Source organism: Macrococcus sp. CoH-51_TC_04, assembly GCF_058188655.1.
Genome location: NZ_JBVGOY010000007.1, coordinates 57,672 through 114,507, shown reverse-complemented (window position 1 = coordinate 114,507; position 56,836 = coordinate 57,672). Strand labels below are relative to the sequence as shown.

The 56,836-nt window shown below is 34.0% G+C and carries 69 protein-coding genes (2 of these 69 only partly in view); 59 read left to right on the top strand and 10 right to left on the bottom strand.

The genetic code is table 11. The features are described from left to right. Positions 1-965, bottom strand: partial view of an MFS transporter gene (locus ACZ2V4_RS08185; protein WP_490514721.1) — the 5' portion only. The gene continues 181 nt to the left of window position 1, outside the view; 965 of the gene's 1,146 nt are visible here — the first part of the coding sequence; its start codon is at positions 963-965; its stop codon lies beyond the left edge, outside the window. An 81-nt stretch (positions 966-1,046) separates the two neighbouring features. After that, positions 1,047-1,205, bottom strand: a complete 159-nt coding sequence (locus tag ACZ2V4_RS08180) for an SE1832 family protein (protein ID WP_490514720.1) — start codon at positions 1,203-1,205, stop codon at positions 1,047-1,049. A gap of 87 nt (positions 1,206-1,292) precedes the next feature. Here ACZ2V4_RS08180 and ybaK point away from each other — a divergent pair, with 87 nt between their 5' ends. Genes ybaK through ACZ2V4_RS08165 form a run of 3 tightly spaced genes read left to right on the top strand, consistent with a single transcriptional unit; the run spans position 1,293 to position 3,762 of the window. Further along, entirely contained in the window at positions 1,293-1,772 is a 480-nt protein-coding gene (gene ybaK, locus ACZ2V4_RS08175) for a Cys-tRNA(Pro) deacylase (RefSeq protein WP_283722245.1), read from the top strand. Continuing rightward, on the top strand, positions 1,762-2,823 hold the full coding sequence (locus tag ACZ2V4_RS08170) for a metallophosphoesterase (protein WP_490514719.1): 1,062 nt from the start codon (positions 1,762-1,764) through the stop codon (positions 2,821-2,823). Before ybaK ends, ACZ2V4_RS08170 begins: the two co-directional genes overlap by 11 nt. A 33-nt stretch (positions 2,824-2,856) precedes the next feature. Next, a complete protein-coding gene (locus tag ACZ2V4_RS08165; RefSeq protein ID WP_490514718.1) occupies positions 2,857-3,762 on the top strand; it encodes an AEC family transporter in 906 nt (301 codons plus the stop codon). 38 nt (positions 3,763-3,800) lie between these two features. Here ACZ2V4_RS08165 and ACZ2V4_RS08160 read toward each other — a convergent pair whose 3' ends face one another. The 3 genes from ACZ2V4_RS08160 to ACZ2V4_RS08150 form a co-directional block, all read right to left on the bottom strand. Continuing rightward, positions 3,801-4,586 (bottom strand): glucose 1-dehydrogenase, encoded by a 786-nt coding sequence (locus tag ACZ2V4_RS08160; protein WP_283722247.1) that lies wholly within the window; start codon positions 4,584-4,586, stop codon positions 3,801-3,803. Between the two features lie 13 nt (positions 4,587-4,599). Next, positions 4,600-5,451 (bottom strand): GRP family sugar transporter, encoded by an 852-nt coding sequence (locus ACZ2V4_RS08155; RefSeq protein ID WP_219493647.1) that lies wholly within the window; start codon positions 5,449-5,451, stop codon positions 4,600-4,602. Positions 5,452-5,584: 133 nt separating this feature from the next. Continuing rightward, positions 5,585-6,436: a GNAT family N-acetyltransferase gene (locus ACZ2V4_RS08150; protein WP_458620234.1), complete on the bottom strand. Its 852-nt coding sequence runs from the start codon at positions 6,434-6,436 to the stop codon at positions 5,585-5,587. 236 nt (positions 6,437-6,672) lie between these two features. Between ACZ2V4_RS08150 and ACZ2V4_RS08145 the strand changes: the two genes are divergently transcribed. Both ACZ2V4_RS08145 and ACZ2V4_RS08140 read left to right on the top strand, forming a co-directional pair. Beyond that, positions 6,673-8,799: a DNA topoisomerase III gene (locus ACZ2V4_RS08145; protein WP_490514717.1), complete on the top strand. Its 2,127-nt coding sequence runs from the start codon at positions 6,673-6,675 to the stop codon at positions 8,797-8,799. A gap of 73 nt (positions 8,800-8,872) precedes the next feature. Beyond that, positions 8,873-10,390 carry an SLC13 family permease gene (locus ACZ2V4_RS08140; RefSeq protein WP_283722251.1) on the top strand — a complete coding sequence of 506 codons (1,518 nt, stop codon included), beginning with the start codon at positions 8,873-8,875 and terminating at the stop codon, positions 10,388-10,390. 44 nt (positions 10,391-10,434) lie between these two features. On the opposite strand, the gene ACZ2V4_RS08135 is transcribed toward ACZ2V4_RS08140, so the two are convergent. After that, on the bottom strand, positions 10,435-11,151 hold the full coding sequence (locus ACZ2V4_RS08135; protein ID WP_219493650.1) for a PepSY domain-containing protein: 717 nt from the start codon (positions 11,149-11,151) through the stop codon (positions 10,435-10,437). A 255-nt stretch (positions 11,152-11,406) separates the two neighbouring features. Here ACZ2V4_RS08135 and ACZ2V4_RS08130 point away from each other — a divergent pair, with 255 nt between their 5' ends. Continuing rightward, positions 11,407-12,741, top strand: a complete 1,335-nt coding sequence (locus tag ACZ2V4_RS08130; RefSeq protein ID WP_420494093.1) for an NCS2 family permease — start codon at positions 11,407-11,409, stop codon at positions 12,739-12,741. A gap of 38 nt (positions 12,742-12,779) precedes the next feature. Here ACZ2V4_RS08130 and ACZ2V4_RS08125 read toward each other — a convergent pair whose 3' ends face one another. Beyond that, complete coding sequence (locus ACZ2V4_RS08125; protein ID WP_219493652.1) at positions 12,780-13,184, bottom strand: hypothetical protein; 405 nt, start codon at positions 13,182-13,184, stop codon at positions 12,780-12,782. Between the two features lie 399 nt (positions 13,185-13,583). Between ACZ2V4_RS08125 and rpsJ the strand changes: the two genes are divergently transcribed. The 36 genes from rpsJ to rpsI (ACZ2V4_RS07945) all read left to right on the top strand — a co-directional run bounded on the left by rpsJ (position 13,584) and on the right by rpsI (ACZ2V4_RS07945) (position 32,274). Further along, complete coding sequence (gene rpsJ / locus ACZ2V4_RS08120; protein WP_012656105.1) at positions 13,584-13,892, top strand: 30S ribosomal protein S10; 309 nt, start codon at positions 13,584-13,586, stop codon at positions 13,890-13,892. A gap of 25 nt (positions 13,893-13,917) precedes the next feature. Continuing rightward, on the top strand, positions 13,918-14,580 hold the full coding sequence (rplC, locus tag ACZ2V4_RS08115; RefSeq protein WP_219493653.1) for a 50S ribosomal protein L3: 663 nt from the start codon (positions 13,918-13,920) through the stop codon (positions 14,578-14,580). A gap of 26 nt (positions 14,581-14,606) precedes the next feature. Continuing rightward, positions 14,607-15,230, top strand: coding sequence for a 50S ribosomal protein L4 (gene rplD, locus ACZ2V4_RS08110; RefSeq protein WP_012656107.1), 624 nt, complete (start codon positions 14,607-14,609; stop codon positions 15,228-15,230). Next, positions 15,230-15,505 carry a 50S ribosomal protein L23 gene (gene rplW, locus ACZ2V4_RS08105; protein ID WP_012656108.1) on the top strand — a complete coding sequence of 92 codons (276 nt, stop codon included), beginning with the start codon at positions 15,230-15,232 and terminating at the stop codon, positions 15,503-15,505. The genes rplD and rplW overlap by 1 nt, the downstream gene beginning before the upstream one ends. A gap of 34 nt (positions 15,506-15,539) precedes the next feature. Further along, on the top strand, positions 15,540-16,370 hold the full coding sequence (rplB, locus tag ACZ2V4_RS08100; RefSeq protein ID WP_219493655.1) for a 50S ribosomal protein L2: 831 nt from the start codon (positions 15,540-15,542) through the stop codon (positions 16,368-16,370). Between the two features lie 65 nt (positions 16,371-16,435). Next, positions 16,436-16,714 (top strand): 30S ribosomal protein S19, encoded by a 279-nt coding sequence (rpsS, locus tag ACZ2V4_RS08095; protein ID WP_012656110.1) that lies wholly within the window; start codon positions 16,436-16,438, stop codon positions 16,712-16,714. A gap of 22 nt (positions 16,715-16,736) precedes the next feature. Beyond that, entirely contained in the window at positions 16,737-17,111 is a 375-nt protein-coding gene (gene rplV / locus ACZ2V4_RS08090) for a 50S ribosomal protein L22 (protein WP_133419693.1), read from the top strand. A 25-nt stretch (positions 17,112-17,136) separates the two neighbouring features. Beyond that, the gene (rpsC, locus tag ACZ2V4_RS08085; RefSeq protein ID WP_012656112.1) at positions 17,137-17,790 is read left to right on the top strand and encodes a 30S ribosomal protein S3; all 654 of its coding nucleotides are present in this window, start codon (positions 17,137-17,139) and stop codon (positions 17,788-17,790) included. 2 nt (positions 17,791-17,792) lie between these two features. Next, the gene (gene rplP, locus ACZ2V4_RS08080) at positions 17,793-18,227 is read left to right on the top strand and encodes a 50S ribosomal protein L16 (protein ID WP_012656113.1); all 435 of its coding nucleotides are present in this window, start codon (positions 17,793-17,795) and stop codon (positions 18,225-18,227) included. Further along, positions 18,217-18,429: a 50S ribosomal protein L29 gene (gene rpmC / locus ACZ2V4_RS08075; protein ID WP_041635771.1), complete on the top strand. Its 213-nt coding sequence runs from the start codon at positions 18,217-18,219 to the stop codon at positions 18,427-18,429. The genes rplP and rpmC overlap by 11 nt, the downstream gene beginning before the upstream one ends. 22 nt (positions 18,430-18,451) lie before the next feature. After that, positions 18,452-18,715 carry a 30S ribosomal protein S17 gene (gene rpsQ / locus ACZ2V4_RS08070; RefSeq protein ID WP_012656115.1) on the top strand — a complete coding sequence of 88 codons (264 nt, stop codon included), beginning with the start codon at positions 18,452-18,454 and terminating at the stop codon, positions 18,713-18,715. 29 nt (positions 18,716-18,744) lie between these two features. Beyond that, positions 18,745-19,113, top strand: a complete 369-nt coding sequence (gene rplN, locus ACZ2V4_RS08065; RefSeq protein ID WP_086041702.1) for a 50S ribosomal protein L14 — start codon at positions 18,745-18,747, stop codon at positions 19,111-19,113. 31 nt (positions 19,114-19,144) lie between these two features. Further along, the gene (gene rplX, locus ACZ2V4_RS08060; protein ID WP_012656117.1) at positions 19,145-19,453 is read left to right on the top strand and encodes a 50S ribosomal protein L24; all 309 of its coding nucleotides are present in this window, start codon (positions 19,145-19,147) and stop codon (positions 19,451-19,453) included. Between the two features lie 23 nt (positions 19,454-19,476). Then, positions 19,477-20,016: a 50S ribosomal protein L5 gene (gene rplE / locus ACZ2V4_RS08055; protein WP_012656118.1), complete on the top strand. Its 540-nt coding sequence runs from the start codon at positions 19,477-19,479 to the stop codon at positions 20,014-20,016. Between the two features lie 28 nt (positions 20,017-20,044). After that, a complete protein-coding gene (gene rpsN / locus ACZ2V4_RS08050) occupies positions 20,045-20,230 on the top strand; it encodes a 30S ribosomal protein S14 (RefSeq protein WP_008356542.1) in 186 nt (61 codons plus the stop codon). A 29-nt stretch (positions 20,231-20,259) separates the two neighbouring features. After that, entirely contained in the window at positions 20,260-20,658 is a 399-nt protein-coding gene (gene rpsH / locus ACZ2V4_RS08045) for a 30S ribosomal protein S8 (RefSeq protein WP_012656119.1), read from the top strand. A 29-nt stretch (positions 20,659-20,687) separates the two neighbouring features. Then, positions 20,688-21,224 carry a 50S ribosomal protein L6 gene (rplF, locus tag ACZ2V4_RS08040; protein WP_219493657.1) on the top strand — a complete coding sequence of 179 codons (537 nt, stop codon included), beginning with the start codon at positions 20,688-20,690 and terminating at the stop codon, positions 21,222-21,224. A gap of 27 nt (positions 21,225-21,251) precedes the next feature. Next, entirely contained in the window at positions 21,252-21,614 is a 363-nt protein-coding gene (gene rplR / locus ACZ2V4_RS08035) for a 50S ribosomal protein L18 (RefSeq protein ID WP_086041704.1), read from the top strand. A gap of 18 nt (positions 21,615-21,632) precedes the next feature. After that, positions 21,633-22,130 carry a 30S ribosomal protein S5 gene (gene rpsE, locus ACZ2V4_RS08030; protein ID WP_012656122.1) on the top strand — a complete coding sequence of 166 codons (498 nt, stop codon included), beginning with the start codon at positions 21,633-21,635 and terminating at the stop codon, positions 22,128-22,130. A 14-nt stretch (positions 22,131-22,144) separates the two neighbouring features. Beyond that, entirely contained in the window at positions 22,145-22,324 is a 180-nt protein-coding gene (rpmD, locus tag ACZ2V4_RS08025) for a 50S ribosomal protein L30 (protein ID WP_012656123.1), read from the top strand. A 29-nt stretch (positions 22,325-22,353) separates the two neighbouring features. Then, on the top strand, positions 22,354-22,794 hold the full coding sequence (rplO, locus tag ACZ2V4_RS08020; RefSeq protein ID WP_086037937.1) for a 50S ribosomal protein L15: 441 nt from the start codon (positions 22,354-22,356) through the stop codon (positions 22,792-22,794). Next, the gene (gene secY / locus ACZ2V4_RS08015; RefSeq protein ID WP_219493660.1) at positions 22,794-24,083 is read left to right on the top strand and encodes a preprotein translocase subunit SecY; all 1,290 of its coding nucleotides are present in this window, start codon (positions 22,794-22,796) and stop codon (positions 24,081-24,083) included. The genes rplO and secY overlap by 1 nt, the downstream gene beginning before the upstream one ends. A gap of 17 nt (positions 24,084-24,100) precedes the next feature. Continuing rightward, the gene (locus tag ACZ2V4_RS08010) at positions 24,101-24,748 is read left to right on the top strand and encodes an adenylate kinase (RefSeq protein WP_219493662.1); all 648 of its coding nucleotides are present in this window, start codon (positions 24,101-24,103) and stop codon (positions 24,746-24,748) included. 54 nt (positions 24,749-24,802) lie between these two features. Continuing rightward, on the top strand, positions 24,803-25,084 hold the full coding sequence (locus tag ACZ2V4_RS08005; RefSeq protein WP_241427469.1) for a KOW domain-containing RNA-binding protein: 282 nt from the start codon (positions 24,803-24,805) through the stop codon (positions 25,082-25,084). 20 nt (positions 25,085-25,104) lie between these two features. After that, positions 25,105-25,323: a translation initiation factor IF-1 gene (gene infA, locus ACZ2V4_RS08000; protein WP_001118443.1), complete on the top strand. Its 219-nt coding sequence runs from the start codon at positions 25,105-25,107 to the stop codon at positions 25,321-25,323. 35 nt (positions 25,324-25,358) lie between these two features. Then, positions 25,359-25,472 carry a 50S ribosomal protein L36 gene (gene rpmJ / locus ACZ2V4_RS07995; RefSeq protein WP_003156543.1) on the top strand — a complete coding sequence of 38 codons (114 nt, stop codon included), beginning with the start codon at positions 25,359-25,361 and terminating at the stop codon, positions 25,470-25,472. A gap of 19 nt (positions 25,473-25,491) precedes the next feature. After that, positions 25,492-25,857 carry a 30S ribosomal protein S13 gene (gene rpsM, locus ACZ2V4_RS07990; protein WP_219493663.1) on the top strand — a complete coding sequence of 122 codons (366 nt, stop codon included), beginning with the start codon at positions 25,492-25,494 and terminating at the stop codon, positions 25,855-25,857. Positions 25,858-25,877: 20 nt separating this feature from the next. Beyond that, entirely contained in the window at positions 25,878-26,267 is a 390-nt protein-coding gene (gene rpsK / locus ACZ2V4_RS07985; protein WP_012656128.1) for a 30S ribosomal protein S11, read from the top strand. Between the two features lie 80 nt (positions 26,268-26,347). Beyond that, positions 26,348-27,292, top strand: a complete 945-nt coding sequence (locus tag ACZ2V4_RS07980; protein ID WP_219493664.1) for a DNA-directed RNA polymerase subunit alpha — start codon at positions 26,348-26,350, stop codon at positions 27,290-27,292. Between the two features lie 18 nt (positions 27,293-27,310). Beyond that, positions 27,311-27,679, top strand: coding sequence for a 50S ribosomal protein L17 (gene rplQ, locus ACZ2V4_RS07975; RefSeq protein WP_012656130.1), 369 nt, complete (start codon positions 27,311-27,313; stop codon positions 27,677-27,679). A 267-nt stretch (positions 27,680-27,946) separates the two neighbouring features. Next, complete coding sequence (locus ACZ2V4_RS07970) at positions 27,947-28,768, top strand: energy-coupling factor transporter ATPase (protein ID WP_283722253.1); 822 nt, start codon at positions 27,947-27,949, stop codon at positions 28,766-28,768. Continuing rightward, on the top strand, positions 28,765-29,619 hold the full coding sequence (locus ACZ2V4_RS07965) for an energy-coupling factor transporter ATPase (RefSeq protein WP_420496313.1): 855 nt from the start codon (positions 28,765-28,767) through the stop codon (positions 29,617-29,619). The genes ACZ2V4_RS07970 and ACZ2V4_RS07965 overlap by 4 nt, the downstream gene beginning before the upstream one ends. After that, positions 29,612-30,409 carry an energy-coupling factor transporter transmembrane component T family protein gene (locus ACZ2V4_RS07960; protein WP_490514716.1) on the top strand — a complete coding sequence of 266 codons (798 nt, stop codon included), beginning with the start codon at positions 29,612-29,614 and terminating at the stop codon, positions 30,407-30,409. The genes ACZ2V4_RS07965 and ACZ2V4_RS07960 overlap by 8 nt, the downstream gene beginning before the upstream one ends. Positions 30,410-30,418: 9 nt before the next feature. Beyond that, the gene (gene truA, locus ACZ2V4_RS07955; protein ID WP_490514715.1) at positions 30,419-31,240 is read left to right on the top strand and encodes a tRNA pseudouridine(38-40) synthase TruA; all 822 of its coding nucleotides are present in this window, start codon (positions 30,419-30,421) and stop codon (positions 31,238-31,240) included. A 184-nt stretch (positions 31,241-31,424) separates the two neighbouring features. After that, complete coding sequence (gene rplM / locus ACZ2V4_RS07950; protein ID WP_219493668.1) at positions 31,425-31,862, top strand: 50S ribosomal protein L13; 438 nt, start codon at positions 31,425-31,427, stop codon at positions 31,860-31,862. Between the two features lie 19 nt (positions 31,863-31,881). After that, complete coding sequence (gene rpsI, locus ACZ2V4_RS07945) at positions 31,882-32,274, top strand: 30S ribosomal protein S9 (RefSeq protein ID WP_012656136.1); 393 nt, start codon at positions 31,882-31,884, stop codon at positions 32,272-32,274. A gap of 123 nt (positions 32,275-32,397) precedes the next feature. On the opposite strand, the gene ACZ2V4_RS07940 is transcribed toward rpsI (ACZ2V4_RS07945), so the two are convergent. Both ACZ2V4_RS07940 and ACZ2V4_RS07935 read right to left on the bottom strand, forming a co-directional pair. Beyond that, positions 32,398-33,564 carry a tyrosine-type recombinase/integrase gene (locus ACZ2V4_RS07940; RefSeq protein WP_490513153.1) on the bottom strand — a complete coding sequence of 389 codons (1,167 nt, stop codon included), beginning with the start codon at positions 33,562-33,564 and terminating at the stop codon, positions 32,398-32,400. A gap of 38 nt (positions 33,565-33,602) precedes the next feature. Beyond that, positions 33,603-34,451: a helix-turn-helix domain-containing protein gene (locus ACZ2V4_RS07935; protein ID WP_076687793.1), complete on the bottom strand. Its 849-nt coding sequence runs from the start codon at positions 34,449-34,451 to the stop codon at positions 33,603-33,605. A gap of 161 nt (positions 34,452-34,612) precedes the next feature. Between ACZ2V4_RS07935 and ACZ2V4_RS07930 the strand changes: the two genes are divergently transcribed. From ACZ2V4_RS07930 to ACZ2V4_RS07880, 11 genes are all read left to right on the top strand, one after another. After that, on the top strand, positions 34,613-34,894 hold the full coding sequence (locus tag ACZ2V4_RS07930; RefSeq protein WP_101143848.1) for a helix-turn-helix domain-containing protein: 282 nt from the start codon (positions 34,613-34,615) through the stop codon (positions 34,892-34,894). An 85-nt stretch (positions 34,895-34,979) separates the two neighbouring features. Continuing rightward, on the top strand, positions 34,980-36,353 hold the full coding sequence (locus ACZ2V4_RS07925; protein ID WP_101143849.1) for a VapE domain-containing protein: 1,374 nt from the start codon (positions 34,980-34,982) through the stop codon (positions 36,351-36,353). Positions 36,354-36,657: 304 nt separating this feature from the next. Then, entirely contained in the window at positions 36,658-36,930 is a 273-nt protein-coding gene (locus ACZ2V4_RS07920; RefSeq protein ID WP_076687961.1) for a hypothetical protein, read from the top strand. Between the two features lie 2 nt (positions 36,931-36,932). After that, positions 36,933-37,283, top strand: a complete 351-nt coding sequence (locus tag ACZ2V4_RS07915) for a hypothetical protein (RefSeq protein WP_490513151.1) — start codon at positions 36,933-36,935, stop codon at positions 37,281-37,283. A 59-nt stretch (positions 37,284-37,342) separates the two neighbouring features. Beyond that, positions 37,343-37,558, top strand: a complete 216-nt coding sequence (locus ACZ2V4_RS07910; RefSeq protein WP_490513150.1) for a DUF7695 domain-containing protein — start codon at positions 37,343-37,345, stop codon at positions 37,556-37,558. Positions 37,559-37,727: 169 nt separating this feature from the next. Further along, the gene (locus ACZ2V4_RS07905) at positions 37,728-42,449 is read left to right on the top strand and encodes a DEAD/DEAH box helicase (protein ID WP_490514714.1); all 4,722 of its coding nucleotides are present in this window, start codon (positions 37,728-37,730) and stop codon (positions 42,447-42,449) included. Between the two features lie 246 nt (positions 42,450-42,695). After that, positions 42,696-44,393 carry an AAA family ATPase gene (locus ACZ2V4_RS07900; RefSeq protein WP_490513148.1) on the top strand — a complete coding sequence of 566 codons (1,698 nt, stop codon included), beginning with the start codon at positions 42,696-42,698 and terminating at the stop codon, positions 44,391-44,393. A gap of 18 nt (positions 44,394-44,411) precedes the next feature. After that, complete coding sequence (locus ACZ2V4_RS07895; protein ID WP_490513147.1) at positions 44,412-45,281, top strand: DNA adenine methylase; 870 nt, start codon at positions 44,412-44,414, stop codon at positions 45,279-45,281. Between the two features lie 118 nt (positions 45,282-45,399). Next, the gene (rpsI, locus tag ACZ2V4_RS07890; RefSeq protein WP_111626125.1) at positions 45,400-45,489 is read left to right on the top strand and encodes a 30S ribosomal protein S9; all 90 of its coding nucleotides are present in this window, start codon (positions 45,400-45,402) and stop codon (positions 45,487-45,489) included. A gap of 394 nt (positions 45,490-45,883) precedes the next feature. Beyond that, entirely contained in the window at positions 45,884-46,105 is a 222-nt protein-coding gene (locus tag ACZ2V4_RS07885; RefSeq protein WP_490514724.1) for a restriction endonuclease, read from the top strand. A 453-nt stretch (positions 46,106-46,558) separates the two neighbouring features. Beyond that, complete coding sequence (locus ACZ2V4_RS07880; protein ID WP_490514713.1) at positions 46,559-47,029, top strand: GIY-YIG nuclease family protein; 471 nt, start codon at positions 46,559-46,561, stop codon at positions 47,027-47,029. A gap of 1,245 nt (positions 47,030-48,274) precedes the next feature. Here the strand turns inward: ACZ2V4_RS07880 and ACZ2V4_RS07875 are convergent. Then, complete coding sequence (locus ACZ2V4_RS07875) at positions 48,275-50,212, bottom strand: RNA-directed DNA polymerase (protein ID WP_490514712.1); 1,938 nt, start codon at positions 50,210-50,212, stop codon at positions 48,275-48,277. Positions 50,213-50,513: 301 nt separating this feature from the next. Here ACZ2V4_RS07875 and ACZ2V4_RS07870 point away from each other — a divergent pair, with 301 nt between their 5' ends. The 6 genes from ACZ2V4_RS07870 to ACZ2V4_RS07845 form a co-directional block, all read left to right on the top strand. After that, entirely contained in the window at positions 50,514-51,695 is a 1,182-nt protein-coding gene (locus ACZ2V4_RS07870; RefSeq protein WP_490514711.1) for an RNA-directed DNA polymerase, read from the top strand. 169 nt (positions 51,696-51,864) lie between these two features. Then, entirely contained in the window at positions 51,865-52,872 is a 1,008-nt protein-coding gene (locus ACZ2V4_RS07865) for a S66 family peptidase (protein ID WP_419895290.1), read from the top strand. A gap of 264 nt (positions 52,873-53,136) precedes the next feature. Continuing rightward, positions 53,137-53,622 (top strand): GNAT family N-acetyltransferase, encoded by a 486-nt coding sequence (locus ACZ2V4_RS07860; protein ID WP_419895291.1) that lies wholly within the window; start codon positions 53,137-53,139, stop codon positions 53,620-53,622. A 230-nt stretch (positions 53,623-53,852) separates the two neighbouring features. Next, positions 53,853-54,203 (top strand): DoxX family protein, encoded by a 351-nt coding sequence (locus ACZ2V4_RS07855; protein ID WP_219521811.1) that lies wholly within the window; start codon positions 53,853-53,855, stop codon positions 54,201-54,203. 117 nt (positions 54,204-54,320) lie between these two features. Beyond that, complete coding sequence (locus ACZ2V4_RS07850; protein ID WP_490514710.1) at positions 54,321-55,532, top strand: NADH:flavin oxidoreductase/NADH oxidase family protein; 1,212 nt, start codon at positions 54,321-54,323, stop codon at positions 55,530-55,532. Between the two features lie 83 nt (positions 55,533-55,615). Continuing rightward, positions 55,616-56,836 carry the 5' portion of an NAD(P)H-binding protein gene (locus ACZ2V4_RS07845; protein ID WP_219493690.1) on the top strand. Its footprint extends 213 nt past the window's final position, so 1,221 of the gene's 1,434 nt are visible here — the first part of the coding sequence; its start codon is at positions 55,616-55,618; its stop codon lies beyond the right edge, outside the window.

The following is a 56,836-nucleotide window of genomic DNA, read 5'->3' as shown; positions in this document are numbered from 1 at the left end:
TTATTATTCGAAGTTTCTTTCGTCAATTGACTCGTCAGTAATGTTCTTACAAGGGCATTCCCAGACATAAGGAGCACAAGACAGAGTCCGGCATAAAATAAATTCATGGAAAAAGGCAGCATAATAAATGCAACAATTGTAATCAATTGTCCTGTTATGATCACTGGTTTTTCTTGACCGTGCTTCACTTTACGTAAGTACCCACCTTGTAATCCAGCATTAACAAGCCCGCCAATCATAAAGAGCATTCCCATTTGTGTTGCAGTAATATTAATCTTCTCTATTTCAAAGAGCTGAAATGAGCTCTCCATCCCACTCATCGTAAACGTCACAATAAATGTTGATAATAAGAGCATATAGATTGCCGGAGTTAACAGTTTAGTGTTCACAGTAGTCTGTTCTGTATCACTAGAACGCTGTAATGTTTCCTTAATAGTGAATAGACAGAACAAAGCAATAACGGTTAATATTGCAGCAGTTGCGAAATACGGAATCTGATAGCTGATTCCAGATAGTAGTCCTCCAACTGCTGGACCGAATATAAATCCAAGTCCAATCATCATCCCCATGAGTCCCATATATTTGTTGCGCTTTTCATGTGTGGTCATATCACTGACCATGCTCGTCGTAGTAGAGAAGCATGCCCCTGAGAATAGCCCTCCAAGAATTCGAGAGGTATAAAGCATAGGTAAGTTATCGATAAATAATCCGAATAATACGAAGCTTAAAGTAAAACCGATAAGTCCGATGATCAATATTTTCTTACGACCATATTTATCGGATAGATACCCCCAGACTGGTGCTACAATAAATGAAACGATGGAATAAGAGGCAAGCAGTAACCCCATATGAAATGCATTTAAATTTAAACTATGTACTAGAGCAGGTATTACAGGTATTACAATACTGAATCCAAAGTATATAAAGAACTGAATCATCATCAGCAGTTTAAATTGTTGTTTCATTGAATGCCCTCCTTAAAGCTATAGTACTATTGTAGCGAAAGTTAAGCTTAAATCCTATATTTTTATAATAAAAAAGAGCACTTACAGTTGTGCCCTTAATTGTGCAATCTGATTTTCGATTTCAACAAGTTTCTCTTCCAGTCGTGGAGAAGCCTGACCAGTAGACTCTACTTTTTCTAAATCGTTTTGAATACGCATATATTCTTCTTTTAGCTCTAAAAGTTGCTGGTTAAGATCCATAATATCCTTCCTTTCGCTCACTTTATATATGAAATATACCTTAAAATGATAATATAATAAAGAAACAAAGATTTGGAGGTATACATCATGACAAAGAAAATTAAGACAAATGCGTTGAGAAAGCTTGACCAAAAGAAGATAACATATGAAACATATACATATGAAGTGACGGATGAGTTAGACGGTGTTACAGTCGCAAATAAAATTGGAAAACCTTATGCTCAAGTATTTAAAACATTAGTATTGCACGGGAAATTAAATTATTATGTTGCAGTTATTCCTGTTGCAGCAACGTTAGACCTTAAATCAATGAGTAAAGTTGTCGGGGAGAAGAAACTTGAGCTCTTGCCTGTGAATAATCTTGAGAAATTAACGGGTTACATTCGTGGGGGGTGTTCACCTGTGGGGATGAAGAAGCTGTTTCCGACAGTTATCGATAGTAGTGCAGAGCAGTTTGAAGAGATTATTGTGAGTGCAGGACAACGAGGAATACAGATGCAAGTACCGCTTCAATCATTAGTCAATCTTATTCATGCGAAAGTGAGCCCGATTACACATGAGGATTAAAGACAATTATCTAAAATTAAATATAAGAAATAAACGTACGATTGTCACGAGTGATGTACATGGAAGGCCAGATTTATTAGAACAATTATTGAAGAAGGTGGATTTTTCACACGAAGATATTCTTATAATTAATGGTGATATTATAGATAAGGGACCCGACAGTATACAAATGATTACATATGTAGAACGTCTAATGGCGCAGGGCAATGTATATATGACATTAGGTAATTGCGATAAAATATTCGATGAACTGGAAGAAGCATTTCTATATGACTATATGGAGTATCGCTATACGATTGTTCATGAGATGCTGAAGCAGTTAGGAAAGACACGAGACGACTATTCATCACAAGGTGAACTGGCGAAAGAGCTTAGAACGAAATTTGAGCATCTTCATAATGTAGTGAAAGATTTGCCGTTGATGATAGAAACTGAAGATTATATATTTGTGCACGCAGGAGTCGATGAAGATTATATGGAGACGACAGAGCGCGATGCGCTGAATATGCCATTTTTCTATAACCAACCACATCAACTTGAGAAGACAGTAGTAGTGGGTCATTTCCCTGCTTGTAACTTTGTCGAACAAGGGGTATACCACCATAATATTAAAATCCATCCGAATCACAATACAATTGCCATTGATGGGGGTAATCAGGTCAAGACAAGTGGTCAGCTGAATGGACTCATCATCGAATCAGATGGGACATTGCACACAACGTTTGTTGATGATTATGAACAATGTATGGTTATCCAGTCATTTGATCCAGGACTTCAAATGCCGCATAGCTTTACCTATCCTGATTACAATATTACAGCTTTTGAAGGGGATGAATATTTTACTTATTGTGAGTGTGGTGAACACGATGGTTGTATGGTGAAAACCGAATTCATCGATTTCGAAGCACAACGATTAAAAGATGATTATACAGATTATTTCCACACGGTAGAAGCTGGAGCGTTCGTCAGCGTGATTCAGCGTTATACAGGTTATGTTCAGATTAAGAAAAATGGTATTGTTGGGTTTGTTCCGGAAGAAGTACTGGAATAGATACGTACATCAATACAGAAAGAAGGCTGATTTGTGACACAGACATTTATAATGATTATCGCTTTAATATTAACAGGATATTTAATGAAGCGCCTAAACTATATAAAAGAAGAAGAAGGCGGTGTTATTGCTAAACTTATCTTCAATTTAACATTGCCCTCATTGGTCATCGTAACATTAAGCAGCGTTAAGATTGAACCTTCTTTAATGCTCTTGCCTGTAATTATGGTAATCTATGTTGTTATCGCTAAACTGATTGTTATCATTCTATTTCTCAAGTACAATAATCAGATTAGAGGTTCTGTAGGAATGATGGCTGCGGCATTTAATATCGGCTTGTTCGCCTATCCTCTAGTTGGTGAGATGTTCGGTGCAGAGGGATTATTATATTTTGGGATGTTTGATATCGGTGGTTCCATCGGTATGTTTGGTATTACGTATTTTGTAGGAAATTATTTCAGTGAAGGTGGAGACACGTTTGACATCCGATATTTACTTATGAGCTTAATGAAGACAGTACCACTTATGACATATATCATCATGCTCACGATAAACTTACTAGATATACATATACCAGATGAAATCATTGAATTCTTTAAAATAATTTCACAGGCGAACATGCCTTTATCCATGATATTGCTCGGCGTATATTTAAACTTTAAGGTGGATACATATTATTTACCATTAGCAATTAAATATTTATGTTTCCATTATGGATTTGGACTTATTGCGGGGTTGATATGTTATTATACGTTACCATTTAATGAAATGTTCAGAACAACATTGCTTATTGGATGGCTACTTCCTATAGGAGTGGCAATCATTCCTTATGCAATACAATTTAAGTATAAAACATTACCGCTCATAGCGATGATCTCTAATATTACAATCGTTATTTCTATTATTATTTTATATATCTTTCAAAAGGTAATCTTATAAAAAAATATATAAAAGGATAAAGTGGCATTTGCGCCGCTTTATCCTTTTCCTCCCATAAACGAAGGATATTTTGTCATTCCGCCGTCGACATAGAGCGTTGTACCCGTAATATAGGCTGCCTGTGCGCTTGCTAAAAAGAGTGCCGCGTTGGCAACGTGTTCAGGTTCCCCAATAAAGCTCATAGGTATCATTCTTTCGGTTTCTTCACGTGTAGCAGGATCTGCAAATTTTTCTTTCGTATGTTCTGTAACGATAGCGCCTGGTGAGATATTATTTACTCTTATCCCTTGCGGGGCAAATTCCATGCTTAACGTTTCCATCATTAGCTTTAATCCGCCTTTACTTGCAGCATAGTTAACATAATTTGGCCATGGGATAACATCGTGCACACTTGACATATTAATGATGACACCTTTTTTATTTGATTCAGTGAAATGTTTAGCAGCTTCTCGGCTGCCGATAAACGCACCGGTTAAGTTAATATTCATGACATGATTAAAATCTTCTGCTGACATTTCAAGAGAAGGTGTTGCCTTTTCAAATCCAGCATTATTAATCATAATATCTATCGTACCAAAGTGTTTTACTGCTTCTGATACCAGTGCAGTGACTTCGTCTTCTTTAGAAACATCGGCTTGAATTGTAATCGCATCACCACCAGACTTTTTAATCGTTTTAGCAATTTCTAATGCTTCACTTTCACTTGAATTATAATTCACCACAACTTTACAGCCTTCCGTGCCGAACTTTTCTGCCATTGCTTTACCAATACCGCTTGAAGCGCCAGTAATAACGACAACTTTATCTTTTAAATCTTTATACATAAATCTCACTCCTTTATTGTTTTGCATATCCTAGTAGGAATGCTGCGATGATAATTAACATAATTCCTGCGGCAATACCGATATATTGTTTCTTTGTTTTCTTTTCTCTTAACAGGAAGATCCCGCCGAGTGTCGAAACTACGACAAGCATCTGTGAGAATGAAAAGCTTGTTGCTACACCCACTTTAGGCTGAGAATAAAACATTGCCATATTACCTAAAGCCCATAACACACCAGGGAACATGTTTTTTGCAATTGCTTTTTTCTTCGGATGATGCTTTAAAGTAAGCAGTAATCCACCGAGAACCATACCGATTGACTGAGGGAATAGTGCGCTCCAGCCTTCGACGCCAAAGAACTGACCGATAACGACATAAGTTACATACCCTAAAGTAGAGATTAACAATATGGGGAGGGCTTTTTTAAGATTTCCTTTCGTCTGGTCATCTTCTTTACCTTTTAGTGAGGTTAACATGACCCCGATAATTAAAAGTGTTAATGCTATAACTCCGAGAATAATTGAAGTCATGGTCTTCCATTCGTTGAAGAATATGACTGAAATCAACGTTGTACCTACGAGTTGTAAGCCTGTTGAAATTGGCATTGTCTTAGAAACACCGATAAGCTCAACACTTTTAAGTTGATTTCCTTGACCAAACGCCCAGAATGCACCGGAAACCATACCGACTAATAGAATTTTTGTATTCAATTCTGGCTGAACCATGATATAAGTAATCGAGCCGATGATAAAGGCACCGATGACAGTCCCCATAATTTGTTCATAAGGGGTTCCGCCTACTTTAACATTAATTAAGACGACACTTCCCCATAGTAATGCTGGTAACAAAGCAATTAATATATCCATAAATTCTCCTTTATCCTTTTATTATTAATTACCCTGTTGATGTTTCAGAAAACGTATGCTTTTGAAACTTGATTTGTAGATATACACAAAGAGACCCTTAAATAATGGCTGAACATTATTTAAGGGTCTTTAATTATTCTATAGTATATTTAAAATGATTCATTTCATTTATTTTTTTGAATCCAAGTTTCTCGTAGAATGCTATATCTTTTTCCCGCTTACTTTTCACGGAAAGCTGTACACTCGTCGCGTGATGTTTTTTAAATGCATGGTCTACAGCGAAAGATACAAGGTCGTGGCCAATGCCTTTATGACGGTATTGTAAATGCGTATAGACGAATCGAATGTCGCAGCTATCGTCATCATTGATCTGCATCCAGATGAAGCCTTTAGCAATACCTTCATTCAAATAGAGGTACAGTTCATGACTATTCCCGATAGAATTCAATATTTTATCACGCATTGGTTTATAGTCTATATACATATCTTTCATAATTTCTGTAAAGCTCTTTTTGTATACAGGTTTATATTTAATAACTTGAGGTACGAGAGATGTCGTTTTATTTTGATGGGTTGTCATGGTATATGTCGTTCCAAGATATTGCGTTCGTAAATTTTTCATAACAGACTGGCCAAAACGATGATCTTCATGCAGGCTGAAGTAATAGGTCTTCAAGCTAGGGTGTGTTATAAGGAAATCTTGCCACATCACTTTGATCATATTCAATGTTATTTTGTCTGTATGTTTCGTAATTGGACCAAGAATGTGCGCCTCTTTATCGTTAATAGGCTCTATACCAAATGCAGCGATGATTTCCTCTTCATCTTTAATGAGCAGCATATCTTCTTTTTTGATGTGATGAAGTTGTTCTTCTATACCTTGTAATGTAATACGTATATATCCGACGTGATGTTCGTTATGCTGATTGAGGTCATATAAGAACTTTGCTGTCTTGTGTATATCTTCCATTTGTGTGATTTTCAAGTGATCACTCCTTAAAGTGTGCTGACAATACTTCATGTGTTATATTGATTTGATGTTACATGTGGATGTAAACTTTTTGCGTCTTCAAGTGCATGAATATTATCTGGGAAATGTAACGATTTAATACGCCATCCTCCTTAAGTAAAGCATACAAGATAGTACCTAAAATCTCAATTTAATCATATGAAATATATTCTGTTATAATAAAGATTATTAAAGAATAGAGGACGGATATTATGAAATCAGTAGTGTTAGCAGAGAAACCTTCAGTCGCACGTGATATTGCACGTGTACTTAAATGTAATCAAAAGAAAAATGGATATATGGAAAATGACAAATATATCGTCACTTGGGCATTAGGACATTTAGTTACAAATGCTGATCCCGAGCAGTATGATGCAAAGTTTAAACAGTGGGATTTAAATATGCTGCCCATTATACCAGAGCGTATGAAGACGGTTGTTATTGGTAAGACCCGTAAACAATTTAATACAGTGAAAGCACAGATTGAACGTCAAGATGTGAATGAGATTATTATTGCGACTGACGCAGGACGTGAAGGAGAACTTGTTGCGCGCCTTATTATCGAGAAATGTAAAGGAAACAAACCGATGAAACGTCTCTGGATATCCTCAGTTACAGACAAAGCAATACTGGACGGCTTTAAACATTTGAAACCAGCGCAGGCGTATCAAGGATTATATGAAGCAGCTATGGCACGAAGCGAGGCGGATTGGATTGTTGGGATTAATGCAACAAGAGCACTAACAACGAAATATGATGCACAACTTTCTACAGGTCGTGTACAGACGCCGACGCTTCAGATGGTCAAAATACGCCAAGATGCAGTGCAGAAATTTCAGCCGAAAACATATTATAGTATTGAGCTTATAAGTAGAAGTGATAAGTTCAAGTGGCAAAGCGGGAATCAAATCTTTGATGAATCAAAAGTAGATGGACTATTGAAAGACATACAAGGAAAGCAAGCCATTGTTCAAGATGTAGTCTCTAAAGAAAAGAAACGCTATCCTGGAAAACTCTATGATTTAACGAGTTTGCAGCAGGACGCTTATAAGCATTTCAAATATTCAGCGAAAGAAACATTGAACGCGATGCAAAGTCTATACGAGACCCATAAATATGTAACATATCCAAGAACAGATTCAAATTACTTAACGTCAGATATGGAAAGCTCACTTAAAGAACGTGTCGCATCCCTTGGTGCTACGCCGTATAAAGATCAAGTCGTGAAATTACTAAAGACACAAATTAAAGGTGCCAGTCACTTTATTAATAATGCGAAAGTATCAGATCACCATGCCATTGTTCCGACTGAGATTAGAGCGAACTTAGAGACGCTTGGAGCAAGAGAAAAGAATATATATTTACTTATTGCGGAACGTTTCTTAAGCAATTTAATGGAACCCCATATATATAAAGAAGAAACCATTACTGTACAGGTTGGAAAAGAAATATTTACGCTTAAGACCGAGACGACTGTGAAAGCAGGGTTTAAAGCATTGTATGAACAGTCATCCCTTGAGCGTCATAACGCGTACCGTAAAGGAGAAACATTAAGTTCTGTCAGCCTGAAGAAGACGACCGGTGAAACGCAGCCTCTAGCTTATTTAAATGAGGGGACATTACTTAAAGCGATGGAGAACCCGGCATCTATCTTTAATATCGATAAGGAGAGTACGTCGACATTAAAGTCTGCAGGTGGTATTGGAACAGTAGCGACACGAGCAGATATTATTGAGAAGCTTTATAACTTAAATGCGATAGAAAACAATAACGGCAATATTAAAGTGACGAACAAAGGACGTCAGTTATTAGAACTTGCACCTGATGCACTCAAGTCGCCCGAACTTACAGCAGACTGGGAATATAAATTAACACGCATTGAAAAAAATAAGTATGGAAGAAAACAATTTATGCATGAGATGATAGATTTCACAAAAGAAATCATTGCTGAAATTAAATCGAGTGATGAGAAATTTAAACACGATAACTTAACGAGTACAGAATGCCCGACTTGCGGTAAGTTTATGTTAGAGAAAAAAACGCGTAACGGTAAGATGCTTGTCTGCCAAGATCCAACGTGCGGCACGAAGAAGAATGTTCAGCGTAAAACGAATGCGCGTTGCCCAGAATGTAAGAAGAAGCTGACGCTACATGGTAAAGGGCCAAAAGCAATGTACAGTTGTGTATGTGGATTTAGAGAAACGCAAGAACAGATGGATAAACGCTTCAATTCAAAGAAGACAGGAAAAGTATCGAAAAAAGAAATCAATAAATATATGAAGAAAGAAGAGCCAATCAATAATCCTTTTGCCGATGCACTCAAAAACTTAAATTTATAAGTAAACTAAATACTTATTGTTCAACACTTCACAAATTGTTAAAATAGAAGTGAATAAAATAGGGGGTGTATCTATGGAAAACGTAAAACAAAAGAAGAATCTTAAACCAATTTGGATTGTCTTGAGCTTTCTTGTATTGATTACGATCGTATTACTACCGACACCTGCTTCTTTACCAGTGATGGGTAAGATGGCACTTGCAATCCTTGCTTTCGCTGTTATTATGTGGGTGACTGAAGCGGTGAGTTATCCTGTTTCAAGTACGATGATCGTTGCTTTAATCATCCTGCTAATTGGATTTAGTCCGATTGAGAAACTTGGGCCATCGATGGGTAATCCGATGGCTGCAGGTAAACCGTTAACTGAGGATGCCTTGTTCGGTACACAGAATGCATTAAAGATTGCATTTAGTGGATTTTCAAGTTCAGCAGTAGCGCTCGTTGCAGCTGCACTGTTCTTAGCGACAGCCATGCAAGTGACAAACTTGCATAAACGTCTTGCGCTTTTAGTGCTCTCAGTAGTAGGGAATAAAACGAATGCAGTTGTCGCAGGTTCTATCATTGTTTCCATCATTCTTGCATTTTTCGTTCCTTCAGCAACTGCACGTGCAGGTGCTGTCGTACCGATTCTGCTTGGTATGGTTACAGCGTTTGGTGCTAAGAAAGAATCCCGCCTAGCAGCATTGCTTGTGATTACCGCTGTTCAAGCTGTGTCTATATGGAATATCGGTATTAAGACGGGAGCCGCTCAAAATATGGTTGCTATGGGCTTTATCAATAAAACCTTTAACGAAGATATCTCTTGGGGTCAGTGGTTTATGTATGCGGCACCGTGGTCCATTATTATGTCGATTGTCTTATACTTTGTTATGATCAATTTGATTAAACCTGAAACGAAAGAAATTGAAGGTGGAAAGGAACTTGTAAAGGCACAGCTAGCGGAACTTGGACCGGTAACACCGAAAGAATGGCGATTAATTGCAATCTCAGTAGCATTGCTCTTGTTCTGGGCTACTGAAGGTAAGTTTCATCCAATTGATTCTTCATCGATTACTTTAATTGCGTTAGCTATTATGCTCACTCCGAAGATTGGCATCTTCTCGTGGAGCGATGTAGAAAAATTGATTCCATGGGGAACAATTATAGTATTTGCGATTGGGATATCCTTAGGGAACTTATTACTGCAAACGACTGGGGCGCAGTGGCTCAGTGATAAGACTTTTGGATTGATGGGGTTAGAGCATTTGCCATTACTTGCTACAATTGCTTTAATTACGATATTTAATATTCTGATTCATTTAGGATTCGCAAGTGCAACAAGCTTATCAAGTGCACTTATACCAGTGTTTATTGCACTTACAAGTACATTAGGATTAAAGGATAATGCGGTTGGATTCGTATTAATACAACAATTTGTTATTAGTTTTGGGTTCCTGTTACCGGTATCAGCGCCACAGAATATGCTTGCATACGGTACAGGTACATTCACGGTTAAAGATTTCTTGAAGTCAGGGATACCTTTAACCATTATTGGCTATTTACTTATCCTGCTCTTTAGCGCAACTTATTGGAAATGGATTGGATTAATATAATCAATGAAAAGAAAGATGCTGAGACGAATGTCTCAGCATCTTTTTTATGCATCTTGAGATAAGATTTTCATATCTTTAGCATCAAGTTCAAACTCTTTCGTTTTGCCATCTTGTCCTTTTAACTCAACATTATATTTAAATTTTCCATCATCATGATCAAGTGACCATTCTTTAATCTCACCATTGTAAACTTTTTGTGCTGCTTTAATAATTTTATCAGCAGGCACAAACTCACCGTAATCAAATGTTTTTTCGTTATCTTTATCATCTTCTACTTCAGAAGAGATAATTTTGTTTTGTTCAGCGTTTACTTTGATTTCATGAGTCTTTTTGTTTGTATCGATTAAGGAAATTTTGTAAACCCATTGGCCCATATCATGGTCGAATGAAATGCTTTCTAAATCACCATCAACTTTCTTCTGTGCTGTTTTAATTGCTTCTTCTGGTGAAAGTTTAATGTCATCTAGTTTAATAGAAGCTTCATCTTTGTCATTATCATCATCTGCTTCAGTCGCTTCATCTTTATTATCCACGTCATCTGAATCTTCTGTACTGCTTTCGCCTTCTTGTTTTGCATCATTATCTTCATCGTTGTTATCATCTTTATCATTTGTATCTGTCGCTTTAGTATCAGTAGTTTCTGATTGCTGTTCCTGTTTAGTTTCATCCTTTGGAGATTTTTCAACATCATTTGTGTCATTATTACATGCAGCAAGTGCTAAAGCTGAAGATAGGATTAAACTTAATATTTTAAATTTCATAATTATAATTCCTCCTTTAATTATTTATATAATTTATTCCCTGAATATATACCGAAAAAACATTCTAATGATCTATATGCAATTTTTATATGATTAAGACATAATAACTATAAAAAGTTTAAAGGATAGGACTTTACAATAAGAAAAATGATTAAAATACGAATATTAAAATTAATATTCGTAAAAATGTATTGATTTTTCCGAACATTGAGATTAGACTATACAAGTATAAAAATTAAAAAAGGGAAGTGCACAATGAGAAATTATTTTAAGTTTGATGAATTAGGCACAAACTATAAGAGAGAGATACTTGGTGGATTAACGACATTTCTATCAATGGCATATATATTAGCGGTCAATCCTGCAATGCTATCGCTTGCTGGTATTGAAGGTATTCCGGATAGTATGCGTATGGATGCTGGTGCGGTCTTTGTTGCGACAATCCTTGCATCAATAGTAGGTTGTTTATTTATGGGACTGATTGCAAAGTATCCGATTGCGTTAGCCCCTGGTATGGGATTGAATGCGTTCTTTGCATTCACAGTCGTATTACAGTACAACATTCCGTGGCAGACAGGTTTAACGGGTGTACTATTCTCAGGATTATTCTTTGCATTACTGACGATGACAGGTTTACGTGAAACGATTATCAACGCAATTCCTTTCGAACTGAAGATGGCGGTATCAGCGGGTATAGGTCTTTTTATTACCTTTGTAGGTTTAAAAGGTGCAGGCATTGTAAAAGGGAATGAAGCGACTTTAGTATCATTAGGTAATGTCCATGACCCGCATGTATTATTAGCGGTTGGTGGCATTGCATTGACAATTATTCTTATGGCAAAGCGCGTTCCGGGAAGCATCTTTATCGGGATGGTATTAACAGCGATATGTGGTATGCTCTTCGGACTTATTGATGCACCAAAGCAAATTGTCGGTTCAGTACCAAGTATCGAACCAACGTTCGGAAAAGCATTCGATGCATTTGCACATCCAGAACAAATCTTTAACCTGCAATTTCTAGTGATCGTATTAACATTCTTATTTATTGACTTCTTTGATACAGCGGGTACACTCGTTGCTGTTGCAACGCAGGCAAATCTAGTGAAGGATAACAAATTGCCGCGCGCAGGACGTTCTTTATTTGCTGATTCATTAGCGACAATCGTAGGTGCCATTTTCGGTACGTCTACGACAACTTCATATATCGAATCTTCAGCAGGGGTTGCAGTAGGTGCCAGAACCGGATTTGCAAGTGTGATTACGGCATTGTGTTTCGCGTTAGCACTTTTCTTCTCGCCTCTTATGTCGGTTGTAACGAGTGCTGTGACTGCACCTGCTCTAGTAATCGTAGGTGTATTAATGGTAGCGAACTTAAATAAAATAGAGTGGCACAAGTTTGAAATTGCAGTTCCTGCATTTCTAACGATTATTATGATGCCACTTACGTATTCGATTGCTACGGGTATTGCATGTGGATTTATTTTCTATCCGATAACGATGCTGATGGCAAATCGCAGAAAAGAGATTCACCCAATAATGTATTTCATGGCAGCAGTATTTATTTTATACTTTATGTTTATACAGCATTAAAAATAAGGCGCTCAGACATATGTCTGAGCGCCTTATTTTTAATTTTCTTTATTATAATCTCTCACAGTCTCACCACTGCGGTATGGATCATAGTGAGTCGTATTTCCGCGATATTCTCTCGTATTAATGACGATAAAGATATACGCAATCATTAAGAACGCCATTAACCAATGCATGAACATTCCGAGTATCGGGAAGAATGCGAAAGCGTTCGCTAACAACCCTGTAAGTGCAATAACGGATAATGAAAATCTAGCTTCATTAGAGCGGTCGAGTGCAGATAACAAAAACATAATAAAGTACAGCGTAATATTCGTACCAAGTGGTGCCCATGCCAAGCTTAAAATATATGCACCCCCAATACCAGGGATTCCTAGAAATATTTCTTTCAATAACATAATGATGCCGAGCGTTAACAAAGTCATTTTCATCATTCGCTTCATATATATGAACCTCCATTAGTAATATACTTGTAACAAAAATACTTTTGTTACATTAATTATATCATGTTATAATAAACTATTGAATTGTACTGCTTAGTGTATTAGAAGTTACCTAAAGATATAATATCTTCTATATAATATGTAGAATTCTTTTTTAATAGTTGATAGAATTCCCCCAGACGAACTTATTTTAACACTCTCCAAAAAACTTTTTATAAATATCTAGTTATCTATTGCTAAATGACTAATATTCGTGTATTATATCTACTGTTGGACTTTAAAAAGCGATGAAGCGAGAGGTTACTGACACACCCGGCCGCTTTGCCATGGCGATGTGTGGGACAATTTTCGTGGAGAAGTCTATCAAACTAAAATAGACGTACAAGAGGAGGTAAAATTATGGCAAAACAAAAAATTCGTATTCGTTTGAAAGCGTATGATCACCGCATTATCGATCAATCAGCTGAAAAAATCGTAGAAACTGCAAAACGTTCAGGTGCAGAAGTATCAGGACCGATTCCGTTACCAACGGAAAAAACAGTTTACACAATTATCCGTGCCGTTCATAAGTACAAAGATTCTCGTGAACAGTTCGAGCAACGCACGCACAAACGTTTAATCGACATCGTTAACCCAACACCTAAAACAGTTGATGCTCTTATGGGCTTAAACTTACCATCAGGTGTAGACATCGAAATCAAATTATAATAAAAAGTAGGAGGTGCGACTTTCGATGACCAAAGGAATCTTAGGAAGAAAAGTAGGAATGACTCAAGTTTTCGGTGAAAACGGAGAATTAATTCCAGTAACAGTAGTAGAAGCAGCACAAAACGTAGTATTACAAAAGAAAACTGAAGAAGTTGATGGTTATTCATCAATCCAAATCGGTTTTGAAGACAAACAAGCTTATAAAGCAGACCGCAAATCAAACAAATTTGCAACGAAACCAGCTGAAGGCCATGCTAAAAAAGCAGGCACAGCACCTAAGCGCTTCATTCGTGAATTCAGAAACGTAGATACTGAAGCTTACGAAGTAGGTCAAGAAGTCACTGTGGATACATTCCAAATTGGTGACATTGTTGACGTGACAGGAGTTTCTAAAGGTAAAGGTTTCCAAGGTGCAATTAAGCGCCACGGACAGTCACGTGGACCAATGAGTCACGGTTCTCGTTACCACAGACGCCCAGGTTCAATGGGTATGGCATCTGACGCTTCTAAAGTATTTAAAGGTAAAGCATTACCAGGCCGTATGGGTGGTAATACTGTTACTATGCAAAACTTAGAAATCGTTAAAGTAGACGCTGAAAACAACGTTGTCTTAGTAAAAGGTAATGTTCCTGGACCTAAAAAAGGTTTAGTTAAAATTCAAACTTCAATTAAAAAAGGTAATAAATAGTATCTGCGAAAGGAGGAAATAACATAATGGCTAATTATGATGTATTAAAAGTAGATGGAACAAAAGCGGGTTCAATCGAATTAAACGATAACGTATTCGGAATCGAACCTAATCAACATGTATTATTCGAAGCGATCAACTTACAAAGAGCTTCAATGCGTCAAGGTACTCACGCAGTCAAAAATCGTTCAGCAGTGAGCGGTGGTGGACGTAAACCTTGGAAACAAAAAGGTACAGGTCGTGCACGTCAAGGTACAATCCGTGCGCCACAATGGCGTGGTGGTGGTATCGTATTCGGACCAACACCAAGAAGTTATTCATACAAAATGCCTAAGAAAATGCGTCGTTTAGCTTTACGTTCTGCTTTATCAGCGAAAGTACAAGAAAACGCATTTACAGTTTTAGAATCATTAACATTTGATGCTCCTAAAACAAAAGAATTCAAAAACATGACAACAACTTTAGAATTACCTAAAAAGGTATTGTTTGTCGTTGAAGCTGAAGATGTAAACGTAGCTTTATCAGCACGTAACATTCCTGGCGTAACTGTTATTACTACTACTGGCTTAAACGTATTAGATATCGTTCATGCGAACCAAGTAGTAATGACTAAAGGTGCAGTTGAAAAAGTAGAGGAGGTGCTTGGTTAATGGAAAATCGCGATATTATTAAGCGCCCCGTTATCACTGAACGTTCATCTGAACAAATGGCACAAGATAAATACACTTTTGATGTAGATACACGTGCTAACAAAACACAAATCAAAATTGCAATTGAAGATATCTTCAATGTAAAAGTTGATAAAGTAAACGTTATGAACTACAAAGCTAAGAAAAAACGTGTTGGCCGTTACAACGGTTACACAAACAAAAGAAGAAAAGCGATCGTAACTTTAAAAGAAGGTTCAATCGACTTCTTCAACTAAAATAAACATTTACCATTAAGGAGGTAAAACGACAATGGCAATTAAACATTATAAGCCAATAACAAACGGTCGTCGTAATATGACAGGTTCAGATTTCGCTGAAATTACGTCAACGTCACCTGAAAAGTCATTACTTGCTCCCCTTCCGAGAAAAGCGGGACGTAATAACCAAGGTAAGTTAACTGTACGTCACAGAGGTGGCGGTCATAAGCGTCAATACCGTATTATTGATTTCAAACGTAATAAAGATGGTATCCCTGCGAAAGTGGCAACGATCGAGTACGATCCAAACCGTTCAGCAAATATCGCATTATTACATTACTTAGATGGTGAGAAACGTTACATCATCGCACCTAAAGGTTTAACTGTAGGAACTCAAGTAGTTAACGGACCAGAAGCAGATATTAAAGTAGGTAACTGTTTACCACTTCAAAATATCCCAGTTGGTACAGTTATCCACAATATTGAGTTAAAACCTGGTAAAGGTGGACAATTAGTACGTTCTGCTGGAGCAAGTGCTCAAGTACTTGGTAAAGAAGGTAAATACGTATTAGTTCGCTTAAAATCTGGTGAAGTTCGTATGATTCTATCAAGTTGCCGTGCTACAATCGGTCAAGTTGGTAATGAACAACATGAATTAATCAACATCGGTAAAGCTGGACGTTCAAGATGGAAAGGTATCCGTCCTACAGTTCGTGGTTCTGTAATGAACCCTAACGATCACCCACACGGTGGTGGTGAAGGTCGTACTTCAATCGGTCGTCCATCTCCAATGTCACCATGGGGTAAACCAACTCTTGGTAAGAAAACTCGTAAGAAGAAAAACCGTTCTAACAAACTTATCGTTCGTGGACGTAAAAAATAATAATAACTTACTCAAGTTAGCGGCCTAGCCGCTAACGTAGCAGTAAGAATGAGGGAGGCGCCATAATGGCTCGTAGTCTTAAAAAAGGACCTTTCATCGATGATCACTTAATGAAAAAAGTTGAAGCATTAGAGGAAGGCGGCAAAAAAACAGTAATCAAAACTTGGTCACGTCGCTCTACAATTTTCCCAAACTTTATTGGACACACTATCGCAGTATACGATGGTCGTAAACACGTACCTGTATACGTAACTGAAGATATGGTTGGACATAAATTAGGAGAATTCGCACCTACACGTACTTACAAAGGTCACGGTGCAGACGACAAGAAAACTAAACGCTAATTTCAGATAAGGAGGAATAACCATGGAAGCAAAAGCGGTTGCAAGAACAATCAGAATCGCACCTCGTAAAGTGAGATTAGTTTTAGATCTTATCAGAGGTAAAGAAGTAGCGGAAGCTATTGCTATTTTAAAATTAACAAATAAAGCATCATCACCAGTAGTTGAAAAGTTATTAATGTCAGCATTAGCAAATGCAGAACATAACTATGATATGAATATCGATACTTTAGTTGTTAAAGAAGCTTATGCAAACGAAGGACCAACTTTAAAACGTTTCCGTCCACGTGCACAAGGTCGTGCAAGTGCCATCAATAAACGTACAAGCCACATCACTATCGTTGTAGCTGATAAAGAAGTTAAAACTTCAAACACTGAAGCTCAAGAAGAAGCAAAATAATATATCTCATTAAGGAGGGAATACAGTGGGTCAAAAAATTAATCCAATCGGACTTCGTGTCGGAATTATTCGTGACTGGGATGCGAAATGGTTTGCAGAAAAAGATTTCGCAACTTTATTACATGAAGACTTAAAAGTTCGTAAATATATCGAAGAAAACTTAAAAGACGCTTCTGTTTCTCGTGTAGAAATCGAACGCGCAGCAAATCGCGTAAACATCGCTATCCACACTGGTAAACCTGGTATGGTTATCGGTAAAGGCGGTTCAGAAATTGAAAAATTACGTAACAACTTAAACAGCTTAACTGGTAAACGTGTTCACATTAACGTTGTAGAAGTTAAGAAAGTTGATATGGATGCAAGATTAGTAGCGGAAAACATTGCACGTCAATTAGAAAACCGTGTATCATTCCGTCGTGCTCAAAAACAAGCGATCCAACGTGCTATGAAGTTAGGTGCTAAAGGTATCAAGACTCAAGTATCAGGACGTTTAGGCGGCGCAGACATCGCGCGTGCTGAACAATATTCAGAAGGAACTGTTCCACTTCATACATTACGTGCTGACATCGATTATGCACATGCTGAAGCAGACACTACTTACGGTAAACTTGGTGTTAAAGTATGGATCTATCGTGGAGAAGTTCTTCCTACAAAGAAGTCTAGTGAAGGAGGAAAATAATAATGTTATTACCAAAACGTGTAAAATACCGTCGTCAACATAGACCTAAAACAACTGGTCGTTCAAAAGGCGGAAACGAAGTAACATTTGGTGAATATGGTTTACAAGCAACAACAGCTGCTTGGATCACTTCTCGTCAAATTGAATCAGCTCGTATTGCAATGACTCGTTACATGAAACGTGGCGGAAAAGTCTGGATTAAAATTTTCCCTCACACACCTTACACTAAAAAACCTTTAGAAGTACGTATGGGTTCTGGTAAAGGTGCAGTTGAAGGATGGGTAGCAGTAGTAAAACCTGGACGTATTATGTTTGAAATCGCGGGTGTACCTGAAGAAGTAGCACGCGAAGCATTACGTTTAGCATCTCACAAACTACCAGTGAAAACTAAGTTTGTAAAACGTGAAGAATTGGGTGGTGACACAAATGAAAGCTAAGGAAATTAGAGATTTAACCACTTCAGAAATTGAAACTAAAGTAAAGTCGCTTAAAGAGGAACTTTTCAACCTACGCTTTCAGTTAGCTACAGGTCAACTTGAAAATACAGCACGTATTCGCGAAGTTAAAAAATCAATCGCGCGTATGAAAACTGTTGTACGTGAAAGAGAAATCGAGCAACAAAAAACTGAACAAAAATAATTTTTGATAGGAGGGTACTCTTGTGAGCGAAAGAAACAATCGTAAAGTCTACACAGGTAAAGTTGTATCTGACAAAATGGATAAAACAATCACAGTTGTAGTAGAAACTTACAAAACACATTCTTTATACGGCAAACGTGTAAAGTATTCTAAAAAATACAAAGCACATGATGAAAACAATACAGCTAAAATGGGCGATATCGTTAAGATTATGGAAACACGTCCTTTATCAGCTACAAAACGCTTCCGTTTAGTAGAAGTTGTTGAAGAATCAGTAATCATTTAATAAGAAATTAGATAAAGGAGGTAACTCGAATGATCCAACAAGAATCACGCTTAAAAGTAGCAGATAACTCTGGTGCTCGTGAAGTATTAACTATTAAAGTATTAGGCGGATCTGGCCGTAAAACAGCTAACATTGGTGACGTAATCGTATGTACAGTTAAAAATGCTACACCAGGTGGCGTTGTTAAAAAGGGTGACGTTGTTAAAGCTGTTATCGTTCGTACTAAATCTGGTGTTCGTCGTAATGACGGTTCATACATCAAATTTGATGAGAACGCTTGTGTTATCATCCGTGATGACAAAGGACCTCGTGGAACACGTATCTTCGGACCTGTTGCACGTGAATTACGTGAAGGTAACTTCATGAAAATCGTATCATTAGCACCTGAAGTATTATAATAAACACTAATTAAGAGGAGGTGTCTACGACATGCATATTAAAAAAGGCGACAAAGTTATCGTTATCACAGGTAAAGATAAAGGTAAAACAGGAACTGTAATTGAAGCACTTCCTAAAAGAGATCGCGTAGTTGTTGAAGGTGTTAACATCGTAAAAAAACACCAAAAACCTACTCAAATGAATCCTGAAGGCGGCATCACAGAATTCGAAGCTGCAATTCATGTTTCAAATGTTATGTTATTAGATCCAAAGACAAACAAACCAACACGTGTTGGTACAAAGATAGAAGACGGTAAAAAAGTACGTGTAGCAAAGAAATCTGGAGAAATCATTAAATAATTATCTGGAAGGAGGTTCTCACATTGACACGTTTAAAAGAAAAATTCTTAAATGAAATCACTCCTGAAATGATGAAAAAGTTTGAATACTCATCAATCATGGAAGTGCCAAAAATTGAAAAAATCGTAGTAAACATGGGTATCGGTGATGCAGTTCAAAACTCTAAAGTTTTAGACTCAGCAGTTGAAGAACTACAAGCAATCACAGGTCAAAAACCAATGGTTACTAAAGCAAAAAAATCAATCGCAACATTCCGTTTACGTGAAGGTATGCCTATTGGGGCTAAAGTTACTTTACGTGGCGAAAGAATGTATGAATTCTTTGATAAATTAGTTAACGTTTCATTACCTCGTGTACGTGACTTCCGTGGTATTTCAAACAAAGCGTTTGATGGTCGCGGTAACTACACATTAGGTGTAAAAGAACAATTAATTTTCCCTGAAATCGATTATGATAAAGTAAGTAAAACACGTGGAATGGATATTGTTATCGTAACGACTGCTAACACTGACGAGGAAGCTCGTGAATTGTTAACACAATTCGGTATGCCATTTCAAAAGTAATCTCTAATATAAAAGGAGGCTAAATTTAGTGGCTAAAAAATCAATGATCGCTAAACAACAGCGTAAACAAAAGTTTAAAGTACAAGAATATACTCGTTGTGAACGTTGCGGACGTCCGCACTCAGTAATACGCAAATTCAAACTTTGCCGTATTTGTTTCCGTGAATTAGCTTATAAAGGTCAGATACCTGGCGTTAAAAAAGCAAGCTGGTAAAATTCAAACCTGAAAGGAGGATATTTTAAATGACTATGTCAGATCCAATCGCAGATATGCTAACTCGCGTACGTAACGCAAACATGGTACGTCACGAGAAATTAGAATTACCTGCATCAAACATCAAAAAAGAAATTGCTGAAATCCTTAAACGTGAAGGATTCGTAAAAAGTGTTGAATATATCGAAGATGACAAACAAGGTGTTATCCGTATGTTCTTAAAATACGGTGCTAACAACGAACGTGTTATCACTGGTTTAAAACGTATTTCAAAACCTGGTTTACGTGTTTACGCTAAAGCTGATGAATTACCAAAAGTCTTAAATGGTTTAGGTATTGCATTAGTTTCAACTTCTGAAGGTGTATTAACTGATAAAGAAGCGCGTCAACGTAATATTGGTGGAGAAGTATTAGCTTACATCTGGTAAGAATTAATTAAAGAAGGAGGTGCCGACAAATGAGTCGTGTTGGTAAAAAGATTATTGACATCCCAAGTGGTGTTGAAATTAAAATCGACGGTAATACTGTTACAGTTAAAGGACCTAAAGGTGAATTAACGCGTACATTTAACGAAGAAATGACATATAAATTAGAAGACAATACTTTAGAAGTAGTTCGTCCATCTGATTCTAAAGCTCATAAAACAATCCACGGAACTACTCGTGCTTTAATCGCAAACATGGTTGAAGGTGTTTCTAAAGGATTCGAAAAGAACTTAGAATTAATCGGGGTTGGTTACCGTGCACAAATGCAAGGTAAAAACTTAATCCTTAACGTTGGATACTCTCATCCTATCGAAATCGTGGCTGAAGAAGGCATTACTTTATCAGTAGATAAAAACACGAAAGTAAAAGTTGAAGGTATTTCTAAAGAGCGTGTTGGAGCAATTGCTTCAAACATCCGTGCTACTCGTCCACCAGAGCCTTACAAAGGTAAAGGGGTTCGTTACGAAGGCGAATATGTTCGTCGTAAAGAAGGTAAAACTGGTAAGTAATCTCTAAAATAGGAAAGGAGAATATTCATGATCACTAAAATCGATAAGAATAAAGTGCGTATGAAAAGACACGCTCGTGTACGTAGCAGATTAGCTGGAACTACTGAGCGTCCACGTTTAAACGTATATCGTTCAAACAAACACATCTATGCACAAGTGATTGATGACGTTAAAGGTGTAACTTTAGCTCAAGCATCAACACAAGATAAAAACTTAGGACTTGAAACAACTTCTAACGTAGAAGCTGCAGCTAAAGTTGGCGAAGCAGTAGCAAAGTTAGCAGTTGAAAAAGGCGTTAAAGCAGTTGTATTTGACCGTGGAGGATACTTATTCCATGGACGTGTGAAAGCATTAGCTGATGCAGCTCGTGAAAACGGTCTAGAATTTTAATAAAAGGAGGAACTCTTAATGCGTCGTGAAAAAGAAGTTAAAGAATTTGAAGAACGCGTAGTAACGATCAACCGTGTATCTAAAGTTGTTAAGGGTGGACGTCGTATGCGTTTCACTGCTTTAGTTGTTGTCGGTGACAAAAATGGTCGCGTTGGTTTCGGTACTGGTAAAGCTCAAGAAGTACCAGAAGCAATTAAGAAAGCAATTGAAGATGCTAAGAAAAACTTAATCACTGTTCCTCGTGTGAAAGGTACTACACCTCACGAAGTTACAGGAAGATTTGGTGCAGGAAGCGTATTAATTAAGCCGGCAGCACCTGGTACAGGAGTTATCGCTGGTGGACCAGTCCGTGCCGTGTTAGAATTAGCAGGTATTACTGACATTCTTTCTAAATCTTTAGGATCTAACACACCAATCAACATGGTTCGCGCTACTGTTGAAGGTTTAAAAGAACTTAAAGTTGCTGAAGATGTTGCAAAATTACGTGGTAAATCAGTCGAAGAATTATACAATTAAGGAGGGCATTCAAAATGGCTAAAATTCAAATCACCCTCACTCGTAGTATCATCGGTCGTCCTGAGACACAACGTAAAACTGTTAAAGCTCTTGGTTTAACTAAGATGCATTCATCAGTAGAAGTTGAAGACAACCCTGCGATTCGTGGGCAAATTAACAAAGTAAGTCACTTAGTGACAGTTAAAGAATTATAATATAATTATCAATAAAAGGAGGTGCCGAAATGAAATTACATGAAATGAAACCAGTTGAAGGTGCTCGTAAAGAACGCAACCGCGTTGGTCGTGGTATGGCTTCAGGTAATGGTAAAACAAGTGGTCGTGGACACAAAGGGCAAAAGGCTCGTTCAGGTGGAGGCGTACGCTTAGGTTTCGAAGGTGGACAATTACCTTTATTCCGTCGTTTACCAAAACGTGGATTTACTAACATCAACCGTAAAGACTATGCGATTGTTAACTTAGATCAATTAAATCGTTTCGAAGATGGTACAGAGATTACTCCAGCATTATTAATTGAAACAGGTGTTGTTTCTAACGAAAAATCTGGAATCAAAGTATTAGGAAACGGTGAATTATCTAAGAAATTAACAGTAAAAGCTCACAAATTCTCAGCTTCTGCTAAAGAAGCAATCGAAGGTAAGGGCGGAACAACTGAGGTGATCTAATGTTCAGAACATTTATCAATTTCTTTAGAACTAAAGAAATTCGTAGCAAGATCATGTTTACACTCGCAATGTTAATTATCTTTAAAATCGGAACTTATATTCCGGTGCCTGGTGTTAATCCATCAGCATTTGAAAGTCAAACCAACAAAGGTATCACTGACTTGTTCAATACCTTTGGTGGTGGTGCACTTAAAAACTTCTCAATACTCGCGATGGGGATTATGCCTTATATCACTGCATCAATCGTAGTTCAGTTATTACAGATGGATGTCGTCCCGAAATTTACTGAATGGTCAAAGCAAGGTGAAGTGGGTCGTAAAAAGCTAACACAGTTTACACGTTACTTCACGATTATACTGGCTTTCATTCAAGGGTTTGGTATGAGCTATAGTTTCAACAATATGCTTGGAGGTCAATTGATCACCAACTCAAACGTATGGAACTTCCTACTTATCGCTATTGTATTAACAGCTGGTACCGCATTCTTAATGTGGTTAGGAGAACAAATTACAGTCCGTGGTGTAGGTAATGGTATTTCAATTATTATCTTCGGTGGTATACTATCATCTATTCCATCATCATTAACTCAGTATTATCAACAACGTTTTGTAGGTGCTGATGACACGACGATGGCGATTATAGAAGCAATCGGAATATTGGTTGGTATGATTATCTTAACTGCAATCGCTGTATTCTTCTTACAAGCTATACGTAAGATTCCTATTCAATATGCAAAAAGAACAACGACAAATCGTTTAGCACCACAAGCTACTTTTTTACCTTTAAAAGTAAATTCAGCAGGTGTTATTCCAGTTATCTTCGCGATGGCATTCTTTATGCTACCTAAGACGTTACAGTTATTGTTCCCTAAAGCTGAGTGGGCGAAGACGTTAGCGACACATTCTGATCCGGCACAACCAATTGGTATGGTTGTTTATGTGATACTAATTATTTTATTTGCTTATTTTTATGCATTTGTGCAGGTTAATCCTGAACAAATGGCAGATAATTTAAGAAAGCAAGGTAGTTACGTACCAGGTATTCGTCCTGGTAAGAACACACAAAACTATATTACGAGAGTTCTTTATCGCTTAACTTTCGTTGGGTCAATTTTCTTAGCTGCAATTGCAGTATTACCTTTACTCGTTTCTGATTTCTTAAATCTACCACAGGCACTACGCATTGGTGGTACAAGTTTATTAATCGTAATCGGGGTAGCGTTAGAAACAATTGCACAATTAAAAGCTCAACTTGGTCAGCGTGAATATAGAGGATTCAAAAGACGTTAATGTCTGGAGGGCATTTTATGAATATCATTTTAATGGGCTTACCTGGAGCAGGTAAAGGAACTCAAGCGAGTGAAATTATTAAGAAATACCCGATTCCCCATATTTCTACTGGAGATATGTTTAGAGCTGCTATCAAGAACAACACCGAACTTGGACAAAAGGCAAAAAGCTTTATGGACAACGGTGAACTTGTTCCTGATGAAGTGACAATTGGTATCGTTCGTGAAAGATTATTAGAAGAAGATGCTAAGCGCGGATTTTTACTTGATGGTTTTCCAAGAACAGTTGAACAAGCTGTTGCATTGAATGACATGTTAGCAGAAGCTGATCGCAAGATTGAAGCAGTTGTTAATATTGACGTTCAAGAAGAAGAGCTGATGAATCGTCTGACAGGACGACGCATTTGTGAAACTTGTGGAACAACTTATCATTTAGTATTTAATCCACCTAAAGTAGAAGGTATCTGTGATATCGACGGTGGTAAATTATATCAACGTGCAGATGACAATCCTGAAACAGTTCGAAATCGTTTAGATGTTAATATCAAACAAACGAAACCACTTGTTGATTTTTACACTGAACAAGGTGTATTATTTAATATTGACGGTTCGAAAGATATTAAGGATGTTACTGCTGAAGTTGAAGCTGTTTTACAAAAGCTTTAATCGTTTACCTAGAATTCACCTCTTTGGTGAGATACAAGCGTGGATGTGATCAGTTTGAATCAAGCGAACATTGGTCAAATTGTCACGATAACTCGTGGCAAAGATAAAGGACTATATGGAGTAATTATTTCTATTATTGATCAACGATTTGTACTTGTTGCAGATGGAGATAAACGGAAGATGAAACATCCTAAGAAAAAGAACCTGTCGCATTTAATACTAAGTGATGTTATCTCACCTGAAATTAAATCGAGTATTTCTGAAACAGGTTTTGTAACAGACGCTAAATTACGTTACGTTTTGCAAAAATATACCGCTCGAATTTCGGAATCTTGATAAAAAGGGGGAATTTGATAATGGCTAAACAAGATGTAATTGAATTAGAAGGTACTGTACTTGATACTTTACCAAATGCAATGTTTAAAGTAGAATTAGAAAATGGTCATGAGATCTTAGCGCATGTTAGCGGTAAAATTCGTATGAACTATATCCGTATTCTACCTGGCGACAAAGTAACAGTAGAAATGAGTCCCTACGATTTAACTCGTGGACGCATTACGTATCGTTATAAATAATAAGAACTCCAATATTAAATTAGGAGGTAAGAAACATGAAAGTAAGACCATCAGTTAAACCCATTTGTGAAAAATGTAAAGTTATTCGCAGAAAAGGTAAAGTAATGGTAATTTGTGAAAATCCGAAACACAAACAAAAACAAGGATAAGAAAATGGAGGTGTAATAAATGGCACGTATCGCAGGTGTAGACGTACCACGTGAGAAACGCGTAGTTATCGCATTAACTTACATTTATGGTATTGGTAGAACTTCGGCACAAAAAATTCTAGCAGAAGCTAACGTTTCTGAAGATACTCGTGTGCGCGATTTAACAGAAGACGAGTTAGGTAGAATCCGTGAAAGCGTTGATGGATACAAAGTAGAAGGGGATCTTCGTCGTGAAGTGAACTTAAACATCAAACGTTTAATGGAGATTGCATCATATAGAGGTATTCGTCACCGTCGTGGTTTACCAACACGTGGACAAAATACTAAAAACAATGCACGTACTCGTAAAGGTCCAGTTAAGACTGTGGCTAACAAGAAGAAATAAAAAGTAAAGGAGTGAGCTAAATGGCACGTAAACAAGTATCACGTAAGCGTAGAGTGAAAAAGAATATTGAAAACGGTGTTGCACACATCCGTTCAACATTCAACAATACAATCGTAACAATTACTGATGAATTCGGTAATGCTTTATCATGGTCATCTGCTGGTGCATTAGGTTTCAGAGGTTCTCGTAAATCTACACCATTCGCAGCTCAAATGGCTTCAGAAACTGCTTCTAAAGCAGCAATGGAACATGGCTTAAAAACTGTAGAAGTAACTGTTAAAGGACCTGGTCAAGGTCGTGAAGCAGCAATTCGTGCGTTACAATCAGCTGGTTTAGAAATTACAGCAATTAAAGACGTTACTCCAGTTCCACATAACGGTTGTCGTCCACCGAAACGTCGTCGCGTATAATTTTCAATTAGTATCAAGGACACTTATAATAGTATATAGGACTAAAAAAATTATTCGACGTTGTTGAAGGAGGATATATAATGATTGAAATCGAAAAGCCTAGAATTGAGACAGTAGAAATTAGTGAAGATTCTAAATTCGGTAAATTCGTAGTTGAACCGTTAGAACGTGGTTATGGTACAACATTAGGAAACTCCTTACGTCGTATCTTATTATCTTCATTACCAGGTGCGGCTGTTAAGAACATTGAAATCGAAGGCGTATTACATGAATTTTCAGCGGTTGAAAACGTAGTTGAAGATGTTACATCAATTATCATGAACATTAAGAAGCTAGCGCTTAAAATCTATTCTGATGAAGATAAAACGTTAGAAATCGATGTTAAAGATGAAGGTGTCGTTACTGCTAAAGATATCATGCACGACAGCGATGTTGAAATTTTAAATCCAGATTTAAAAATCGCAACAGTATCTAAAGGTGGACACTTAAAAATGCGTTTAATTGCAAATGCAGGACGCGGTTACACTTTAGCTGAAGAAAATAACACAAGTGATTTACCAATTGGGGTTATTCCAGTTGATTCAATCTACACACCAGTTGAACGTGTAAACTACCAGGTAGAGAATACACGTGTGGGTCAAAGTACGAACTTTGACAAATTAACATTAGATGTATGGACTGACGGATCAATCACACCACAAGAAGCAATTTCTTTAGGTGCCAAGATTATGACAGAACATTTAAATATCTTCGTTGATTTAACTGATGAAGCACAAAATGCTGAAATCATGATTGAAAAAGAAGAAGATCACAAAGAAAAAGTTCTAGAGATGTCTATAGAAGAACTTGATTTATCAGTTCGTTCTTATAACTGTCTGAAACGTGCAGGTATTAATTCTGTTCAGGAATTAGCTGACAAATCAGAAGCTGATATGATGAAAGTTCGTAACTTAGGACGCAAGTCTTTAGAAGAAGTTAAGTTCAAATTAGAAGACTTAGGTCTTGGATTAAGAAAAGAAGACTGATAAAGGAGGTTACGATTCATGGGTTACAGAAAATTAGGACGTACGTCTGATCAACGTAAAGCAATGTTACGCGACTTAGCAACTTCTTTAATCGTTAACGAGCGTATCGAAACGACTGAAGCGCGTGCAAAAGAATTACGTAAAATCGTAGAAAAATTAATTACTTTAGGTAAACGTGGAGATTTACATGCGCGTCGTCAAGCAGCTACTGTATTACGTCGTGTTGAAATTTTAAACGAAGATGAAACTACGCAATTCGCAATTCAAAAATTATTCACTGATATCGCGCCACGTTACACTGAGCGTCAAGGTGGATACACTAGAACTATGAAAGTTGGACCACGTCGTGGAGACGGTTCAGAGATGGTAATCATCGAATTAGTTTAATCAGTAAATTATCAAGAATATGGATTCACTTATCTTACACATACACACACTTTAAGCAAATGAGTGCAACGATAATGTTTGCCACACACAGATATTGTCTAGCTCAGAGTAGCCTGCCAAATTGAATAACCACTTGCGTGAACTCAACTGGCAGGGTGCGCGCTTTTTTTCATTAAACCTGGCATCCCGGGTTTTTTGTTTTATATAGCTATTTTTTGTGTTAAATGTCTGATGGATGTTTAACAGAGAATATAGCATGTTATACTAATGAAAAAGATTCGAGGTGATAATATGCAGTCTGCTGTCGTAGTAAATCATTTATCTTATCGTTATGAAGATGGCCCATATGTACTGAACGATGTGTCCTTTACAATTGAACATGGAGAATGGATATCCATCGTAGGACATAATGGATCTGGAAAGTCGACGTTACTTAAACTTATGGGTGCAATCATGCCAATCACTGAAGGTGAAGTCTATATAAATGGTATCAATGTGACTGAAGATACATTTAGCGATGTTCATGAAAAGGTTGGAATCGTGTTTCAAAATCCAGATAATCAATTCGTTGGTGCAACTGTTGAAGATGACGTTGCGTTTGGACTGGAGAACTATGGTATTCCTTACGATGAAATGCATAAAAGCGTTTTGAATGCACTGAATGATGTCGATATGGGTGCATATTTAACACACGAACCCCATCACTTATCTGGCGGGCAGAAACAACGTGTTGCAATTGCAGGTGTCATTGCATTGAGTCCAAATATTATTATATTAGATGAAGCGACAAGTATGCTAGATCCTGAGGGCAGAATAGAAATATTAGAAGTGATTCGTAAATTACAACGTGAGAAGAACTTAACAGTTATACATATTACGCATCACCTAGAAGAAACGCTTCAGAGTGATCGTATATTGGTGATGAATAAAGGTTCACTTGTTTTATGTGGGACACCTGAAGAAATATATACCCATAGTGAGGCTTTAATCGATATAGGGCTTGACCTGCCATTTGAGATGAAACTGAATCGGTTGATTTTTAACGAAGATGTGTTTGTTACAGAAATGGAGCTGCTGAACAAATTATGACGATTACATTAAATAACTTAGGCTATTATTATTCAAAAGGGACTCCATTTGAAGTGCGTGCCCTCTATAATATCGATATGCATATTGAAGCACATATGTTTTATGGCATAATCGGCCACACAGGCTCTGGAAAGTCGACTGTTATTCAGCATTTCAATGCGCTCGTTAAGCCAACTGAAGGTAGTATTACGATAGATGGACTAACCATTACAGGTAAGACAAAGAATAAATACTTAAAACCGATCCGTAAGAAAGTTGGCATGGTCTTTCAATTTGCTGAACAGCAATTATTTGAAGAAACTGTGCTAAAAGATATTATGTTCGGACCGCTCAATTACGGAGTAGCACCAGAAGACGCTAAAGCACGTGCATACGAGCTTGTAAAACAATTTGGTATGGAAGAGTCCATATTAAATAAGAGCCCGTTTGAGCTCTCAGGAGGGCAAATGAGACGTATTGCGATAATGGGCGTGCTTGCAATGAATCCGGACGTGCTGATTCTTGATGAACCTACTGCGGGGCTCGACCCGAAAGGACAGCAGGAAATTATGGAGATGTTTCATCAATTACAGCGTGAATTAAACATTACTGTTATCCTTGTGACCCACCAGATGGAGCAGGCAGCCCGCTGTGATTATCTTTATGTTATGCATCAAGGCACTGTTGTTGAGGAAGGGACACCTGAAGCAATATTCAGCAAAGATCTATCATATTATGATATCCATCCACCACATATTGTTACTTTGCAACGACAAGTTGAAGCGAAACACAATATAAAGTTTCCGAAGCTTGCACTCAATATAGAAACGTTTGCAGATATGTATAAGGACTGGAGGGAATCCAATGCTTGATAAGATGATTCTCGGACGCTTTGTGCCTTTGCAGAGCTTTGTGCATCGGTTAGACCCGCGCATGAAGATGATCTTCGTCTTTATAATGATGATCTTAATTTTCTTGATGAATAACTGGCAGTCCTATGCAGTAGGCATTATCCTGATATTCATCATACTGAAGGCATCTAACTTATCGTTTATGTTTTTGTTCAACGGATTAAAACCAATACTATTCTTACTCATCTTTACATTGCTCATGCACGTCTTCTTAACAAAAGGAGGTGCGACACTCGTTGATTACGGCATCATTAACATTCAGTCACAAGGGGTAATAATGGGGATTATGATCAGTTTCCGCTTTATACTCATTGTCTTCTTAACGACGATTATGACACTGACAACGAGCCCGATTGCACTCACAGATGCAATAGAATCTATACTTAAACCGTTTAAGAGGCTGAAACTCCCGGTTCATGAACTGGCACTGATGATGAGTATTGCGCTGCGTTTTATACCGACACTTATGGATGAAACACAAAAAGTGATGAAAGCACAAATGTCACGTGGTAGTGATATGACAGCAGGAACGCTTAAAGAGCGTATCAAAGCGGTAATACCATTACTTGTACCACTCTTCGTGTCCGCATTCAAACGCGCAGAAGATTTAGCCATCGCAATGGAAGTGAGAGGGTATAAAGGGGATGTCGGTCGTACGAAATATCGTAAACTCGACTGGCATACATATGACACCTTGTCACTCTTAACACTCATACCGATAACATTACTCATCCTTTATTTAAAAAATTAGGAGCATATTATGGAACGCATATTATTACAACTACAATATAATGGTGCGAACTTTCAAGGATTTCAGATACAAAACGAAGGACGCACCGTACAATATGAGTTAGAACGCATATTAAAACGCATGCACAAACAATTTGTACGAATACACCCGTCATCACGTACGGACAAAGGTGTGCATGCGCGCATGCAATACGTCCACTTTGATACACCACTCTCAATCCCAGAATCAAAGTGGCAGCATGCCTTTAATTCCGCATTACCTGACGACATATACATTACACAAGTAACGAAGATCAGTGAACATTTCCATTCACGATACGACTGTATCGGCAAAGCATACCGCTATAAAGTATACGTATCAGAACACCGTAACGTGATGTATACAGGACAGATGACATACATTAAAACAAAGCTGGACGTTAACAAAATGAACGACGCAGCACAACATTTTCTTGGGACACATGACTTTACCTCATTCTGTTCAGCAAAGACAGAAATAGAGAATAAAGAACGCACACTTTACCGCTTTGAAGTAACTGAAACACATGAAGGCTATGATTTCTTAGTTATCGGAAGCGGCTTCCTCTACAACATGGTACGCATCATGGTGCAGTATTTAATCGACGTCGGCACAGGACAAAAAGATGGCGATAGTATACCTGCAATCATTCAGGCACAAGACCGAACAAAAGCAGGCAAGACCGCACCGGCAGAAGGACTCTACTTGGAGAAAATCTATCTCGACATTGAAACATTAAAGCAAGATATACCACAAGGTACAGCCACTATCTTTAAAAACCAGAAACATACGATGAACGACGAACAACTTTAACGAAAAATGAAAAATAAACACATAAATTATAGGAATACCATTGACAAACACCACCAAAATGTTATAAGATAAACAACGGTATTGTTTAATATCAACCACGACAATAAGCCCCGGAAACTTATTGTGTTACAGATATATAGACAGGATTTAGAGGGAACTTTTTTTATTTTAGGAGGAAAATATTATGCGTCAAACATTCATGGCAAACGAATCAAACATTGACCGCAAATGGTACGTAATTGATGCTGAAGGTAAGACTATGGGTCGCCTTTCATCTGAAGTTGCATCAATCTTACGCGGTAAACATAAACCAACATTCACACCACACGTTGACTGTGGAGATCACGTGATTTTAATCAACGCTGAGAAAATTTACTTATCAGGTAACAAACCAGAAGACAAAATTTACTACCGTCACTCAAATCACCCAGGCGGAATTAAATCAATCTCTGCTGGTGAATTACGCGAGAAAAACCCAGTGCGTTTAATGGAAACTTCAATCAAAGGTATGTTACCTAAAGGTTCTTTAGGAGACAAAATGTTCAAGAAGTTACACGTATATGCTGGAGCTGAGCATCCACATACAGCACAACAACCTGAAAACTACGAGTTACGTGGTTAATTAAGAGGAGGACAATACATTGGCACAAGTTGAATATAAAGGCACAGGCCGTCGTAAACATTCAGTAGCACGTGTTCGTTTAATTCCTGGTGAAGGAAACATCACTATCAATGGACGTGACGTACGTGACTACCTACCATTTGAATCATTAATTTTAGACTTAAACCAACCATTCGATATCACTGAAACTAAAGGTAACTACGATGTTTTAGTAAACGTTAATGGTGGAGGATTAACTGGTCAAGCACAAGCTATCCGTCATGGTATCTCACGTGCTTTATTAGAAGCAGATCCAGAATACCGTGGTTCATTAAAACGCGCGGGTATGTTAACACGTGACCCACGTATGAAAGAACGTAAAAAGCCAGGTCTTAAAGGCGCTCGTCGTTCACCACAGTTCTCAAAACGTTAATATCATTGTTATATCAACGTTTACAGCACTTCTCGAAATTATTCGAGAAGTGCTTTTTTATATGGTTTGTGCATGAATAATACCCCGTTAATACCCCTGGACTTAATAAGTTCATACTATATATTAAAAATTTATGTGATTTTGGAATTTTTCAGCTAACTTTTCTCTCGATGATTGTGTAATGTGTGTATAAATGTCCATTGTCGTCTTTATATCACTGTGACCTAATCTAGTTTGTACTTCTTTAAGTGTTGCACCTGATTCGAATAATAGCGAAGCATGGGTATGTCTGAAGCCATGAACGTGTATCTTATGAAGATCTGAATGACGTTTAAAGAATGCCTCTAATTTGTCATTAGGTGTCGATACACGCATGTACTTCATTTCATTTAGTCTAGTATGGTAAGTTGAAAAAATAGGTTGCTCTTTATCGCTAGCGACTGAAAAACCGTATTCCTCATATTGAAGTTTTTGTTCTTCTTTCCACTGTAAAAGTTTACTGATGGTTTGATTATCAATATCTATCCATCTTTGAGACTCACGTGTTTTAGGTGGTTGTAATACATGTTTATTGTTTACTTTTGCTAGAGTCTTTTTAACGTATAAATCTTTATTAACAAAGTTTATATCAGACCAATGTAAGGCAAGCACTTCACCTTTACGCATTCCAGTGAAAGCAAGTAGTCTAAAAAGACACGTATTCTGTGTTTTATTCTCTTCTTCAAGATAGATCATAAATTGTTTCAATTCTTCTTTAGTTAAAAATTTGCGAGATTGCTCAACAAATACTTTATCTTCTAATCGGCTTGGAAGAGTTATATATTCCATTGGATTCTTATCAATGAGTTCAAGTTTCATAGCATAATTGAAAACTAATCTTGCTTGAATGACATAATCATTAAAAGCTTTCATCTCTTTAGACCATTCATTTACTACTGTTTGGCAATATACACGAGAAATCTCTTTAATCGGGATTCGCCCGAATTTAGGCAATATCCTACTTTTAAATTTACTTTCTTTACTAGCTAATGTCGTTCCTCTAATCTCAGTTCTATGATTTTCAATCCACATTAAATAAACATCTTCATAAGTATACTTATGTATACTTTGGGTATTGTTTTCAAGTCCTTGAAGTTGTAATTTACGCAGTTCAATTTCTGCATCTCTTTTTTTACTAAACCGTCTTGTTGTTCTTTTCTTCTTACCAGTTACTTTGTCAATACCTAAATAAACATTGAACTGATAACGTTTTTCTCCATTTTTTAAAACTATTTCTTTAATTTTTGTCATTATTTTCCCTTCCTTATTTGCTGGCCGGCAGTAAGGGGTTAAATAGTGAAGTAGAGGATTACATTACTATCTTCATTAATTTCGATATTAAACAATCGATAGCTATAATTTCTAGAAGTAATATTAGGAAAAACTTTATATTTCCAGTATTTATATTGATTATCTCCAGAAAAATTACTGTGTTTAAAATCAATCAAAGAAATTTCGTAAGTATCATACATATCATAACTACTTAATTGGTTAGAGTAGAATTCTCTATTTATAGAATTTAATGATATAAATAACTCTTTATAGTTGATATAAAATTTATCATCTATTGTATAACTATTTTTACTTTTTAAAAAAAAGTTTGCAGTTAACGAGTATGCTAATGAAAAATAAAAGTTTTTATATAAGCTTAGTTGATAAAGTGTAAGTTTATCTAATTTGATAGGACTTTGATTGCATGGAATATCTATAGATAGAATATTAATGAAGACTTTTTTATCTCCGCCTATAGTTTCTAAAGTGTCAATATTATAATTTATAGACAAAGAATGACTATTGATTTCTTCTAGACCTATTTCAAATTCATCGGTTGTTATTTCTTTTTCATATTCAATAAATGAGTTCAATTTAAATTTGCAAGAATAGGAATTTGAAATATTATCATGTATCTGCTGTTCTATTGGTTCTAAGTTAAAGATTATAGGCGATAATTCAATAATTTCATGTAGATCAACATTTAAAGCACGTGAGATTTTTTCAAGAGTACCATAATGAACACTTTCTGTTTTTTGATTTTGAAAAAAACTTAAAGTTTTTGGATTTATATTTGTTAATTTACTTAACTCATTCAGAGTCATATTTCTTTCTTTTAGTAAATCTTTTAGCTTTACCTTTATCATATTCAAACCTCCTCTTGTAATATAATAGACTATTTTTACATTTAAGTAAATTTAGAATTACTTTTATATGATATTATTTGACATTATACTATTACTCATTTAATATTTACTTATAAGAAATATAAATATTACTTATAAGTAAATATTGAGGAGGTGATTATATGGATAAACAATTCTATATACCTTTAAAGTTAGAGGAATCTACATTGAAAGTTTTTGAAGATATCTTAAAAAATATTGCAAATAAAACTATTAAACAAATAGAAGAGGAAAAAAATATTCAAGTTTATATGAATAAAAAACAAGCAGCTGAGTATTTGGGAGTGAGTTTTAATACTTTGAAAAAATTTGTTGAAAATGGATTGCCCATAATTGAGGTTTCAGGCATCCAGATGATAAGGAAGAAAGATATTGATAACTTTATGGAATCAAATAAAAAATAAAATGGCCGGCAGTAAAAAAGAAAATAAAAAATGTCTGTTGTGTTGGAGCACAACAGACAAAATAATTTAAGAAAAGGTGATTTCTTTGTTCATTGATTATTATAACACCGATTATGATGAAATTAAAAATAAATTATATAAAAATGATAAAGGTAATGTTGTATCAAGCATTTATAATTTACAAGTTATATTCAACGAAGATCAGAATTTAAATGGATTGTTCGGAAAAGACGCACGAACAGAATCTATTATATTGTTAAAGAAAGCACCCTGGAATGAAAATAGAAGAGTTATAGAAAACATATTCGATTTTAAAAAAGATATAGGTTTATTAAATACTTATGTTCAATTCTATTATTCATTTAAAGATAAATCGATGTTAAAAGATTATGTAACACTGGAAGCTGTCAAAAATTATACGCATCCTATACAAACCTATCTCGACAGTTTGGAATGGGATGGGACAAAAAGATTAGAGACTTTGTTTATAAATTATTTACATGCAGAAGAGAATGAATTTATAAAATCAGTAACTAAAAAAACATTAATAGGTGCAGTAGCAAAAATTTTTAAACCTGGTCATGCTCATGATACTACAGTTATTTTTTCTGGGGAACAAGGGTGTGGCAAGTCACTAATATTAAAAAAGCTTGGAGGAAAATGGTTTAATGATAGTTTTGATTCATTCAAAGGTGACGAAGCTTATATTAAAATGTCAAAGTCATGGATTATTGAACTATCAGAACTAACAGCTTATAACAATTCAAATATTGAAAGAATTAAACAAGTATTAACATCAACTACTGATACTTATCGTGACAAATATGCAGGAGAAAGCAAAGGACATATTAGAGATTGTATTTTTTTTGGAACAACAAATGAAGAAACTTTTTTAAAAGATGAAACAGGAAACAGAAGATTTATTCCAATTAGAGTTGGTGTAAACCAAAATAAAAAATTTAATATCCACGACTTAACTCAGGAAATTGTGGATCAGGTTTGGGCAGAAGCTAAAGAATATTTTTTTGAAGGAGAGACAAATCATTTATCAGAAGAAGAAAAAAAGTATTTAGAAGAGTACCAAAAAGATTTTAAAGAAATTGATGAACTTGAAAATGAGATAGCAAGATATTTAATAATGAGAGTTCCATTAAATTGGGATACATTATCGCTTGAAGAAAAAAGAAAACATATAAAAGATTATGATGAAGTGACACATGAACTGAAATATTTAGTAAGAAGAGAAAAAGTTTCTGCTAAAGAGATTAGAGAAGTAATGCTAAAAGATGATAGATTGGAAAATAAATCTTATACTCAAAAGGTCAACTTAAGGCTAAAAAAATTATTAAATAGAACGACCACAGAAAAAGTTCATTATAAAAAATATTACGGACAGCAGCGAGGTTTCTATATTACTGAAGAAGACATTTTAAGATTGGAAAGAGAATATAAAATTTAACTTTCTAAAATTATTGTCCCAGTTGTCCCGAAATTTGGGACAAACGGGACAAAAAAATTAAAAACTTATTTTTTGAAAACATGAGCATAAGGAAAAACGACATCACTTATTATTTTGACAGTGTCAAAATGTGATGAACTCGGCAGTGCCGAGTTGTTTTTCTAAATGCTTAAGACACAGCAAGCATGTGAAGAAAGTATAATTAGAATATATGTACGGTGCTAAAGAGTATACGGCATAAATAAATATACCGAATAAAACAGTATACTTTTATTATATGTATAAATAGATAGGAGATGTAGTCATGACTAGAAAAACGATTAGAATTAGTGACCCATTAATAGAATATTTAATCAAAGAAATCAGTGATGATAAAAATATTTCTGAGAATAAATTAATAAATATCATATTAGAAAAGGCATTAATACATCAAAGATTTGATACGAAAGAACAAGAAGTTGAAGATCTTTTAAGAAATGTCGCTACAAGTAATAATAAATTAATTGAAGTAATTGAAAGACAGACGGAAGCAATTAACGGTTATACAAAAGAAATTAAGAAATTGTTGGAGGTATAAACATGGGAAGAAAAAGAACGTGGTATGTTGATGATATTCTTGATATAGAGTTACACAGAATAAAAACTGAACATAATTTTAGAAGTATGAACGAAGTGTTTAGATATTTAGTTTTTGAAAAAAAGAATGGAAATGAACAAGAAAACTCTATTAAAAAATTAAATATTATGGATAAAAATATTTGTATCTTAATTGAAATGATGACGATGCAATTAGATACTCATGGATTAGTTCCTAACTTTTCATACACAGAAAATTTGTCCACTTCTTATAATGCTGCTAAACAATTAGTAGAAAATGCAATAGAAGATAAAATGAGACTGAAAGCAGAGAATGAGTATTTTAATATTTAGGTTTAGTTATGAAAATGAATTACTGTATAATTAATGTAGTAATAAAGCGAGGGATTTTAATGGAAAAAATAATAAGGAATATAGCAAAGTGTAAAATTTGCGATGATGTAATTGAATCAAAGCACACACATGATTATGTTATGTGTAAATGTGGTGTAATCTTTTTAGATGGTGGTAAAGAGTATCAAAGATATGGATGGTGGCCAGAGAAAGTACAAGGAAAAAGTAGAGATGAAATAATTGATTTTAGTTTTTTAGAGTATGCAAAAGAATAAAATACAAATATGAGACATAATTTATAGAAGTGTTAAGAATTATAAGATTGACAAGACTTTCCGAAAAACAAATAATGATTTAAAAAACTGACTTTGTATAGTCAGTTTTTTATTTTTATTGATGTCTTTCTATGTGATAATTAAATAAAGATGTTTACGGAGGTATGACATGGAAAAACAAGAAAATTACAATGCATCTAGTTTTGATAATTTAATTAGACAAATTAATGAGACAGCACAAGATGTTCAAAGAGAACGTGGAACACTTTTTGAAAGATTAGTATTAGCCTATTTAAAAAACGAACCTACATATAAAAATCTTTATAAAAATGTATGGTTACTAAAGGATGTACCTTCAGAATTTAGTATTTCTAAAAAAGACTTAGGTGTAGATTTAGTTGCCGAACAACAAAATGGTGACCTAGTGGCTATACAAGCGAAATTTAATAAAGGGAAAATAGGTAAAAGTGAAATTAATTCTTTCGTCGCAGAACTTGGGTCAACATATTATACTAGAGGATTAATTATATCAACTGTTGACGAATGGAATAGTAATGCTAGAGCAACGATTGATAAAAATGAAAAAGGAATAGAGATAATTGGGTTATCAGATTTGAGAAACTCACAAATTAATTGGGCTGATTTCAGTTTTGAAAGACCAGAACAAACTACGGTCAAGCAACCGAAATCATTACGTCCATATCAGCTTGATGCTTTAGAAAGTGCTGTTAGCTACTTTAAAACTAAAGATCGTGGCCAGTTAATCATGGCACCAGGGACTGGTAAAACATTCACAAGTTTAAAAATAGCTGAAGCTTTATCTAAACAATCAAATCGACAATTTAAAGTTCTTTATTTAGTACCTAGTATTCAATTGCTTACGCAAACATTAAGAGGTTGGAATAACGATACTGAATACACTATGACGAGTATGGCAGTTACATCAGATAGAGATGCTTCAAGAGGTGATGATGGTACAGAAGATATTAAAGCTACAGATATTGGATACCCAGCCACAACCTCTAAAGATCAGTTGCTTAAAAACTGGAATGATGTTCAAGAAAAAGAATCAAGTACTGATTTGTTTGTCGTATTCAGCACATATCAAAGTATTGAAGTAATAGGTAAAGCACAAAAAGAAGGGTTTCCAGAGTTTGATTTAATTATTTCTGATGAAGCACATAGAACAACTGGTGCTCATGAAATGAATAAAGATGCTAGTGTATTTACAAAAGTTCATGACAATGAAAATGTAAAAGGAAAACTACGCATGTATCAAACAGCAACACCAAAGATTTACGGGGACAGTGCTAAGAAAAATGCTAAAGATAAGAGTATTTTACTTTCTTCAATGGATGATGAATCAAAATATGGTGAAGTTATTTATCGTATGGGTTTTGGACAAGCAGTGTCACGAGGTATATTAACTGATTATAAAGTAATGGTATTAGCTGTTGATGAAACAGCTATTCAAAGAGATATGCAACGTACGTTAGCTGATCCTGAAAATGGTTTGAATATTGATGATGTGGGTAGAATTATTGGTATTTGGAACGGTATGATGCGTAGAAATGGATATAAAAATCCGATTAAAAATAGTCCATATGATGGTGCCCCATTAGAAAGAGCGATTGCATTCACAAGAACAATCGAAGATTCTAAAAAAGTATCACATCAGTTTGAAGAAGTTGTTAATGAATATATTGGTGCAGACATTGAAGAACAATCTAAAAAGCTATCGATGAGACACGCAGATGGAACAATGAATGCATTACAAAAAGGTGAAGTATTGGATTGGTTAGCAGATCCAAATAAACCATCTGATGAAGCACGAATAGTTTCAAACGTACGATTCTTAACAGAAGGAATAGATGTACCAACATTAGATGCTGTTATTTTCTTAGCACCTAAAAAATCTCAAGTTGATATTGTACAAGCAGTTGGGCGTATTATGCGTAAATCTGAAAATAAAGATTATGGCTATATCATATTACCTATAGTTATCCCAGCAGGTGAAAAGCCAGAGACGATTTTAGATAACAATAAACACTATGAAGCAGTATGGCAAATAATCAATGCATTACGTTCTGTTGATGAACGATTTGAAGCAATGGTTGATAAAATAAACATAGCTAAGCCAAAACAGTTGAAAGTTATTGGGGTTGGAAGTGCACCTGATAAAGAAAATGACTTAGAAGATAATATTACAGATACTAATACACCAAAGTCTAAAGAGTTTGAACATACTCAATTAGAATTCCAATGGGATAAATACGAAAAAGCAATATTCGGAAAAATCGTTGAAAAAGTAGGAAATCGTAAATACTTAGAGAATTGGTCTGCTGATGTAGCAAAAATAGCTCAAAGACAAATTAGTTGGATAAAAACAAAATTAGAAGATAAAAATGATCCTATTTCAATAGAATTTAAAAAGTTTGTGTCTTCTCTACAACATAATATCAATGAAAGTATAGATGAAAATCAAGCTGCTGAAATGTTATCACAACATTTAATCACGAAACCTATTTTCGAAGCACTATTTAGTGAGTATAGTTTTGTAAATAACAATCCAGTATCTTCAGCTATGGAAAATATAGTTCAAGAATTAGAGAAAGCTGGTTTTGCGAAGGAACAAGAAAATCTTGCACCTTTATATGAGTCTGTAAAAATGAGAGCAGATGGTGTAGAGAAAGCAGAAGATAAACAAAAAATAATTGTAACGTTATATGATAAATTCTTTAAAACGGCATTTAATTCAACTACAAAAAAATTAGGTATTGTATTCACTCCTATAGAAGTGGTGGATTTTATAGTAAAGTCAGTTGATCTTGCATTGGAGAAACATTTTGGCAAAAATCTTGCAAGTGAGAGTGTTCATATATTAGATCCTTTCACAGGGACTGGGACATTTATTGTGAGAACCCTAGAATATTTAAAAGAACAAATGAAAAAAGGAGAAATTTCATTAGCGGATATTACACGTAAATTTACACAAGAATTACATGCAAATGAAATTGTATTGTTAAGTTATTATATTGCTGCAATTAATATTGAAGCAACATTTGATGATATCAATGGTGATGAACAAGGATATGCACCATTTGAAGGCATAGTATTAACAGATACATTTGAAAGTACTGTTGATGAAAATTCAATAGATGAATATTTTATTGGCAATGATGAAAGGCTTAAAAGACAATTAAAAGAAAATATTACAGCGATAATTGGTAACCCTCCCTATTCAGTAGGACAAGACTCGGAAAATGATAATAATCAAAATATCAAATATCCTATTTTAGAAGACAGAATTAAGGAAACTTATTCCAAATACTCTAAAGCGAAATTGAAGCAAGCATTGTATGATTCATATGTTCAAGCGATAAGATGGGCTACAGATAGAATAGGAAGCAAAGGAATTATCAGTTTTGTAACTAACGGAGCTTTTATTGATAATCAAAGTTTCGATGGATTTAGAAAATGTATTTATGAAGAATTTAACTATATTTATATTTATAATTTACGAGGTGATCAACGAACACAAGGTGAAAAGTCTAGAAAAGAAGGTGGGAAAATATTTGGTTCTGGAAGTAGAACACCAATAGCAATTACAGTTCTAGTTAAAGACGGAAGTGATGAACACGAAATCAAGTATTGTGATATAGGTGATTATCTTTCTACACAAGAAAAACTTGAAATCATTAAAAATAATAGTTCGATTGCTGGTGTGAAATGGAAAACAATTCAACCTGATGATAATAATGATTGGATAAATCAAAGAGATGAAAAATATCAAGATTATATTTCTCTGTACGAAAATGATGGAGAATCAATTTTTAATGATTATACACTGGGTATTCAGACGGGAAGAAATTGGTGGACAATTGGTTTTTCAAAAGATAATACAAAATACCATGCAGAGAAAATGATTGAAAACTTTAACAATGAAGTTCAAAGATTGAGTAATGATGAAGATAAAATTAATAAGTTAAATAATGATGAATCTTTTATAAAATGGTCAGATGTTTTAAAAAAGAAATTACAGAAGAATAATGTTATTCAAATAAAAGATGATAAAGAAAGCTATTTAAAACTTGTTACATTTAGACCTTTCACTAAAAAATGGATATATCTGCATAGAGATATTATTCACCGACCTAGACATTATGAAAAGATAGGTGATTTCCAAAAGATATTATTTACTAATGGTCCTGGGGCATCAAAAGACTTTTCAGCCTTAATGATTGATAGAATACCTGATTATGATTTGTTAGATAAAGGTAGAGGGTTTTATCAATTTACAGATGAGAACATTAAAAATAACTTTTCTAATATTAATGGAGCGAGTACAGATTCTCTCAAGTTAAATAAGGATGATGCATTCTATTATATTTACGCTTTATTGCACCATAACGAATATAAAAATAGATATAGTTCGGATTTAAATAAATCTTTGGCAAGAATCCCTATTGTTAAAGAAAAAAATAAATATATTGATATTGGACGTAAATTGTCAGAACTTCATATTAACTATGAAAATCAAATCCCTCTAAGTATAATTAATATAAAACAAACATCAGACAATTATTATGTTAATAAGATGAAATTTGATAAAAAAGACAAATCAGTGATTATTGTAAATGAAGATATTAAAGTGGAAAATATCCCTTTAGTTGCTTATGAGTATATAGTGAATGGTAGATCAGCTATTGAGTGGATTATGGATCAGTATCAAGTGAAAACAGATAAGAAGTCTGGGATTGTAGATGATCCTAATTTGTTTAGTAATGACCCTAAATACATATTGAATTTGTTACTTTCAGTTATAACAGTTAGTATGGAGACGCTAGATTTGTTAAATCAACTACCTAAATTTGAGTTAGATGAAATTTAGAAAATAAAATATGGATGGGACGATAAAAATGTGTGTTCTCCAACTGTATTTAGAGTTATTCAAATAATTATTATTGGAATTTAAAACTAGAGTCGTTTAATATAACAATAATTGCAATTAAAAATTAAATTTAAGATGTTTATGAGAGCAAACATTTAGGTGTATAGAAGTTAAAAATTATGAATATTCTCATTGAAAATTTTCATGATTTACTAATTAAATTGACTAAAAGAATAGGGGACTCAAATGAGATTTTTATTAGATAGTATTAATATAGAAAAATTTCGCAAACTTATAGAAATTGACGAAATACATTTTGGTTCTAAAATAACATTGTTTTCTGGTCAAAATGGAGTAGGAAAATCTAACTTACTTTCTATAATAAGTTCTTGTTCTGGAACGAACTCCAAAAGATTAAATGATGGTAGATTCCAACCTGAATTTTCAGACTATTTCAATATAAATGATGAAGAGCATTTTCCAGAATACAAATTATATATAAAATATAAGGTTAATGAAGATTTTATTACGAAACGTGTAAGTTTTAAAAATGATACAAAAACGAACAGAGGGATAAGAATAATACCAAGGACAAATGTATGGCCAACTGAAAAGGGAAATGTTAAACTTAAAGAGAAAGAAGCAAAGGAAAAATACAATGTTGGCCCAGCAGCAAGAATAACTATGCCAACTTTATACGTAAGTTTATCTAGAATATTCCCAATAGGTGAGACAGAAATAGAAACTACAGTATTGAAAAAGTCGACAAAAATAATACAAGGAAATTATAATTTAAAGTTTAAAGAATGGTATAATCATGTATTTCCGAACTCTATTTCTAATGATATAGAGCAAATGGAAGTTATAAAAAAAGAAAGTTCCAAAAGATCTGATTTTTATATGGAAATTAATAATACTCAATCAAATACACAATCAATAGGCCAAGATAATTTGAGAAATATAATTACTGCATTAGTTGACTTTTACGCACTTTCACAATCTGAAGAATATAATGGTGGTATTCTATGTATTGATGAAATTGATTCATCTTTACATCCATCCGCACAAATAAGATTAATAAGTTTACTCTCAGCTCTAGCTGATGATTTAAAGCTTCAAATATTAATAAGTTCCCATTCGTTAACAATAATTAAAGAAATTTTAATTATGCATAATAAAAATCCTAGTGAATATAAATTAGTATATTTAAAAGGTACTAGAACACCTATTGTGGCAACAATAAATAATTATGAAACTTTAAAAGCAGATTTATTTCAACAAACTAATCCTATACCTCCAGTTTTAAAGGTTTATTGTGAAGACAATATGACTCAAAAATTGATGGAATTATTAATTAATACCGCTATAAGTCTAAAAATCCCTGTTAAATTACCTAGATATAAAGTTATACCCGTTGAATTAGGAGAAGGACATCTCAAGAATCTTCCTAGTAAAGATTCTTATTTTAATTCAGTTCAGATAATATTAGATGGAGATGCTAAAACGAATAGTAAAATAAATATTAAGGAATTTATCGGAAATCCAGATCAAGTCAAAGGTTATAATCCAGTTAAAGTTAGAGAAAATATAGCATTTCTACCTAGTTACTTATCACCAGAATCTTATCTTTATTATATAATACATAAATTTGTTACTGAGGATATTACTTATTTAGATTTTTGGAGGGGACTGGAAGCAAATCCAGATACAACAAATTATACAAGTGATAAGATTATGGAAACTATATTATTAGATAGTGATAGTCTATCGACAGATGCAGTCAAGAAAAAATCTAATTTAATTATAGAATTTGCTGAAAAAAGTCAAATTTTAGAGTACTATTATAGTCTTGAGCAAAATATTGGAGAACTTAATGAATTTATATCGTGTTTACAAAAAAGTATGAATTACACCTATAAGATTATGCTATCTAAAAGATTTTAAAGAGAAAGGAGTAAAAAGATGCCAGTAACAGAATCACCATTTAGATATCCAGGAGGAAAGACTCAACTTTTGAAGTTTTTAGAACATACTCTAAAAATCAATAACATGGAAAAAGTTGTGTATTGTGAACCTTTTTCTGGTGGTTTTGGTGCAGGTCTTGGTTTATTACTTTCAAGAAAAGTTGATAAAGTTATTATTAATGATTATGATATGGGGATTTATAGCGTCTGGTACGCAATTTTAAATGATTTTGAAAAATTTAAAAAAAAAATTATTTCAATAGATATTTCAGTAAATGAATGGAAGAAACAGAAAGAAGCTTATAATATGCTTATTAACTCAGATAACTATTCTATTGAATTAGCAGTAGCAACTTTGTTTTTAAATAGAACAAATAGATCTGGTATTATCCAAGGTGGTCCGATAGGTGGAAATCAACAAAAATCAACGTATAAAATTGACTGTCGGTTCAATAAAGATAGTATTATGAAAAAGATTAATAATATTAATGAGAGAAAGAATGACATTACATTATACAATTTAGAAGCAAATACTTTAATTAATGACATATTATTGGAAGAAAATATCTATAGATTATTTACTTTTTTTGATCCGCCATATTTTAAACAAGGTAAGAATCTTTATACAAATTTTTTTAATTATGAAGATCATATTAAATTAAGAAATTATATTTCAATGATGGATGATTTTAAATGGATTACAACATATGATAAAACTGATGAGATAAGAGAATTATTTAAAGAATATCCTTGTTATGAATATAAAATTCAGTATTCAGCTAATAAAAAACGAAAAGAGACTGAATTATTATTTAGTAGCTCTATGACGAAAGTAGAGAGCAAAGATAAAGTTGTTTTTTGTGAATAATTACCACCGGCCAGCAGTCTATTTAGTTACCCTTTAGTTACCCCTGAGTGATATTTGATGCAATTTTATGAAATCGAAAAAAATAGGAAACCTTTAATATCAAGGCTTACGACAGTATATACAACTGTACGAAACCCTAAAGTTTTTTGAACGTAAGAAGCCAGGTCTTAAAGGCGCTCGTCGTTCACCACAGTTCTCAAAACGTTAATATCGTTGTTATATCAACGTTTACAGCACTTCTCGAAAATATTCGAGAAGTGCTTTTTTATATGTTTTTTTGTATTACATAATTGTAATGTTTGTGGGATAATATAGTATAAATAACTTTTTTAGGGGGAAAATTATGAAGACCGAAGAAGAATATATTATTAATAGTTTGATAAGTTAGTTAATCAAATTAATAAAGTTGATGGAGAAATTCAGCAAGAAAGAGGTACTTTATTTGAAAAACTAGTACTTGCTTATTTAAAAAACGAACCTACCTATATAAACCTTTATAAAAATGTATGCTTACTAAAAGATGTACCTTCAGAATTTAATATTTCAAAAAAGATTTAGGCGTAGATTTAGTTGCTGAACAACAAAATGGTGACTTAGTAGCTATACAAGGGAAATTTAATAAAGGAAAAATAGGTAAAAGTGAAATTAATTCTTTCGTCGCAGAACTTGAATCAACATATTATACTAGAAACTTAATTATATCAACTGTTGACGAGTGGAATAGCAATGCTAGAGCGACGATTGATAAGAATGATAAAGTAATAGAGATAATTGGGTTATTAGGTTTGAGAGATAATAATGTCGAAAAGACCTATTTTTTATAAATCAAAGTTATGGAAAGGTGCTATAAGGATGTATTTTTGTGAAAGAGAAAGATATGAACGCACATGACAAAGGAAATGAATCTTTAACACAAATAGAAAAACTTTGAAAAATAAGATTGGGTCTTTTAAAGGTAATAAATGCTCTATTTTTTATGAATTTACATGATAAAACTATTATTTTTTGAGAACTATTTTAATACATTGTAGTCATTTTTTTATCCATGATATATGTTAGAAAGAAATTATAATAAAAAATTAAGCTCACAGAAGTTAAAAAATTAGTTGAAGAATGATTATTGGTCGATGTATAAAATAGAATGGTTGGTCAGTCGGAAAATAAAGTTGTTAAAAAATACACCAATAAAATAAGTGAAAGATATATCATTATAGAAATCTAATACATATAAATAGCGCTATTGATTAGTACTCTATAAATGTTGGGAGGTAGCAATTATGAATAAAAATAAAACCTTAAATTGGAAAAATCAAAATATAGATAAAATAACAGTTGATAAAATAATTGAAAATATAAATACTGATTATTCATTTGGATACATTTACGGAATATATTCTGTTAATAAACAGAATGAAAAATATTGTATATATATAGGTAGAACCAACTCCTTATATGAAAGGATGTATGGCGGTGATGGACATCTTACGAACTTAATGAAGAAATGTCATCATAGTAAAAAATTAATGAATGCATTTTTAGATACAGACTATAAAATTGAAATTAAAGTGGTAGATCAAGTGAAGTATAAATTTGATTGTTATCAAAAAGATGTTCAAAGACTTTCTTCGAAAGAAAACTATTATATTGATAAATATCAAGAAAGAAATCAGTGTTTAGAGCAAGTTCCGGAAGGTAAAATAATGTCTATTTGTAAATGGAATCAGTTAAAAATAGAATATAGAGATTAACTATCGCACATTATTAAAACTATAATTTTAAGTAACCGCTTAGTTGTACAAATATATAATTATTTTCTGAGACTGTAATCAAAATATTGACATGGGAAATATAGATGTATATGAGTTATTTGAAATAAATATAGTATTATTTGTGCTCAAGTAATAAAATTATATAAATAGCAATGCCAGCCAGCAGTTTATTTAATTACCCTCTAGTTCCCTGAGTGATAATTGATGCAATTCTATGCAATCGAAAAAAATTAGAGAACCCTTAATATCAAGGTTTACGACAGTTTATACAATTGTACAAAATCCTAAAGTTTTTTAAATGTAAGAAGCCAGGTCTTAAAGGCGCTCGTCGTTCACCACAGTTCTCAAAACGTTAATATCGTTGTTATATCAACGTTTATAGCACTCTTTGGATTATTCCAAAGAGTGTTTTTTTGTATTTTTATAGAGGTATTTAGTTACCCTTAGAGGGACTATTTTGTTTGAAACCTGCTTAAAAATCAATGATATGAAGCTGTATGAAACCATATGAAATGACCTAGCTTTTCTCTGGGATTTGTACGTAAAAAGGATAGATTTTATAATAATCTATCCTTTTGAACGAGTACATTTAACTTTATTTTATTATAGTAAATAAATCTGTTTTTTTGTCATAATGATCTGTTATTTTGATAAAACTATCTATATAGTTCTTTTATACAATCAATATGTTCCATTAATTGATCAATTAATATGTAGGCGAAATTTCTATATTATCACCATAAATATTCAATTGAGATACTAGAAACGGAATCTCCTCTTTTGGAATATTAGGTTCTAATTCTCCCAAATTTGAATCAATCCAATTAATATCATTAAAATCTAAAATGGTTGAATTATGAGCTCTTAACGCTTTTTTATTTATTCTAATTTTAACAGTTACTTGATCATTTTTATAATTAGATTTTGGTTTTTAATAAATTCGTCTAAAGTTTTATCAAATTATACACTCATATGAAGAGTAAGCATCTTAAATAAGAGATTTATTGTAATTGAAGAAATGTTTAAAAGCACTTTGCCTAAAAATTAGGAAAGTGCTTTTATAGATTGAAAAGAAATGAAAATTCTAAATCTTAATAATTATTCAATGTCAATTTAACAATAATAATTATAGATAATGAAAAATTCAAATGTAAGTTATCGTTGAAATTCCTATTTTATTGAACATATAAAAATGTTTTAGCTTCTTTTAGAAATAAGAAAAAATTAGTAAGCACTAGTAAAATTAATATCCCAATGATTGTACATAATTTTTTTTATAATTGATCGTTGGAAATTGTCAGTGTTTAAAGACCATTCATAATATGACCTACTTGTTAAATCATTCCACAATTCCTGAGCAATTATTTTTTTATTTGCATCTTGAGGCAAATTTTCTTTTATACATTCGTCCAATATATTTTTAAAGTTTTCAAAACCAGGATACTTTGAAAAATCGTTTAATATATAGAAATATTCAGCATTGTATAACAAATTATTATTTCTATCATATGAATAAATCTTAGAATTTACTTTTGATATCAATTTTTTATGAACAGTCTGATATTTAGGGTCTACTTTCATAGTTCCATCGATGAGTATATAATGACCAATACAGCAATAAACGAAATAGTTTTCATTGTTTTTATCTAATATTTTACATAAATACTGCGGATTTATTTTTCTTTTTAAAATTTTCATAAAAGTAATTAAATCGGTCATATACTCAAGTGAATCTTCTTTATTTTTAATTACTCTAAAACAATTTTCAAAAATTAACTCTTCAATTATCACTTTTACTTTTTCATTAGCTAATAGATCATCAGGGGATTCTTGATTTGTTTTAAGAAACAATTTTAACATTACAGTTATGTAGCTGTTTGTACTATCCATATCAATGTATAAATTATAAATATTTGTGATAACTTCTATCATTTCTTTGGTAACTCTTAATTTTTGTGGATTAAAGTCTACTAAGTCTCTTACTACTTTGAGAAAGTATTTTACTATTCGTCCTTGAGACTCTGGATAGCTAATAATTATTTCTTCAATATTAGAATGAAAAAATTTCCAATCACTTCGAGTTCCTATATTTATGATTTTATTCTTATCACCATCTTTAGGTTCATACATTACTTTAGCCAGTTTAAAATTGTTGATTAGGTTCTTTAATTTTAAAATTGATGAATCATAATAATGAAACGGTGATTCTTGTAATAAAACCTTTGATTCATTAATATTTAGATTAAAATTGTTCAAAACTTCATTTAATATTTTCTTGATGTTTAAAATGTCTTCCTTATTATGAGCAAAAATATAATAATCGTCTACAAACCTATATATAGTATAATCTTTATTTAATGTTATTTGAAAATTTTCTTTTATTTTGTACTCAGTTTCTAAATCAATATGACTTAGAAGTATTTCAGCCATTACCCTTGAGAATTCATTTCCTACAATTATCCCATTGGTTTCATTATAATTAGTTATTTGCATTATCTTATCTGCTCTATGAGCAAAGCTATTACCAGATAGATATGCTTTTCCAATTTCTTTTGATCCTAAGATTGCCCAAGTAAATGAATGAGTATATATACTACCAAAGCATTTCTGGATATCAATTTTAAGTGAATATTTATATCTATGTTTAAGTCTATTAAAAGTGGGAGATTCCATCATTTCTCTAATAGATTTGAATTTATTGTAAGAAAAAAATGACGAATAATTTAAATCAGCTAAATCCTTTAAGGCATTTGAAACTTCTTTAGTAGCAAACTCATTTTTTAAACTTTGCAACTTCCACTCTGAATAATTTTTCATATCAATTTTAGTGTTATTAAGCTTGATTGGTGATCGTACACTAAAATTTGACTTCAAGCATTCAGAGATAATTCTCGATCTATATACTAATAAAAATTCAGTCACTTGTAACTGTGCTAAGGGATGTAATATACTGAGTTTCCTAAAATCATTGTTCCCTTTAGGTATATAATAATTTAATGGTATAGTATATTTCATTCTATAACTATTTTTTTTTGAATCTAACTTATCAAAATCATCATTAATTCTAAAATTGTAAAATTTAGTATATAAAGATCGATTTGAAAACATAAGGGGCAGGTCTTTAGGTAAAACTTCAGTTCGTAATATTAAATGTGGAATCATATTGAGCTCCCTAAATAAAAAATTGATGGAAATTTAGTTTAATTATATAATTAAATAACAGAATACGCTATTACCCTATATCCAAAAATATATTAATATTATTTGATCTTAGGGACACACATAAAGGATGTAATAAACTTACTTCCACAATAAGTTATTAAGTTCTTAATTAACTTATTTATGACTATCGGCATCTTGAGATAACCTAAAGTTATGTATTCTGTAATCTTAACGTATCTTTAATTTATAACCAATAAATTAAAGATACAAAGTTAGGATTAAAATTGTCGGAGGACATGAAATGATTAATTACACTAGACAAACAATCAATAATAGACAAGTTCTGATACCGAATGAAAAATCAAAAAAACACTTAAAAGAAATAAAAAGAGAAATAGAAGGTAAATATGGTATTCAACATATTTCAAGAAATGATATTATTGAGCAAATAATTGCGTTCTTTTTAACTAATAAAAATGGAGATGGATATGATTATACTTCTTATGAAGGGATAGATTGTGTTATATATAGGACGGACATTCAAAATTTTTTCCCTTCTATTAATACACATAAATTATATAAGAAAATATCTTCTTCCAATATTTTAAGTCAAACTACTGTAGATTTAATAAAGTATATTAATTTTTCAAAGAAAATTAAAGGAATCCCTTTAGGTTTTCCGCCCGCAAATGCTTTAGCTAATATATACTTAGAAGACTTTGAGAAAAATGTGAAGTTATTATTACAACCAAATTTATATTATCGTTTTGTAGACGATATGATAATTATTAAATATATAAAAAAGGGTACTAAAACTGATGTTTATCAAATGAATAACGTTATGATAAAAGAGTTAGAAAAATTATATTTAAAATTAAATGATTCAAAGACAGAAACAATTATATTAAATTTTTCTAAAAAGTTTTCCGATGATCCCCCTAGCTTTAAATATTTGGGCTATAAATTTATTTTCAATGATCAATTGTTGATTACAGTTGAAGAAAGTAAGATAAAAAAAATAAATTATAATTTAAAGCATCTATTTTATTGTTATAGATGTAGTGATAGAGACGAAAAAAATTTTTGGGTTTTATATTATAGGTTAAAAAATCTTCTGTATGGAGTTACGACAATTGATAAAAATGGGAATAAAAGAAGATTTGGCTTAGCATATAATTATAAACGTATAAATGACGAAATATGTTTATTTAATATTCTACTAAACTGCGAAAAAGAAATTAGAAGGTGTCCTATTTCAAAAAGACAAAAGTATATACTATTTTCTTTATTATCTGTCTTGGAAAATGGTGTTAAGGTTAAATATAATAAAGAAAATAGTCTTAATTTTTTACGAAACCGTTTTGATTATACTAGGCTTTCATTAAGACAGAAAAGTCAAATTGCTCAACGTCTTGATATTTCTAGTACTCAAGAAATTAATTCATCTAAAATATTTTATCATCTTCAATTTACATCTAATTAATATTTCTTCAACAATGATATTAGAAATGGAAAATCCAATTTTTCTTACTGATGGTATGAATTCATGTTGTGAATCTTATGTAAATATGAGTTTTAGGATAGGGAAATTATTATTTGATTTTGAGATTATTGTTTAAAGAATAGTATTGAATATTTTGGAGGGATTATAAATGATCAAATATCCAACGCTTAAAGATAATTTTACAATAGGTATTACTGCACCTTCTTCTGGTATCCCTGAGAATTGTCATCATTTTATGGACGAGATTAAAGAACGTTTTAAAGATGTAAACTTGATTATCGGTGATACGGTAATGACGCAATATAAAGCAAAATCAAGTCATATGAATAAGCGAGCTAAAGAACTTAATGAGTTTTTACAAAGAGAAGATATTGATATTATGATTCCTCCATGGGGCGGAGAACTTGCCATTGAAATAATAGATAAGATTGATTATGCTAATATTCAACCGAAATGGATAATGGGTTATTCGGATACGAGCCTTATCCTTCTTGCAATTACTTTGAATACTGGTATAGCGACAGCGCATGGCACGAATATTGTGGACTTACGTGGAAAATATTCAGACAAAACAACGAGTGCATGGGAACGTGTATTAAAACTTCAGAGGAATGAGGAAATAGTTCAATATTCATCTGATATGTTTCAGAACAGCTGGACGCATCATATTCCAACAGATTACATATTTAATTTTACTGAGCAGACAAAGTGGAAGTCATTAAGTGGAAACAATGTAAAGATTGAAGGACGTTTACTTGGAGGATGTATTGATGTCATCTCTCATATTGTAGGAACACCATATGGAGATGTGGATCGATTTAGAAATGAATACATAGGTGAAGAACCGGTATTATGGTATCTAGAAAACTGTGAGTCATCTTCAGTTACGTGTCGAAGAATGTTACTCCAGATGAAGTATGCGGGCTGGTTTGATAATGTAAGTGGTATTATCTTTGGGAGGACTCAAGTGGATGAAGCGGTGGATGGATATACAATGATTGATGTATATGAAGATATTGCCGATGAACTAGATATACCAATACTATATGACGTTGATTGTGGGCATCAACCTCCGCAAATTACTTTTATTAATGGTGCATACGGTATAGTTGAGTTTGATAATGGAAAAGGAAAGGTTACGCAGAAGTTTATCTAATTCAAGTCGAGATGACGTTAGGACTTTAGGTGTTACTTCTCTTGGTCCTGACAGTATCTAGCGTATTGGCGGTTTATGAATTTAAGGATTGATAATAAAGCCTATTATTGATGTCGAGATTAGTGCGAGTGGCTTGAAGATAGAACTAATTATACAGTTGCGAAAGAAGTATTTTTGAGATTAATTATTAATACTAGATAAAGTTTTGTCAGTAATGCGTTAAGATATCATTGCTTGTAATTAAATGAGAGAGGTGCGGTGTATATGAAGGTGGATATTGATGGTTTCAAGAATGAGGATGCCAAGGAGATAGTAGCACTTATTCATCGTGCCATGTTTGAGACGAATATCACAGACTACTCAAAAGAGGATTTAATTGAAGATGCAAAAGTAATTACTGAGGTTTCTGTCACGGAGCGTGCATCATGGACACACTTTTATGTATTTAGAGCCGATGATAAAATTGTCGGTACTGGTGCAATCGGTCCATATTGGGGTAGCGAAATAGAAAGCAGTTTTTTTACGATTTTTGTGTTGCCTGAATATCAGGGACAGGGTATAGGACATCTTATTATACACACCCTAGAGAGCGATGAATACTACAAGCGTGCTCATCGTATAGAAATTCCAGCTTCCATAACAGCTGTTCCTTTTTATGAGCGATACGGTTATGTATGTAAATGTGATAATAAGCAACCCGACGATGAGGGGATTGTTAGAATGGAGAAATATAGAAGTGATAATGTATAGATCTTGGGGTGGGTACTACTTTGTATAGTATTATAATGTCCTCTATATTTATTGCTCTAAAGAGTAGGGACTCAGATTGTTTTCTAATGATTTTAGTTATATAGGGGTTTTATAGATGGTTAGCTATCGGATGTTAATAGAGCCGTGATAGTTATTATGAGACGTATAAATGTTTTTAAACGTGAATAATTGGATATAGTAATAATAATAACTTAAAGGAGAGGTTCAGTATGTTTAACTATATGAACAACTTGTATATTGCCAAGGAAATGTACAATGCAGGTAAAGGGAAACTTCAAGGGAACGAAGATTTAGCTAAATTATTTGATGAGTTCGGTTATTCGGAAGAAATGATGAAAGTTGTCGGTGGTGTTGAGACAGCCGGTGCAACGTTACTTGCGCTATCTATCTTCAGCAAGAAGTTTAATCAGGCGGGGGCATTACTTGTAGAAGGTGTAATGCTTGGTGCAATCTATTCCCATCTAAAGGCGGGACATGGTTATGATGCAACAAAGAATGCACGTAATATTCTAGCTTTAAATACAACTTCATTGCTTACAAGCTTCAAAAAAGATAAATAAGCTTCAACTGACACCTCCTGAATCATTCAGGAGGTGTTTCTTTATGATTAATATGGTGCATTGAGGGAAGATACAAAGTATGAAATGCTTTAAATTTGAAGTGAAGGAGTAAATGATATGACAGTAGAAAAATTATTTGAACCGCTTGAATTAAGCAATGGTGTAACAATAAAGAATAGATTATATAAAGGAGCGATGAGTGAAGGTATGGCAGACGGTAACCATCGCCCGACAGAAGCACTTGTTAATGCCTATCAGCATTGGGCTGATGGAGGTATCGGTATGGCGCTTACCGGCAATGTTATGGTCGATCGTCGTTATCTTGGTGAGCCGGGGAATGTCGTTGTAGAAGATGAGCGAGATCTAGATATACTTAAGCGCTGGGCTGAAGCCGGTAAACGTAATAACAGCCATATCTGGATGCAGATTAATCATCCCGGTAAACAAAGTCCAAAGTCGGTATCTCAACAGCCTGTAGCTCCTAGTGCTATTCCCATTAATGGGGATGCCGGCAGTGGATTTAACCCACCACGTGAGATGACATTGAATGAGATTAAAGAGACGATAGAGCGCTTTGTAACTACTGCAGTAATCGCTAAGAAAGCAGGATTTACAGGTGTTCAGATACATGGGGCTCACGGTTATTTAGTGAGTCAGTTCTTATCAGCAAGGGATAACCGTCGCTTTGATGAATACGGGGGGACACTAGATAAACGAATGAAGTTCTTAGTGGAAATCTATACGGGTATGCGCGAGGCGTTAGGTGAAGAGTTTCCGATCAGCTTAAAGATCAATTCAACGGACTTTAGTGACAAAGGGTTCTCCCTAGAAGATTCTATCACTGTAATCAAGAAGATGGATGAACTCGGAATCGATCATATCGAAATTTCAGGTGGAGATTATGAGAAGCCGGAAATGATGGGTGACGGAGAAGTATACTTCCTGGACTATGCAAAGAAAGTAAGTGATATGGTAGAGGTGCCGATTTCTGTGATTGGAGGGTTCCGTAAGCAGCAAAGCATGATCGATGCCATCACAGAGACGAACGTATCAATGATCGGTATTGGACGTCCGCTTGTACTGAATCCTGAGCTTCCAAATCAGCTGCGTGAAGGAACGTATGAGGATGTTACTTTACCAAGACTGACGACCAAGGTTAAAACCCTGGATAAAATGATTGGAGGCTTTGTTGGCTTAGCGTACTACGAACAGCAAATCAGAAGATTAGGCAATAACCAGAAGCCTGTAGTGCATACGAATGCATGGAGTCCGCTATTTGAGCTCGCTAAGACACATGGTGCGAAGGCGTTTTCGAAAAGAAGAAGATAGATACAGAAGATTAAATTTATTATACCGGTTATAGATGGATCAGATGGGGTATGGACTAATACTATAGAATAGGAGGACGTTTAATGAAGGTACTATTAACAGGCGCTTCAGGTTATATCGGCGGAAATTTATTGGAACAATTGAAAGAAGACTATGACATTGTAGCTGCTTCAAGAAGTACAGATAATAAAGAAGATGAAAAGAACGTAACATGGAAGAAAGTGGATCTCTATGCACTTGAGGATATTGAAGAAGCTATGGAAGGCGTGCATACAGCAATTTATCTCGTGCACTCTATGATACCCTCTGCGAAATTAACTCAAGGTTCATTTATGGATATGGATGCAATATTAGCAGATAACTTTGGCCGTGCGGCGAAGAACAAAGGTGTGAAACATATCATCTTTATGAGTGGAATTATGCCGGACGAAGAGGATGAGAACTTATCAAATCACTTACATAGTCGTAAAGAATGTGAGAAGATTCTGGGCTCTTACGGTGTCCCTGTATCGACATTACGTGCAGGGCTGATTATTGGACCAAAGGGTTCTTCATTTCCGATTCTGAAGAAATTGACAAAACGATTGCCTGCGCTCGTGCTTCCGAAGTGGGCATATAGTAAAACAGCACCTGTTGCCTTAAAAGATGTAGTTAAAGGATTAGCAACATTAGTTAAGCGCGAACCGAAACAAAATGAACAGATTGATATCTATCATGAAGTAACGGATTACAAAGGAATGTTTGAAGCCACTGCATCAGCTATGAAGAAGAAATTACCTATGCTTGATGTACCGTTCATTCCAGTATGGATTACAAAGTTACCTGTCGCATTAATCGCTGGTGAATCTAAGGAACTTGTTTATCCATTAATTGATAGTCTCGTGCATGATATGACACCTTCTAAGAAGAATTATGTAGAAGGCATATCCAATGCACCGACACCGTTAAAAGAAAGTATTGAGACTGCTTTAAAAGATAGTGATGATGAGAAGAAAGGTAAGAAAAAAGCACCTTCTATTGCGAAACAGCTTCAAAAGAATGACGTTAAGTCTGTTCAACGTATTACGATCCCTTCAAGCTGGACGATTGAGCAAACGGCAAACTATTATGTTAACTGGTTATCACGTATCGGTTACTCATTTATCAATACTTCGATTGAAAATGAAGTATTGAATATTTCATTACCAATTTTCAAAGACCCTATCCTTATCCTGGAAAAATCACAAAAGAAATCATCAGAAGATAGGGTGTTGTTCTATATAAAAGGCGGTAAGTTTGCTAAGGTAAACGAAAGCAGCAGAGCA

What these genes read in the sequence shown, in the direction of transcription:
- ACZ2V4_RS08180 (WP_490514720.1), bottom strand. Translation starts at nt 1,205, where the DNA reads ATGGATCTTAACCAGCAACTTTTAGAGCTAAAAGAAGAATATATGCGT.
- ybaK (WP_283722245.1), top strand. Translation starts at nt 1,293, where the DNA reads ATGACAAAGAAAATTAAGACAAATGCGTTGAGAAAGCTTGACCAAAAG.
- ACZ2V4_RS08170 (WP_490514719.1), top strand. Translation starts at nt 1,762, where the DNA reads ATGAGGATTAAAGACAATTATCTAAAATTAAATATAAGAAATAAACGT.
- ACZ2V4_RS08160 (WP_283722247.1), bottom strand. Translation starts at nt 4,586, where the DNA reads ATGTATAAAGATTTAAAAGATAAAGTTGTCGTTATTACTGGCGCTTCA.
- ACZ2V4_RS08155 (WP_219493647.1), bottom strand. Translation starts at nt 5,451, where the DNA reads ATGGATATATTAATTGCTTTGTTACCAGCATTACTATGGGGAAGTGTC.
- ACZ2V4_RS08145 (WP_490514717.1), top strand. Translation starts at nt 6,673, where the DNA reads ATGAAATCAGTAGTGTTAGCAGAGAAACCTTCAGTCGCACGTGATATT.
- ACZ2V4_RS08140 (WP_283722251.1), top strand. Translation starts at nt 8,873, where the DNA reads ATGGAAAACGTAAAACAAAAGAAGAATCTTAAACCAATTTGGATTGTC.
- ACZ2V4_RS08135 (WP_219493650.1), bottom strand. Translation starts at nt 11,151, where the DNA reads ATGAAATTTAAAATATTAAGTTTAATCCTATCTTCAGCTTTAGCACTT.
- ACZ2V4_RS08130 (WP_420494093.1), top strand. Translation starts at nt 11,407, where the DNA reads ATGAGAAATTATTTTAAGTTTGATGAATTAGGCACAAACTATAAGAGA.
- ACZ2V4_RS08125 (WP_219493652.1), bottom strand. Translation starts at nt 13,184, where the DNA reads ATGAAGCGAATGATGAAAATGACTTTGTTAACGCTCGGCATCATTATG.
- rpsJ (WP_012656105.1), top strand. Translation starts at nt 13,584, where the DNA reads ATGGCAAAACAAAAAATTCGTATTCGTTTGAAAGCGTATGATCACCGC.
- rplC (WP_219493653.1), top strand. Translation starts at nt 13,918, where the DNA reads ATGACCAAAGGAATCTTAGGAAGAAAAGTAGGAATGACTCAAGTTTTC.
- rplD (WP_012656107.1), top strand. Translation starts at nt 14,607, where the DNA reads ATGGCTAATTATGATGTATTAAAAGTAGATGGAACAAAAGCGGGTTCA.
- rplW (WP_012656108.1), top strand. Translation starts at nt 15,230, where the DNA reads ATGGAAAATCGCGATATTATTAAGCGCCCCGTTATCACTGAACGTTCA.
- rplB (WP_219493655.1), top strand. Translation starts at nt 15,540, where the DNA reads ATGGCAATTAAACATTATAAGCCAATAACAAACGGTCGTCGTAATATG.
- rpsS (WP_012656110.1), top strand. Translation starts at nt 16,436, where the DNA reads ATGGCTCGTAGTCTTAAAAAAGGACCTTTCATCGATGATCACTTAATG.
- rplV (WP_133419693.1), top strand. Translation starts at nt 16,737, where the DNA reads ATGGAAGCAAAAGCGGTTGCAAGAACAATCAGAATCGCACCTCGTAAA.
- rplP (WP_012656113.1), top strand. Translation starts at nt 17,793, where the DNA reads ATGTTATTACCAAAACGTGTAAAATACCGTCGTCAACATAGACCTAAA.
- rpmC (WP_041635771.1), top strand. Translation starts at nt 18,217, where the DNA reads ATGAAAGCTAAGGAAATTAGAGATTTAACCACTTCAGAAATTGAAACT.
- rplN (WP_086041702.1), top strand. Translation starts at nt 18,745, where the DNA reads ATGATCCAACAAGAATCACGCTTAAAAGTAGCAGATAACTCTGGTGCT.
- rplX (WP_012656117.1), top strand. Translation starts at nt 19,145, where the DNA reads ATGCATATTAAAAAAGGCGACAAAGTTATCGTTATCACAGGTAAAGAT.
- rpsH (WP_012656119.1), top strand. Translation starts at nt 20,260, where the DNA reads ATGACTATGTCAGATCCAATCGCAGATATGCTAACTCGCGTACGTAAC.
- rplF (WP_219493657.1), top strand. Translation starts at nt 20,688, where the DNA reads ATGAGTCGTGTTGGTAAAAAGATTATTGACATCCCAAGTGGTGTTGAA.
- rplR (WP_086041704.1), top strand. Translation starts at nt 21,252, where the DNA reads ATGATCACTAAAATCGATAAGAATAAAGTGCGTATGAAAAGACACGCT.
- rpsE (WP_012656122.1), top strand. Translation starts at nt 21,633, where the DNA reads ATGCGTCGTGAAAAAGAAGTTAAAGAATTTGAAGAACGCGTAGTAACG.
- rpmD (WP_012656123.1), top strand. Translation starts at nt 22,145, where the DNA reads ATGGCTAAAATTCAAATCACCCTCACTCGTAGTATCATCGGTCGTCCT.
- rplO (WP_086037937.1), top strand. Translation starts at nt 22,354, where the DNA reads ATGAAATTACATGAAATGAAACCAGTTGAAGGTGCTCGTAAAGAACGC.
- secY (WP_219493660.1), top strand. Translation starts at nt 22,794, where the DNA reads ATGTTCAGAACATTTATCAATTTCTTTAGAACTAAAGAAATTCGTAGC.
- ACZ2V4_RS08010 (WP_219493662.1), top strand. Translation starts at nt 24,101, where the DNA reads ATGAATATCATTTTAATGGGCTTACCTGGAGCAGGTAAAGGAACTCAA.
- infA (WP_001118443.1), top strand. Translation starts at nt 25,105, where the DNA reads ATGGCTAAACAAGATGTAATTGAATTAGAAGGTACTGTACTTGATACT.
- rpmJ (WP_003156543.1), top strand. Translation starts at nt 25,359, where the DNA reads ATGAAAGTAAGACCATCAGTTAAACCCATTTGTGAAAAATGTAAAGTT.
- rpsM (WP_219493663.1), top strand. Translation starts at nt 25,492, where the DNA reads ATGGCACGTATCGCAGGTGTAGACGTACCACGTGAGAAACGCGTAGTT.
- rpsK (WP_012656128.1), top strand. Translation starts at nt 25,878, where the DNA reads ATGGCACGTAAACAAGTATCACGTAAGCGTAGAGTGAAAAAGAATATT.
- ACZ2V4_RS07980 (WP_219493664.1), top strand. Translation starts at nt 26,348, where the DNA reads ATGATTGAAATCGAAAAGCCTAGAATTGAGACAGTAGAAATTAGTGAA.
- rplQ (WP_012656130.1), top strand. Translation starts at nt 27,311, where the DNA reads ATGGGTTACAGAAAATTAGGACGTACGTCTGATCAACGTAAAGCAATG.
- ACZ2V4_RS07970 (WP_283722253.1), top strand. Translation starts at nt 27,947, where the DNA reads ATGAAAAAGATTCGAGGTGATAATATGCAGTCTGCTGTCGTAGTAAAT.
- ACZ2V4_RS07965 (WP_420496313.1), top strand. Translation starts at nt 28,765, where the DNA reads ATGACGATTACATTAAATAACTTAGGCTATTATTATTCAAAAGGGACT.
- ACZ2V4_RS07960 (WP_490514716.1), top strand. Translation starts at nt 29,612, where the DNA reads ATGCTTGATAAGATGATTCTCGGACGCTTTGTGCCTTTGCAGAGCTTT.
- truA (WP_490514715.1), top strand. Translation starts at nt 30,419, where the DNA reads ATGGAACGCATATTATTACAACTACAATATAATGGTGCGAACTTTCAA.
- rplM (WP_219493668.1), top strand. Translation starts at nt 31,425, where the DNA reads ATGCGTCAAACATTCATGGCAAACGAATCAAACATTGACCGCAAATGG.
- ACZ2V4_RS07940 (WP_490513153.1), bottom strand. Translation starts at nt 33,564, where the DNA reads ATGACAAAAATTAAAGAAATAGTTTTAAAAAATGGAGAAAAACGTTAT.
- ACZ2V4_RS07935 (WP_076687793.1), bottom strand. Translation starts at nt 34,451, where the DNA reads ATGATAAAGGTAAAGCTAAAAGATTTACTAAAAGAAAGAAATATGACT.
- ACZ2V4_RS07930 (WP_101143848.1), top strand. Translation starts at nt 34,613, where the DNA reads ATGGATAAACAATTCTATATACCTTTAAAGTTAGAGGAATCTACATTG.
- ACZ2V4_RS07920 (WP_076687961.1), top strand. Translation starts at nt 36,658, where the DNA reads ATGACTAGAAAAACGATTAGAATTAGTGACCCATTAATAGAATATTTA.
- ACZ2V4_RS07915 (WP_490513151.1), top strand. Translation starts at nt 36,933, where the DNA reads ATGGGAAGAAAAAGAACGTGGTATGTTGATGATATTCTTGATATAGAG.
- ACZ2V4_RS07910 (WP_490513150.1), top strand. Translation starts at nt 37,343, where the DNA reads ATGGAAAAAATAATAAGGAATATAGCAAAGTGTAAAATTTGCGATGAT.
- ACZ2V4_RS07905 (WP_490514714.1), top strand. Translation starts at nt 37,728, where the DNA reads ATGGAAAAACAAGAAAATTACAATGCATCTAGTTTTGATAATTTAATT.
- ACZ2V4_RS07900 (WP_490513148.1), top strand. Translation starts at nt 42,696, where the DNA reads ATGAGATTTTTATTAGATAGTATTAATATAGAAAAATTTCGCAAACTT.
- ACZ2V4_RS07895 (WP_490513147.1), top strand. Translation starts at nt 44,412, where the DNA reads ATGCCAGTAACAGAATCACCATTTAGATATCCAGGAGGAAAGACTCAA.
- ACZ2V4_RS07880 (WP_490514713.1), top strand. Translation starts at nt 46,559, where the DNA reads ATGAATAAAAATAAAACCTTAAATTGGAAAAATCAAAATATAGATAAA.
- ACZ2V4_RS07875 (WP_490514712.1), bottom strand. Translation starts at nt 50,212, where the DNA reads ATGATTCCACATTTAATATTACGAACTGAAGTTTTACCTAAAGACCTG.
- ACZ2V4_RS07870 (WP_490514711.1), top strand. Translation starts at nt 50,514, where the DNA reads ATGATTAATTACACTAGACAAACAATCAATAATAGACAAGTTCTGATA.
- ACZ2V4_RS07865 (WP_419895290.1), top strand. Translation starts at nt 51,865, where the DNA reads ATGATCAAATATCCAACGCTTAAAGATAATTTTACAATAGGTATTACT.
- ACZ2V4_RS07860 (WP_419895291.1), top strand. Translation starts at nt 53,137, where the DNA reads ATGAAGGTGGATATTGATGGTTTCAAGAATGAGGATGCCAAGGAGATA.
- ACZ2V4_RS07855 (WP_219521811.1), top strand. Translation starts at nt 53,853, where the DNA reads ATGTTTAACTATATGAACAACTTGTATATTGCCAAGGAAATGTACAAT.
- ACZ2V4_RS07850 (WP_490514710.1), top strand. Translation starts at nt 54,321, where the DNA reads ATGACAGTAGAAAAATTATTTGAACCGCTTGAATTAAGCAATGGTGTA.